The 51,914-nt window shown below is 55.4% G+C and carries 47 protein-coding genes; 16 read left to right on the top strand and 31 right to left on the bottom strand.

What is annotated here, in order from left to right; translation table 11 throughout:
- Window positions 1-125 precede the first annotated feature (125 nt).
- The gene (gene gmhB, locus N5J69_RS20405) at window positions 126-686 is read right to left on the bottom strand and encodes a D-glycero-beta-D-manno-heptose 1,7-bisphosphate 7-phosphatase (RefSeq protein ID WP_279772451.1); all 561 of its coding nucleotides are present in this window, start codon (window positions 684-686) and stop codon (window positions 126-128) included.
- 189 nt (window positions 687-875) lie between these two features.
- On the opposite strand from gmhB, the gene metN reads away from it, so the two are divergent.
- From metN to proS, 6 genes are all read left to right on the top strand, one after another.
- Window positions 876-1,907 (top strand): methionine ABC transporter ATP-binding protein MetN, encoded by a 1,032-nt coding sequence (gene metN / locus N5J69_RS20400; RefSeq protein ID WP_279772450.1) that lies wholly within the window; start codon window positions 876-878, stop codon window positions 1,905-1,907.
- The gene (locus tag N5J69_RS20395) at window positions 1,900-2,553 is read left to right on the top strand and encodes a methionine ABC transporter permease MetI (RefSeq protein WP_279772449.1); all 654 of its coding nucleotides are present in this window, start codon (window positions 1,900-1,902) and stop codon (window positions 2,551-2,553) included. Before metN ends, N5J69_RS20395 begins: the two co-directional genes overlap by 8 nt.
- A 31-nt stretch (window positions 2,554-2,584) precedes the next feature.
- Entirely contained in the window at window positions 2,585-3,400 is an 816-nt protein-coding gene (locus N5J69_RS20390; protein ID WP_279772448.1) for a MetQ/NlpA family lipoprotein, read from the top strand.
- A 128-nt stretch (window positions 3,401-3,528) separates the two neighbouring features.
- Window positions 3,529-3,927, top strand: a complete 399-nt coding sequence (gene rcsF, locus N5J69_RS20385; RefSeq protein WP_013356860.1) for an Rcs stress response system protein RcsF — start codon at window positions 3,529-3,531, stop codon at window positions 3,925-3,927.
- Window positions 3,924-4,628 carry a tRNA (N6-threonylcarbamoyladenosine(37)-N6)-methyltransferase TrmO gene (gene tsaA / locus N5J69_RS20380; RefSeq protein WP_279772447.1) on the top strand — a complete coding sequence of 235 codons (705 nt, stop codon included), beginning with the start codon at window positions 3,924-3,926 and terminating at the stop codon, window positions 4,626-4,628. The genes rcsF and tsaA overlap by 4 nt, the downstream gene beginning before the upstream one ends.
- An 89-nt stretch (window positions 4,629-4,717) precedes the next feature.
- Window positions 4,718-6,436 carry a proline--tRNA ligase gene (gene proS, locus N5J69_RS20375; RefSeq protein ID WP_279772446.1) on the top strand — a complete coding sequence of 573 codons (1,719 nt, stop codon included), beginning with the start codon at window positions 4,718-4,720 and terminating at the stop codon, window positions 6,434-6,436.
- A gap of 170 nt (window positions 6,437-6,606) precedes the next feature.
- Here proS and arfB read toward each other — a convergent pair whose 3' ends face one another.
- Window positions 6,607-7,017 (bottom strand): alternative ribosome rescue aminoacyl-tRNA hydrolase ArfB, encoded by a 411-nt coding sequence (gene arfB, locus N5J69_RS20370; RefSeq protein ID WP_279772445.1) that lies wholly within the window; start codon window positions 7,015-7,017, stop codon window positions 6,607-6,609.
- Window positions 7,018-7,234: 217 nt separating this feature from the next.
- On the opposite strand from arfB, the gene N5J69_RS20365 reads away from it, so the two are divergent.
- Both N5J69_RS20365 and rof read left to right on the top strand, forming a co-directional pair.
- The gene (locus N5J69_RS20365; RefSeq protein WP_003852623.1) at window positions 7,235-7,435 is read left to right on the top strand and encodes a YaeP family protein; all 201 of its coding nucleotides are present in this window, start codon (window positions 7,235-7,237) and stop codon (window positions 7,433-7,435) included.
- Window positions 7,422-7,682, top strand: a complete 261-nt coding sequence (gene rof, locus N5J69_RS20360) for a Rho-binding antiterminator (protein WP_150010675.1) — start codon at window positions 7,422-7,424, stop codon at window positions 7,680-7,682. The genes N5J69_RS20365 and rof overlap by 14 nt, the downstream gene beginning before the upstream one ends.
- 40 nt (window positions 7,683-7,722) lie before the next feature.
- On the opposite strand, the gene N5J69_RS20355 is transcribed toward rof, so the two are convergent.
- The 21 genes from N5J69_RS20355 to rpsB form a co-directional block, all read right to left on the bottom strand.
- A complete protein-coding gene (locus tag N5J69_RS20355) occupies window positions 7,723-8,031 on the bottom strand; it encodes a cytochrome c (protein ID WP_279772452.1) in 309 nt (102 codons plus the stop codon).
- A 2-nt stretch (window positions 8,032-8,033) separates the two neighbouring features.
- Complete coding sequence (gene tilS, locus N5J69_RS20350) at window positions 8,034-9,350, bottom strand: tRNA lysidine(34) synthetase TilS (protein WP_279772444.1); 1,317 nt, start codon at window positions 9,348-9,350, stop codon at window positions 8,034-8,036.
- Between the two features lie 50 nt (window positions 9,351-9,400).
- The gene (locus N5J69_RS20345; protein ID WP_279772443.1) at window positions 9,401-9,790 is read right to left on the bottom strand and encodes a VOC family protein; all 390 of its coding nucleotides are present in this window, start codon (window positions 9,788-9,790) and stop codon (window positions 9,401-9,403) included.
- A gap of 64 nt (window positions 9,791-9,854) precedes the next feature.
- Window positions 9,855-12,005, bottom strand: coding sequence for a lysine decarboxylase LdcC (locus N5J69_RS20340; RefSeq protein ID WP_279772441.1), 2,151 nt, complete (start codon window positions 12,003-12,005; stop codon window positions 9,855-9,857).
- Window positions 12,006-12,173: 168 nt separating this feature from the next.
- The gene (gene accA, locus N5J69_RS20335; RefSeq protein ID WP_279772440.1) at window positions 12,174-13,130 is read right to left on the bottom strand and encodes an acetyl-CoA carboxylase carboxyl transferase subunit alpha; all 957 of its coding nucleotides are present in this window, start codon (window positions 13,128-13,130) and stop codon (window positions 12,174-12,176) included.
- A gap of 12 nt (window positions 13,131-13,142) precedes the next feature.
- On the bottom strand, window positions 13,143-16,625 hold the full coding sequence (dnaE, locus tag N5J69_RS20330) for a DNA polymerase III subunit alpha (RefSeq protein WP_279772439.1): 3,483 nt from the start codon (window positions 16,623-16,625) through the stop codon (window positions 13,143-13,145).
- A 31-nt stretch (window positions 16,626-16,656) separates the two neighbouring features.
- Complete coding sequence (rnhB, locus tag N5J69_RS20325) at window positions 16,657-17,283, bottom strand: ribonuclease HII (RefSeq protein ID WP_279772437.1); 627 nt, start codon at window positions 17,281-17,283, stop codon at window positions 16,657-16,659.
- Window positions 17,276-18,424 carry a lipid-A-disaccharide synthase gene (gene lpxB / locus N5J69_RS20320; RefSeq protein WP_279772436.1) on the bottom strand — a complete coding sequence of 383 codons (1,149 nt, stop codon included), beginning with the start codon at window positions 18,422-18,424 and terminating at the stop codon, window positions 17,276-17,278. The genes rnhB and lpxB overlap by 8 nt, the downstream gene beginning before the upstream one ends.
- Before the next feature lie 3 nt (window positions 18,425-18,427).
- Entirely contained in the window at window positions 18,428-19,216 is a 789-nt protein-coding gene (gene lpxA, locus N5J69_RS20315; protein ID WP_003852636.1) for an acyl-ACP--UDP-N-acetylglucosamine O-acyltransferase, read from the bottom strand.
- Window positions 19,217-19,219: 3 nt separating this feature from the next.
- Complete coding sequence (fabZ, locus tag N5J69_RS20310; RefSeq protein WP_003852639.1) at window positions 19,220-19,675, bottom strand: 3-hydroxyacyl-ACP dehydratase FabZ; 456 nt, start codon at window positions 19,673-19,675, stop codon at window positions 19,220-19,222.
- A 152-nt stretch (window positions 19,676-19,827) separates the two neighbouring features.
- Window positions 19,828-20,853: a UDP-3-O-(3-hydroxymyristoyl)glucosamine N-acyltransferase gene (lpxD, locus tag N5J69_RS20305; RefSeq protein ID WP_013356846.1), complete on the bottom strand. Its 1,026-nt coding sequence runs from the start codon at window positions 20,851-20,853 to the stop codon at window positions 19,828-19,830.
- Between the two features lie 3 nt (window positions 20,854-20,856).
- Complete coding sequence (skp, locus tag N5J69_RS20300) at window positions 20,857-21,354, bottom strand: molecular chaperone Skp (protein ID WP_003852644.1); 498 nt, start codon at window positions 21,352-21,354, stop codon at window positions 20,857-20,859.
- Window positions 21,355-21,464: 110 nt separating this feature from the next.
- A complete protein-coding gene (gene bamA / locus N5J69_RS20295; RefSeq protein WP_279772434.1) occupies window positions 21,465-23,876 on the bottom strand; it encodes an outer membrane protein assembly factor BamA in 2,412 nt (803 codons plus the stop codon).
- Window positions 23,877-23,927: 51 nt separating this feature from the next.
- Window positions 23,928-25,274: a sigma E protease regulator RseP gene (gene rseP, locus N5J69_RS20290; RefSeq protein WP_279772433.1), complete on the bottom strand. Its 1,347-nt coding sequence runs from the start codon at window positions 25,272-25,274 to the stop codon at window positions 23,928-23,930.
- Window positions 25,275-25,286: 12 nt separating this feature from the next.
- Window positions 25,287-26,144 carry a phosphatidate cytidylyltransferase gene (cdsA, locus tag N5J69_RS20285; RefSeq protein WP_279772432.1) on the bottom strand — a complete coding sequence of 286 codons (858 nt, stop codon included), beginning with the start codon at window positions 26,142-26,144 and terminating at the stop codon, window positions 25,287-25,289.
- An 18-nt stretch (window positions 26,145-26,162) separates the two neighbouring features.
- Window positions 26,163-26,915, bottom strand: a complete 753-nt coding sequence (gene ispU, locus N5J69_RS20280) for a (2E,6E)-farnesyl-diphosphate-specific ditrans,polycis-undecaprenyl-diphosphate synthase (RefSeq protein ID WP_009091989.1) — start codon at window positions 26,913-26,915, stop codon at window positions 26,163-26,165.
- Between the two features lie 181 nt (window positions 26,916-27,096).
- Entirely contained in the window at window positions 27,097-28,293 is a 1,197-nt protein-coding gene (gene ispC, locus N5J69_RS20275; RefSeq protein ID WP_279772431.1) for a 1-deoxy-D-xylulose-5-phosphate reductoisomerase, read from the bottom strand.
- Between the two features lie 111 nt (window positions 28,294-28,404).
- Entirely contained in the window at window positions 28,405-28,962 is a 558-nt protein-coding gene (gene frr, locus N5J69_RS20270) for a ribosome recycling factor (RefSeq protein WP_279772429.1), read from the bottom strand.
- A 143-nt stretch (window positions 28,963-29,105) separates the two neighbouring features.
- Window positions 29,106-29,831 carry a UMP kinase gene (gene pyrH / locus N5J69_RS20265; protein WP_013356840.1) on the bottom strand — a complete coding sequence of 242 codons (726 nt, stop codon included), beginning with the start codon at window positions 29,829-29,831 and terminating at the stop codon, window positions 29,106-29,108.
- Between the two features lie 157 nt (window positions 29,832-29,988).
- Window positions 29,989-30,840, bottom strand: a complete 852-nt coding sequence (gene tsf, locus N5J69_RS20260; RefSeq protein ID WP_013356839.1) for a translation elongation factor Ts — start codon at window positions 30,838-30,840, stop codon at window positions 29,989-29,991.
- Between the two features lie 181 nt (window positions 30,841-31,021).
- Window positions 31,022-31,747, bottom strand: a complete 726-nt coding sequence (gene rpsB / locus N5J69_RS20255; protein WP_031375276.1) for a 30S ribosomal protein S2 — start codon at window positions 31,745-31,747, stop codon at window positions 31,022-31,024.
- Between the two features lie 318 nt (window positions 31,748-32,065).
- On the opposite strand from rpsB, the gene map reads away from it, so the two are divergent.
- From map to N5J69_RS20235, 4 genes are all read left to right on the top strand, one after another.
- Window positions 32,066-32,860 (top strand): type I methionyl aminopeptidase, encoded by a 795-nt coding sequence (gene map, locus N5J69_RS20250; RefSeq protein ID WP_279772428.1) that lies wholly within the window; start codon window positions 32,066-32,068, stop codon window positions 32,858-32,860.
- Between the two features lie 66 nt (window positions 32,861-32,926).
- Window positions 32,927-35,581: a bifunctional uridylyltransferase/uridylyl-removing protein GlnD gene (gene glnD, locus N5J69_RS20245; protein WP_279772427.1), complete on the top strand. Its 2,655-nt coding sequence runs from the start codon at window positions 32,927-32,929 to the stop codon at window positions 35,579-35,581.
- Window positions 35,582-35,664: 83 nt separating this feature from the next.
- Window positions 35,665-36,489 (top strand): 2,3,4,5-tetrahydropyridine-2,6-dicarboxylate N-succinyltransferase, encoded by an 825-nt coding sequence (gene dapD / locus N5J69_RS20240; RefSeq protein WP_279772425.1) that lies wholly within the window; start codon window positions 35,665-35,667, stop codon window positions 36,487-36,489.
- A gap of 224 nt (window positions 36,490-36,713) precedes the next feature.
- On the top strand, window positions 36,714-37,106 hold the full coding sequence (locus tag N5J69_RS20235) for a DUF3461 family protein (RefSeq protein ID WP_033731626.1): 393 nt from the start codon (window positions 36,714-36,716) through the stop codon (window positions 37,104-37,106).
- 60 nt (window positions 37,107-37,166) lie between these two features.
- On the opposite strand, the gene N5J69_RS20230 is transcribed toward N5J69_RS20235, so the two are convergent.
- The 3 genes from N5J69_RS20230 to dgt form a co-directional block, all read right to left on the bottom strand.
- Window positions 37,167-38,324: a CdaR family transcriptional regulator gene (locus N5J69_RS20230; RefSeq protein WP_279772424.1), complete on the bottom strand. Its 1,158-nt coding sequence runs from the start codon at window positions 38,322-38,324 to the stop codon at window positions 37,167-37,169.
- Between the two features lie 185 nt (window positions 38,325-38,509).
- Window positions 38,510-39,955: a serine endoprotease DegP gene (gene degP / locus N5J69_RS20225; RefSeq protein ID WP_279772422.1), complete on the bottom strand. Its 1,446-nt coding sequence runs from the start codon at window positions 39,953-39,955 to the stop codon at window positions 38,510-38,512.
- 134 nt (window positions 39,956-40,089) lie between these two features.
- Entirely contained in the window at window positions 40,090-41,580 is a 1,491-nt protein-coding gene (gene dgt / locus N5J69_RS20220) for a dGTPase (protein WP_279772421.1), read from the bottom strand.
- A gap of 92 nt (window positions 41,581-41,672) precedes the next feature.
- On the opposite strand from dgt, the gene mtnN reads away from it, so the two are divergent.
- The 3 genes from mtnN (at window position 41,673) to N5J69_RS20205 (ending at window position 43,533) form a co-directional block, all read left to right on the top strand.
- Complete coding sequence (mtnN, locus tag N5J69_RS20215; protein WP_279772420.1) at window positions 41,673-42,371, top strand: 5'-methylthioadenosine/S-adenosylhomocysteine nucleosidase; 699 nt, start codon at window positions 41,673-41,675, stop codon at window positions 42,369-42,371.
- The gene (btuF, locus tag N5J69_RS20210) at window positions 42,364-43,158 is read left to right on the top strand and encodes a vitamin B12 ABC transporter substrate-binding protein BtuF (protein WP_279772419.1); all 795 of its coding nucleotides are present in this window, start codon (window positions 42,364-42,366) and stop codon (window positions 43,156-43,158) included. The genes mtnN and btuF overlap by 8 nt, the downstream gene beginning before the upstream one ends.
- 123 nt (window positions 43,159-43,281) lie before the next feature.
- Window positions 43,282-43,533, top strand: a complete 252-nt coding sequence (locus tag N5J69_RS20205) for a hypothetical protein (RefSeq protein ID WP_279772418.1) — start codon at window positions 43,282-43,284, stop codon at window positions 43,531-43,533.
- 30 nt (window positions 43,534-43,563) lie between these two features.
- On the opposite strand, the gene erpA is transcribed toward N5J69_RS20205, so the two are convergent.
- Window positions 43,564-43,911: an iron-sulfur cluster insertion protein ErpA gene (gene erpA / locus N5J69_RS20200; protein WP_010254064.1), complete on the bottom strand. Its 348-nt coding sequence runs from the start codon at window positions 43,909-43,911 to the stop codon at window positions 43,564-43,566.
- A gap of 203 nt (window positions 43,912-44,114) precedes the next feature.
- On the opposite strand from erpA, the gene hemL reads away from it, so the two are divergent.
- Entirely contained in the window at window positions 44,115-45,395 is a 1,281-nt protein-coding gene (gene hemL, locus N5J69_RS20195; RefSeq protein ID WP_279772416.1) for a glutamate-1-semialdehyde 2,1-aminomutase, read from the top strand.
- A 329-nt stretch (window positions 45,396-45,724) separates the two neighbouring features.
- Here the strand turns inward: hemL and fhuB are convergent, their stop codons facing one another.
- Genes fhuB through fhuA form a run of 4 tightly spaced genes read right to left on the bottom strand, consistent with a single transcriptional unit; the run spans window position 45,725 to window position 51,628 of the window.
- A complete protein-coding gene (gene fhuB, locus N5J69_RS20190) occupies window positions 45,725-47,704 on the bottom strand; it encodes a Fe(3+)-hydroxamate ABC transporter permease FhuB (protein WP_279772415.1) in 1,980 nt (659 codons plus the stop codon).
- Window positions 47,704-48,582, bottom strand: coding sequence for a Fe(3+)-hydroxamate ABC transporter substrate-binding protein FhuD (fhuD, locus tag N5J69_RS20185; RefSeq protein WP_279772414.1), 879 nt, complete (start codon window positions 48,580-48,582; stop codon window positions 47,704-47,706). Before fhuD ends, fhuB begins: the two co-directional genes overlap by 1 nt.
- A 10-nt stretch (window positions 48,583-48,592) precedes the next feature.
- Complete coding sequence (gene fhuC / locus N5J69_RS20180; RefSeq protein WP_279772413.1) at window positions 48,593-49,387, bottom strand: Fe3+-hydroxamate ABC transporter ATP-binding protein FhuC; 795 nt, start codon at window positions 49,385-49,387, stop codon at window positions 48,593-48,595.
- A gap of 39 nt (window positions 49,388-49,426) precedes the next feature.
- Window positions 49,427-51,628, bottom strand: coding sequence for a ferrichrome porin FhuA (gene fhuA, locus N5J69_RS20175; RefSeq protein WP_279772412.1), 2,202 nt, complete (start codon window positions 51,626-51,628; stop codon window positions 49,427-49,429).
- Between the last annotated feature and the right edge of the window lie 286 nt (window positions 51,629-51,914).

Below are 51,914 nucleotides of genomic sequence, written 5' to 3'. Positions count from 1 at the left end.
TAACCCGTTTCCCGTTGCCGGTTTGCCGTGTCAGTGGAGGCGCATTATAGGGAACGGTTCAGATAGCGCAAGTGCAAATTGAGACTTTTTTGCTGTTCGCCTGAAATTTGCACAAAAGCGCCGTTTTACCCCTGTTTAATGCGTGCTGGCAGCTCTGCCAGGCTATTAATTATCCAGTTTGCTGCAGCTTCCCCTTCAGCCGTAACGGGTTTACCGCTGCGCACCAGCACCCTGGTGCCAACACCGGCAGCCTGGCCAGCCAGCATATCTTCCAGCTTGTCACCCACCATATAAGAAGCAGCCATATCAATGTTCAGCTCTTCCTGTGCCGTCAGCAACATGCCAGGTTGCGGTTTACGGCAGTCACACTCCTGACGGAACTCTTCTACTGTTGCTTCAGGATGGTGAGGACAGAAATAGATGCCATCAAGATCAACGTCGCGATCGGCCAGCGACCAGTCCATCCACTCTGTCAGCCGCATAAAGGTATCTTCGGTAAACATACCGCGCGCTATACCAGACTGATTGGTCACGACCACCAGCGCATAGCCCATTGCCTTCAGTTGCTGCAGCGCTTCAATCGTGCCGTCAATAAACTGGAAGTCATCGATCTCATGGACGTAGCCACTGTCGACATTAAGGGTGCCATCACGATCAAGAAAAATAGCCGGGACTTTATTCGCCACGTAGAAACTCCTGCTGTAAAAATTGCCGATCAGTATCGCATGATTACTATAAAAGGGAGAATGTCAGATTGAATCACTTCCATTGATTTAGACGTCTGGATGCCTTAACATCCATCCAGCTTTTATCGCGATTAAAAGTGACGAGGCTTCCCACACCACGGACAACGCAACACGATAATTAATAACATAATGATTAAACTAGAAAATATCACCAAGGTGTTTCAGCAGGGCTCGCGGACTATTCCGGCATTGTCGGATGTGAGCCTGCATGTGCCTGCCGGACAGATTTATGGCGTTATTGGCGCTTCTGGTGCCGGTAAAAGTACATTGATTCGTTGCGTGAACCTGCTGGAGCGCCCTACTTCGGGCCGCGTACTGGTTGACGGCGCTGATTTGACTGCACTCAATGAACGTCAGTTGACCCAGGCGCGCCGCCAGATTGGCATGATCTTTCAGCACTTTAACCTGATGAATTCCCGCACCGTCGCGGGCAACGTTTCTCTGCCACTGGAACTCGGCAATCTCTCGCGCGCCCAGATCACTGCTCGCGTTACGGAGCTGCTGGAACTGGTGGGATTGTCTGATAAGCATGATGCCTGGCCTGCGAATCTCTCGGGCGGTCAGAAGCAGCGTGTCGCGATTGCCCGTGCTCTGGCCAGCAATCCTAAGGTGCTGCTGTGTGATGAAGCCACCAGCGCTCTGGATCCCGCCACAACCCGCTCTATTCTGGAGTTGCTGAAAGACATTAACCGCCGTCTTGGGCTCACGATTCTGCTGATCACCCATGAGATGGATGTGGTGAAACGCATCTGCGATCAGGTTGCGGTCATCAGTCACGGTGAGCTGATAGAGAAAGATAGCGTCAGTGAAGTGTTCTCACATCCCAAGACGCCTCTGGCGCAACAGTTTATTCAGTCAACACTGCATCTGGATATCCCGGATGATTACCAGCAGCGTCTTTCTGCCACCGCCGCTGAGGGCACCGTGCCCCTGCTGCGACTGGAATTCACCGGTAAATCGGTTGATGCGCCGCTGCTTTCCGAAGCGGCCCGCCGTTACAACGTGAACAACAACATTATCAGTGCCCAGATGGACTACGCCGGTGGCGTGAAGTTCGGCATTATGCTGGCCGAAATGCACGGCGCAGAAAGCGATACCCGCGAGGCGATAGCCTGGCTGAAGGAGAATCATGTGAAAGTAGAGGTGTTAGGTTATGTCTGAGGCGATGATGTGGTTGCTGGGACGGGGCGTGTGGGAAACGCTGATGATGACCTTCGTCTCAGGCTTTTTCGGTTTTGTACTGGGCCTGCCGGTCGGCGTTTTACTCTATGTCACCCGTCAGGGTCAGATTCTGCAGAATCAGGGGCTTTACCGCGTGCTCTCGGCGGTGGTGAATATCTTCCGCTCCATTCCTTTCATTATCTTACTGGTCTGGATGATTCCCTTCACCCGAATCATCGTCGGCACCTCTATCGGCCTGCAGGCAGCCATCGTGCCGCTCACCGTCGGGGCGGCACCGTTTATCGCCCGTATGGTTGAAAATGCCCTGCTGGAACTGCCTACCGGCCTGATCGAAGCGTCACGTGCGATGGGCGCAACGCCAATGCAGATCGTCCGCAAGGTTCTGCTGCCGGAAGCGATGCCGGGCCTGGTGAATGCAGCAACCATCACCCTGATTACCCTGGTCGGCTACTCCGCTATGGGTGGCGCAGTGGGTGCCGGTGGTCTGGGTCAGATCGGTTATCAGTATGGTTATATCGGATACAACGCCACTGTGATGAATACGGTATTGGTGTTGTTAGTGGTTTTGGTGTATCTCATTCAATTCTGTGGCGACCGCATCGTGCGTGCTGTGTCCCATAAGTAAGCCAGCAATCTCACATTATTAAGGAAAGGATATGTCTTTCAGATTTAAAAAAATTGCCGCTGTGGGTGCTCTGATTGGCGCGATTGCGCTGGCAGGATGCGATCAAAAAGAGAAAGACGCTAACCACATTAAAGTGGGCGTCATTGTCGGTGCTGAGCAGCAGGTTGCAGAAGCCGCACAGAAAGTAGCAAAAGGTAAGTATGGTCTGGACGTTGAACTGGTCACATTCAACGACTACGTGCTGCCAAACGAAGCGCTGAGCAAAGGCGATATCGACGTGAATGCCTTCCAGCACAAACCTTATCTGGATCAGCAGATCAAAGATCGGGGTTACAAGCTGGTTTCAGTCGGTAACTCCTTCGTCTACCCGATTGCAGGCTATTCAAAGAAGATCAAGTCACTGGATGAGCTGCAGGATGGCGCGCAGGTTGCTATTCCAAACGATCCGACCAACCTGGGCCGTACGCTGCTGCTGCTGCAGAAAGTGGGTCTGATCAAACTGAAAGATGGCACAGGCTTGCTGCCAACCTCACTGGATATCACTGAGAACCCTAAGCATCTGAAAATTGTTGAGCTGGAAGCGCCACAGCTGCCACGCTCACTGGACGATCAGCAGATTGCGCTGGCCGTGATCAACACGACTTACGCCAGCCAGATCGGTCTGACCCCGGCCAAAGATGGCATTTTCGTCGAAGATAAAGATTCACCTTATGTGAACCTGATTGTCGCGCGCGAAGATAATAAAGATGCGGAAAACGTGAAAAAGTTCGTGCAGGCTTACCAGTCTGACGAAGTGAACGACGCGGCTAACAAAATCTTTAACGGCGGCGCGGTTAAAGGTTGGTAATTCAGCGGTTCATCTCCTCAGGGGCGGCGCTATGCCGCCCTTTCTGTTATTGGGTGCCCTGCCCGACTTGTTATTTATTCCCGTCCTTGTTTCAATAACGCCACTTTTTAAAACCTGAGGATGTTGCCATGCGTTTTTTACCGCTCTGCTTGTTAGCATTGATGCTGACAGGGTGTGTTCATGAGTATCACCCGATAAGCAGCGCACCGTCCCGGCCGCAGCAATCCAGTCAGCCAACCCGCAAACCTGTGGTACGACCGGCTCCGGTTAAGCTTTATACCGACGCCGCCGATCTGGTCAGTAAACCGTTCCGCGATCTGGGTGAAGTCTCCGCTGAAGATTGCCAGATCAGTAATCAGAACTCCCCGGCCAACATCGCCACGGCGCGTAAACGTCTGCAGATCAAAGCATCACAGATGAAAGCCAATGCGGTGCTGCTGCATCAGTGTGAAATCGTCACCGGCACGCCGGGCTGCTATCGTCAGGCCGTCTGTCAGGGTTCAGCGCTGAAAGTCAGTAATCAATGAGTGAATTCGCCTTTGCGCAAATTGGCGTAATCCATTCGCCGTGGAAGGAAAAGTTTGCCGTGCCGCGCCAGCCAGGGCTGGTGCAGGATGGCGGCGGCGAGCTGCATCTGCAGCCACCTTACAATCAGCCTGAAGCCGTTCGCGGACTGGAAGCGTTCAGCCATCTCTGGCTGCTGTTTGTCTTTCATCAGACGATGGCGGGTGGCTGGCGTCCCACGGTGCGCCCTCCCCGGCTGGGCGGCAATGCGCGCATGGGTGTCTTTGCGACACGTTCTACTTTTCGCCCCAACCCCATTGGCATGTCGCTGGTCGAACTGAAAGGGATCAGGATTGAAAAACAGCAGGTGATCCTGCAGCTTGGCAGTCTGGATCTGGTTGATGGCACCCCGGTGGTGGATATCAAACCTTATCTGCCCTTTGCCGAAGCGCTGCCCCACGCTCATGCCGGTTTTGCTCAGGCGGCCCCTGCGGCAGACATGCCGGTCCGCTTTTCAGCGCTGGCACAGCAGCAACTTCATCAGCAGTCCCGCTACCCCAATCTGGCGCGTTTTATCAGTGAAGTGCTGGCACAGGATCCGCGTCCCGCTTACCGTCAGGGCGAAACGCAGGAACGCGAATACGCGGCCTGGTTAATGGATTTTAACGTTCGCTGGCGCATTGACGATGCCGGCACTGAAGTGATCGCTATCGACCTGCGTTAAAACCCGCTTTTGAGCCGGTGATCTCACTGGTACACTAGCCGCCAGCAAAATTCTGTCTGTGACTTTCCGATCAACTGGAACCGTAATCAATGCGTACTACTCAATATCTGCTCTCTACTCAGAAAGAGACGCCTTCCGACGCTGAAGTGATCAGCCACCAGCTGATGCTGCGCGCCGGTATGATCCGCAAACTGGCTTCTGGCTTGTATACCTGGTTGCCGACCGGTGTCCGCGTACTGAAAAAAGTCGAAAACATCGTTCGTGAAGAGATGAACAATGCGGGCGCGGTTGAGATTTTAATGCCGGTTGTGCAGCCCGCCGACCTGTGGCAGGAGAGCGGTCGCTGGGAGGAGTATGGCCCGGAACTGTTGCGTATTGCAGATCGCCACGAGCGTCCGTTCGTGCTGGGTCCGACGCATGAAGAGGTGGTCACTGACCTGATCCGCAATGAGCTGAGCTCTTATAAACAGCTGCCACTCAACCTGTATCAGATCCAGACCAAATTCCGCGACGAAGTGCGTCCGCGCTTTGGCGTGATGCGTTCCCGCGAATTTACCATGAAAGATGCTTATTCTTTCCACGTGTCGCAGGAATCGCTGCAGGAAACCTATGATGCAATGTATCGCGCCTACAGCCAGATCTTCAGCCGTATGGGCCTGGATTTCCGCGCCGTACAGGCCGACACCGGCTCTATCGGCGGCAGCGCATCACACGAGTTCCAGGTGCTGGCGCAGAGTGGTGAAGATGATGTGATCTTCTCTACCGATTCTGATTATGCCGCTAACATTGAGCTGGCCGAAGCCGTCGCCCCTGCGGGTGAACGTGCCGCGCCGTCGCAGGAGATGCAGCTGGTCGAGACGCCAGATGCAAAAACCATCGCGGAGCTGGTTGCGCAATTCAGTGTGCCTGTTGAAAAGACAGTGAAAACATTGATTGTTAAAGGTGCTGAAGAGAGTGGTCATGCGCTGGTTGCCCTGCTGGTTCGCGGCGACCATCAGCTGAACGAGATCAAAGCAGAGAAGTCAGACATCGTTGCGTCACCGCTGGTGTTCGCCACGGAAGAAGAGATCCGCGCCGCTGCGGGAGCCGGTCCGGGTTCCATCGGGCCAGTGGGTCTGCAGATGCCGATCATTGCTGACCGTACCGTGGCTAAGATGAGCGATTTCAGCGCCGGTGCCAACGTCGATGGCAAGCACTACTTCGGCATTAACTGGGAGCGTGACCTGCCGCTGGCGAGCGTTGCGGATATCCGTAACGTGGTCGAAGGCGATTTAAGCCCGGATGGCAAAGGCACGCTGCAGATCAAGCGCGGCATCGAAGTGGGTCACATTTTCCAGCTCGGTACGAAATATTCCGACGCGCTGAAAGCATCCGTTCAGGGTGAAGATGGCCGCAATCAGGTGATGAGCATGGGCTGCTACGGCATCGGCATCACCCGCGTAGTCGCGGCAGCGATTGAGCAGAACCATGACGATCGCGGCATCATCTGGCCAGCTGCACTGGCACCGTTCGAAGTGGCGATTCTGCCAATGAACATGCAGAAGTCGTTCCGGGTAAAAGAGCTGGCGGAAGAGCTGTATGCCACACTGCGTGCCAAAGGCGTCGATGTGATTCTGGATGACCGTAAAGAGCGTCCGGGCGTGATGTTCGCGGATATGGAACTGATCGGTGTGCCACACACCATCGTCATCGGCGACCGTAATCTTGATAATCAGGAGATTGAATACAAATCACGTCGTGCCGGTGAGAAGCAGATGATCAAGCAGGATGAGATTGTTGATTTCCTGCTGAAGGCGCTGAATAAGTAAGCACTGAAGGAACGGTCAGTTCGGAAAGTCGCAAAAGCCGTCATCCATGACATGCCTGCGCCGCTTTCCTCTTCTGACCGTGTTAGCTGCGCGCTGAGCTTATTCGTTGCTGACAGATTCACGCTGGTCTGGTTGATCAGCCCTCAAACGCCCCGCCTGCGGGGCGTTTTTTATAGCACCTTGCCGCGCATCGACTTGGTCGTACTGCGGCGGGCTTTCCCTTCCAGACGCCGCTCTTTTGAAGCGCGGGTTGGCCGCGTGGCACGCCGGGTTTTTTCCACGGTGCTCAGCTCCCGAATCAGATTGACCAGACGCTGCAATGCCGCTTCGCGATTCATCTCCTGACTGCGGTACTCCTGCGCCTTGATCACTACAACGCCATCACCGGTAATCAGATGGTGGCTGGCAGTGAGCAGCCGCTCTTTATAAAACGCAGGCAGCGAAGAGGCAGCAATATCGAAGCGCAGATGAATGGCGGTACTGGCTTTATTGATATGTTGTCCGCCTGCACCCTGAGCACGAATCGCCGTCAGCGCGATCTCACTCTCCGGAATCTCAACCGAACGGGATAGCATAATCATCCGCGCCCTCCCCACACCTTAACCATGTTGACCTTCGATAACCTGTTCATCAAATTAACCTTTTGTGCTCTGATTCATTCCACCTGAGACAGCGGAATCTGTCACTTTAGCAGTGATTCGCGCACCGATCCTGCTTTACGCAGGCTGATTTCCTCCAAATGGCTATGATATAGTCGCCAGTTAACCAGAGTATTTACGCTCTGCTGAGGAGGGCCACGTGCAAAATTATTGTGAGTTAGTTCGCCGGAAATATGCCGAAATCGGCAGCGGAGATTTAGGTTACATACCGGATGCGATTGGCTGCGCATTAAAGGCACTTAATGATATTGCCGCAAATACTGAGCTAAACTCTTCAGTCAGGGAACAGGCGGCTTACGCCGCTGCTAACTTATTGGTGAGCGACTATGTTGATAAATGAAGCGTACCAACCTATCAATTGCGATGATTACGATAATCTGGAGCTCGCCTGCCAGAACCACTGGATGCTGTCGCTGGAAATGAAAGATGGCGAGCAGCTAAAGGCAAAGGCCAAAGAGATCTTTTCACGCAAGAATGTGGAATATCTGGCAATCGATCTTTCCGGTGAGCATCGCGAATTACGTCTCGACCATATCGCCAGCTTTACCCATCCCGAACTGGGTACGGTCGTGGTCAGCGCAGAGTAATCCACGCATTCCGGGCGGGATCATCCCGCCCGGCTAAACATCAGGGTTGCAACGAACTATAGTACGCCGCCAGATCCGCCATATCCCCGTCACTTAATCCCGCCACAAACGCCTTCATAACTTCAGCCTGACCGCCACTGCGCTCGCCCTTTTTATAGGCCTGCAGAGCATGTTCCAGATAGGGTGCATGTTGCCCGGCCAGGTTCGGATAGAGCGGCACCGCCGCTTTACCCGCTGCGCCATGACAGGCCATGCAACGCCCTGCTTTCTCTGCGCCACGCTGCGCATCACCCGCAGCCCAGGCCGGTAACACAGCGGCCATTAAACAGGCGATAAGCCATTGCTTCATCATTATTGCTCTCCTTCGCGGGATGCCCTGTCCCAGATTATCTGCCAGCCCTGCCGATCACGTGCCGCACCAGCATGAGTCACAAAGAGATTCGGCACACAGATCAGCGTCTGGTTGTAAAAAATTAACGGCAGTCGTTCTCGCTGCCACGGCGGTATCTGTAACTCCTGCCACAGCTTTTTCATTTCCCGTCCGCCATTACGCCCTGCCAGATGAACGTGCCCCTGCGCATGAAACCGCACGCTAACCTGCTCATCCGGCTGAGGATAGCGCAGCAAACTCTGTGACGAACTGGCATGCAGCGTGCCCAGGTTCTGCGGTAAATCCAGCGGCTGGCGCAGATCGGGCCATGACAGCTCAATGTCGCGCAGTGAACGGAACAATGGCAGCCAGTAAAGTTGCTGACGGTAACGACGCAGTTCAGCCTGACCGAATCGCAGCCGGGGTTGCGCATCTTCCCGGCTCGCCATCACTTCATCACGAATGCGTTTCAGCGCGTCACGGGACGGCATCCCCCCACCCTGCCCGGCAATCCAGCGGCGCAACAACGCATTGGCGCGCAGCTCACTCATGATCATTAATGGCGGAAAACAGAGGCTGCCATCAGCCTGAATCAGCTCGGCCAGTTGCCCGGCGAGCAGTTCATCCAGCAACTGCTCCTGCTCACTGCACAACGCCGCACTTCGGGCTGTTGCCTCGGCAAAATGGGGCCAGCGCTGATAAAGCTCCGGCAGCAACCGCTGGCGGAGGAAGTTACGATCGTAGCGAAGATCCTGATTGCTCTCATCATCAATCCACACCAGCTGATGCGTGACGGCATAGGCCTCAAGCGACTGTCGCGGCTGATTCAGCAGCGGACGCAGCAGCGGATTGGCACCCAGCATGCGCGTTAAAGGCATCGCCGCCAGCCCGGCTGGCCCACTGCCGCGCTTCAGCGCCAGCAAAACGGTTTCACACTGATCATCAAGATGCTGGCCGGTAAGTAATATGTCGCCCGGTTCCAGTGCCGCACTTAGTGCCTGATAGCGGGCGCTACGGGCGGCCGCTTCAATGCCGTTTTCCCTGCCATCCACCGTTACGCGCAGCACGTCACACGGCAGCTGCCACTGCTCACATACCGTCTGACAATGGGTGGCCCAGCGATCGGCATTCGGGCTGAGCCCGTGGTGAACATGCAACGCCCGCAGACGTGACTGAGGATGCTGCTGCTGCCAGCCGCGCAGCTGATGCAGCAGCACGGTTGAATCGAGTCCGCCGCTGAATGCGACGACCAGCGCGGCATCGGGTTGCAACAGGGCGTCATAAGCGGGCAAAGACATAGAGGCATCCGGAAAATCGGGCCACTGAATGTCGCCCGCTCAGCGCTATTTTACGCCTGATAAAGCTCCAGCGGCAAACCATCCGGATCGGCAAAGAACGTACATTGTTTACCGGTCAGTTCATCAATGCGAATCGGCTCGCAGACAACGCCTTTGTCGGCCAGCGTGGCGACGGCAGCGGCAACATCCGGCACGGTAAAGGCCAGATGACGCAGACCGCGCGCCTCAGGATGACTGACGCGCGCTGGCGGCGTGGGAAAAGAGAACAGCTCAATGGTGTAGCGATCCTGTAAGGCCAGGTCGCCTTTCCAGGAGTCACGCGCCTCGCGGTAATATTCGCCCATCAGACGAAAGCCGAGTACGTCGCAATAGAACGCTTTGCTGCGCTGATAGTCGGAAGCGATGATGGCGATGTGGTGAATGGCGGTTAACTGCAACATAGTCAATGTCCTGATTCGGGCAGGCTGTCCGCAGACCGCCTGCCGCTGTTAGTCGTTTAAAGGCTCAGGTAAGGTCGTTTTTCAGCACGCGGACGCGATACTCGCCCTCTTCCGTCAGGCTTGCGCCGTGAATATCCGTTTCAAAGCCCGGATAGTGGCGGCCAATGCTGCACAGCATCAGCAGAAAATCGAGCACGGCGCGGCTCTTCTCAGTAATCATCTCTCCCGGCATGACCAGAGGAACGCCCGGCGGATAAGGCAGAATCATATTGGCCGATACCCGCCCGACCAGCTCACTGAGATCCACCGTTTCGATGTTGCCTTTCACCTGCTGCTGAAACGCCTGATGCGGCGTCATCTTCATTTCGGGCAGCACATCAAATGCCTGCAGCATCAGACGTGGCAGATCGTGATGGCGGATCAGCTGATGGATCCCCTGCGCCAGCGTCTGGATGCGCATGTTACGATAAAAATCGGGATCTTCCGCATAGAGATCCGGCAGCATGTTTTTCACCCGCAGATTGAGATCGTAGGCGCGTTTGAACTCTGTAAGACCACGCAGCACGCTCATCGCTTTGGTTTTGTCGATGCCGATGCTGAACAGGAACAGCAGGTTATAAGGGCCGGTTTTCTCCACCACGATGCCGCGTTCATCCAGAAACTTCGCCACCAGCGCCGCCGGGATCCCCTCTTCTGCCATCTCACCCAGCTCGCTCATGCCTGGCGTCAAAATGGTGACTTTGATCGGATCGAGGTACATGTGATCGCGATCGGCCTGCGTAAATCCATGCCACGCTTCTTCACCGGGCTGGATCGCCCAGCATTGTGCTTCATCAATCTGTTCCGGCTGCCAGATATCGAAGAACCAGCTGTCAGACTCTTCGCGCAGGCGCTGGATCTCACGGCGGAAATGAAGCGCACGCTCAACAGAGCGATTAATCAGCCGCTTACCCGGATTGCCGCGCAGCATAGCCGCAGCAGTTTCAATCGAGGAGACGATGGCGTAATTAGGCGAGGTGGTGGTGTGCATCATGTAGGCTTCGTTAAACGTCTGTTCGTCGTAGTCGCCTTTAATGTGAATCATGGAGGCCTGCGAGAACGCCGCCAGCAGTTTGTGGGTCGATTGCGTCTCGTACACCACCTTGCCCGGTATCCGGTCGCCACTCATGCCGCTTTTACCGGCGTAGATCGGATGGAAATTGGTGTAAGGCACCCAGGCTGAGTCGAAATGAATCGACGGTACATCCAGCGTTTCTTTGATGTATTGGGTGTTGTAAAGCAGCCCATCGTAAGTCGAGTTCGTAATCACCGCATGAACCGGCCAGGTGGCCCGATCGGTAGCAGCCACCTTGTGTGCAATGCGCTCGCGGGTAAATTCCTGCTTCGGGATACCGCCGAGAATACCCAGCGCATTGCGGGTCGGCTTCAGCCAGATCGGAATCAGATCGCTCATCATCAGCAGATGAGTCAGGGATTTGTGGCAGTTGCGGTCAATCAGCACGGTGCTGCCCGCCGGTGCGGCATACATGCCGACAATTTTGTTCGACGTGGAAGTGCCGTTCGTCACCATGTAACTCTGTTCAGCGCCAAACGTACGGGCAATATACTCTTCCGCTTCAAGGTGCGGACCGGTGTGATCCAGCAGCGAACCCAGCTCGGTCACCGAAATCGAGATGTCCGACTTTAAGGTATTGGCCCCGAAGAAATCGTAGAACAGGCAGCCGACCGGGCTTTTCTGAAACGCGGTGCCCGCCATATGGCCCGGCGTGCAGAAGGTATATTTGCCCTCTTTCACATAGGTGAACAGCGCTTTGGTCAGCGGCGGCGTAATGTGGTCGAGATAGTCATCGGTATACTGCCGGATATGCAGCGCGATATCGTCGGCGGCATTCAGCGCATACTCAAAAAAGTGCAGCGGCATCCGCATCTCATTGATGCTGATGTCCATCTGCGAGTGGGTGTTGATAAAGGCGTACAGTGGCAAATATTCGTTGAGCTGGTTGATCTCACCGCACAGTTCCGGACTGTTGTGCGCGTCCCAGTCGAAAATGACGCCGCTGATACGTGGATTGTGTTCGATCAGCTTCAGGAGATCGTCACTGTTTTTCGGGTAAAGCAGCTGAAAGCCTTGCAGATTTAACGCCGCGTCGAGTTCGCGTAACGGTTCATCTTTGTAAAACACGCCGTGCGCGCCCATGATCGCCAGAATATTCAATGCCCCTCTCCCTGATTGTTGTGGAACCGGTCAAGCATAACCGCTAAGTCAGGGAAGGTGTAGCGAGGGGACGATCAGATGAGGCTGAAAGGCGTCAGTCAGCATGCGGAGCTGAACCGGCGGCATAAAAAAAGCGGACCGGAGTCCGCTCTTACTGGTGCTCTTAAATCAGGCGTAACCGTAGCTCATCAGGCGCTGATAACGACGATCCAGCAGCTCCTCAGTGGTCAAACCGTCAAGCTCGGCCAGGTCAGCCAGCAGCTGCTGCTTGAGTGACTGCGCCATATCCACCGGACGGCGATGCGCGCCACCCAGCGGCTCAGGGATCACGGAGTCAATCAGCTTCAGCTCTTTCAGACGGTTGGCGGTAATGCCCATCGCTTCTGCGGCCAGCGGCGCTTTGTCCGCGCTTTTCCACAGAATGGAGGCACAGCCTTCCGGCGAGATGACGGAATAGGTGCTGTACTGCAGCATATTCACTTTATCGCCCACGCCAATCGCCAGCGCACCACCTGAACCGCCTTCACCGATGACCGTACAGATCACCGGCACTTTCAGGCCAGACATTTCACGCAGGTTGCGGGCAATCGCTTCAGACTGCCCACGCTCTTCTGCGCCCACGCCCGGATAAGCACCCGGCGTGTCGATGAAGGTGATGATTGGCATTTTGAAACGTTCAGCCATCTCCATCAGGCGCAGCGCTTTGCGATAGCCTTCCGGTGCTGGCATGCCGAAGTTACGGCGAATTTTCTCTTTGGTTTCACGGCCTTTCTGGTGCCCGATGATCATCACCGGACGTCCGTCAAGACGCGCAATCCCGCCTACAATCGCTTTGTCATCCGCATAAGCACGGTCACCCGCCAGCTCATCGAAATCGTCGAAAGCGTTGCGAACGTAGTCAAAGGTGTAAGGACGTAAAGGATGGCGCGCCAGTTGAGCGATCTGCCATGCGCCCAAATCGGCGAAGATTTTACGGGTCAGCTCAACGCTTTTCTCACGCAGACGCTGAACTTCTTCATCCAGATTAACGTGTTTATCATCCTGACGACCAATTGAGGTCAGCGAATCAATCTTCGCTTCCAGTTCTGCAATTGGCTGTTCAAAATCCAGGTAATTAAGACTCATAATGTTCCTGTTCTAGTCAAACTCCAGTTCCACCTGCTCCGATCCAATTAACGAGCGCAGATCGTTAAGTAAACGATCGCTGGGCGAAATTCGCCACGCTGCACCAAAGCGCAGCTTCGCTCGCGCGTCGGCTCTCTGATAGTAGAGATGCACCGGAATAGTCCCTGATCGATGGGGTTCCAGGGACTGACGGAGTCGGTTTAATAGCTGGTCATCAATTTGCCTGTCCGTCAGCGAGATAGCAAGTCCGCGCGCGTATTTTTCGCGAGCTTCGTCGATGTCCATGACTTCACGTGCGGTCATTTTAAGCCCGCCACTGAAGTCATCAAAGCTGACCTGTCCACTGACGATCAGGATTCGGTCTTTCTCCAGCAACTGCTGGTATTTATCTAACGCATCGGTAAATAACATCACCTCAAGACGACCGGAACGATCGTCCAGAGTACAGATACCAATTCGGTTGCCGCGTTTGGTGACCATTACCCGAGCGGCGATCACCAGACCGGCCGCAACGGTAATTTTACCCCGATCGGTAGGATGCATGTCTTTCAGCCGCACCCCGCCAACATAACGCTCGATTTCTTTCAGATACTGATTAATCGGGTGGCCGGTCAGGTATAAGCCCAGCGTTTCCCGCTCGCCATCCAGCTGCACCTGCTCAGGCCACGGTGTGACGCTGGCGTACGATTTCTCAACCTGCTCTGGCTCTTCCGCCAGCACGCCAAACATATCCGCCTGGCCAATCGCTTCCGCTTTCGCATGCTGATCGGCCGCTTTTAGCGCATCACTGAGTGCACTCATCAGCGCGGCACGATGCGGTCCAAGGCGATCAAAGGCCCCGGACATGATCAGTTTCTCCATCACCCGGCGGTTGATCTTTTTGGTATCAGTCCGGGCACAGAGATCAAACAGTTCGCGGAAATAGCCGCCTTCGTTACGGGCATCGATGATCGCTTCAATCGGGCCTTCACCCACGCCTTTGATCGCGCCAATGCCGTACACGATCTCGCCCGCTTCGTTAACGTGGAAGGGATAGAGACCGGAGTTAATGTCGGGCGGCAGGACCTTCAGCCCCATTCGCCAGCATTCATCGACCAGGCCGACCACTTTCTCGGTGTTATCCATATCGGCGGTCATCACCGCCGCCATAAACTCTGCCGGATAGTGCGCCTTGAGCCACAGCGTCTGATAGGAGACCAGTGCGTAAGCGGCAGAGTGTGACTTGTTAAAGCCATAGCCCGCAAACTTTTCGACCAGATCGAAGATCTTCATCGACAGTTCGCCGTCGATACCCATGCTTTCGGCACCGTCGCGGAAGACGGAACGCTGCTTGGCCATCTCTTCGGGTTTCTTTTTACCCATGGCGCGGCGCAGCATATCTGCCCCGCCCAGCGTATAGCCAGAGAGTACCTGGGCTATCTGCATCACCTGTTCCTGATAGAGGATGATGCCGTAGGTTGGCTCCAGCACCGGTTTCAGGCTTTCATGCTGCCACTGGATGTCGGGATAGGAGATCGCCTCCCGGCCATGCTTACGGTCGATGAAGTTGTCTACCATGCCGGACTGCAGTGGGCCCGGACGGAACAGCGCCACCAGTGCGATCATATCTTCGAAGCAGTCGGGCTTCAGACGCTTAATCAGATCTTTCATGCCGCGCGATTCAAGCTGGAATACCGCTGTGGTTTCCGAACGCTGCAGCATGTCGAAGCTTTTCTTATCATCCAGCGGGATAGCGGCGATATCGATCGGCTCCAGTCCCTGCTTTTCCCGGCGCGGATTGATCATCTTCAGCGCCCAGTCGATGATGGTCAGCGTACGCAGGCCCAGGAAGTCGAACTTCACCAGACCGGCATATTCCACATCATTTTTATCGAACTGGGTGACCGGGAACTGGCCGTGCTCATCGCAGTAGAGCGGCGCAAAATCGGTAATTTTCGTTGGCGCGATGACCACACCACCCGCATGTTTACCGGCGTTACGCGTAACGCCTTCCAGCTTGCGCGCCATGTCGATCAGCGCTTTGACCTCTTCGTCTGCGTCATACATTGCAGGAAGCTGCGGTTCAGCAATAAAGGCTTTTTCCAGCGTCATGCCGGGATCGGGCGGGATCAGTTTTGAAATCCGGTCAACAAAGCCGTAAGGATGACCCAGCACGCGGCCCACATCGCGGATAACCGCTTTTGCCGCCATTGTACCAAAGGTAATAATCTGGGAGACCGCTTCACGTCCGTACATGTCGGCGACGTGTTCAATCACCTGATCGCGTTTCTCCATGCAAAAATCGACATCGAAGTCGGGCATGGAGACACGTTCCGGGTTCAGGAAGCGTTCGAACAGCAGGTCGAACTCCAGCGGATCGATATCCGTGATTTTCAGCGCATAAGCCACCAGCGAACCCGCACCGGAACCACGACCCGGACCCACCGGCACGCCGTTATCCTTGGACCACTGGATAAACTCCATGACGATCAGGAAGTAGCCGGGGAAGCCCATCTGGTTGATGACGTTAAGTTCAATTTCCAGACGCTCGTCATATTCCGGGCGTTTTTCGAGTCGAACGGCTTCATCCGGGAACAGGAACACCAGACGCTCTTCCAGCCCCTCACGGGATTTCACCACCAGATAATCTTCGGTGGTCATATCACCGGTCGGGAACTGCGGCAGGAAGTACTCGCCCAGCCGGACCGTGACGTTACAACGCTTAGCAATCTCTACGCTGTTTTCCAGCGCTTCCGGGATGTCCGAGAACAGCTCGCACATCTCCTCTTCGCTGCGCATATATTGCTGAGAACTGTAGTTGCGCGGACGTTTAGGATCATCCAGCGTATAGCCGTCATGAATGGCCACGCGAATTTCGTGCGCGTCAAAGTCTTCTGCGTTGATAAAGCAGACTTCATTGGTGGCGACGACCGGGATTCCTTCGGCAATGGCCAGTTCAACGGCCGCATGGAGATAGCTCTCTTCGTCCTGACGACTGGTGCGAATCAGCTCAAGGTAGTAGCGGTCGGGGAAATGCTGCTGGTAAAACGACAGACACTGGGAAACCAGGGCATTGTTGCCCCGCAGCAGGCTGCGACCCACATCGCCACGCCGTCCGCCCGACAGCAGAATTAAGCCTTCCTGTAACTCAATCAGCCAGTCGCGATCGATGACCGGTCCGTCCACGCCATAACCACGCTGATACGCGCGGGAAATCAGCAGCGTAAGGTTCTGATAGCCGGTATTGTTCGCAGCCAGCACGGTCAGCTGCGTGAGTTCATCCCCCATCAGCTCACTGACCACGTTGAAGTCGGCGCCAATAACCGGTTTTATCCCTGCGCCGTGCGCACCCCCGTAGAATTTCACCAGGCCGCACAGGTTAGTGAAGTCGGTAATCGCGATCGCGGGCATGCCGAGCGCAGCCGCCTTCTTAATCAGTGGCCCGGTTTTCGCCAGACCATCAACCATTGAATAGTCACTGTGGACACGCAGATGTATAAAACGGGGTTCAGCCATATCAGTTTCCGGTTAAAACAGCGTCAGGCTATTAAAGCGTAAGGGTCTGGCGTGCAGCCAGTACTTCAGCATCGAGCAGCGCGTTACGAACGGGCGCAAAACTGCGACGGTGGTGCGGCGTAACGCCATACTGCGTCAGTTTTTCCATGTGCAGCGCCGTCGGATACCCTTTGTGCTGCGCAAAACCATACTCAGGGAACAGCAGATCCAGCTCGGCCATCTCACGATCCCGCGACACTTTGGCGATGATTGATGCCGCACTGATTTCAGCCACCAGGCTATCCCCTTTCACCACCGCCTGCGAAGGCACAGGCAATGCCGGGCAACGGTTACCATCAATCAGCACGTAGTCGGGCTGAATGCTCAGGCCCGCAACGGCGCGCTGCATCGCCAGCATGGTGGCATGCAGAATGTTGAGCTGATCGATCTCTTCCGGCTCTGCGCGTCCCAGATTCCAGGCCAGTGCCTTCTCTTTGATTTCGTCATACAACGCCAGGCGGCGCTTTTCCGACAGTTTCTTCGAGTCAGCCAGGCCGGCAATCGGGTTGGCCGGGTCGAGAATGACTGCGGCTGTGACGACCGCGCCGACCAGCGGACCGCGCCCGACTTCGTCCACACCGGCAATCAGTCTGGCGACAGGATAGATAAAATCAGGCATTCACCAGCTCCAGTACCGCATCCGCCGCCTGTTCATCGGCGTTCCAGCGGATCTGTTGATGTAATTCGTGAAACGTCTGCAGCAGTGTGTCGCGCTCAGGCCCGGTATGCAGTAGCGGATCTAATGCTGCGGCCAGGACGTCAGGCTGACACTCATCCTGCAGTAACTCTTTGACCAGCTCACGCCCTGCCAGCAGGTTTGGCAGCGATACGTAAGGGGTTTTCACCAGCCGTTTTGCCAGCCAGAAAGTGGCTGGCTTCATGCGATAACCGACAACCATCGGACATTTTGCCAGCATGCACTCCAGCGCGGCAGTGCCTGACGCCAGGAGTGCGGCATCGCTCGCAATCATCGCTTCGCGTCCCTGACCATCCAGCAGATGCATCGGCAGTTCAGGGGCGACATCGGCCTTAATCTTCTCAAACTGTTCGCGGCGACGGGGGTTAACCAGCGGCACCACGATTTCCAGCGCTGGATAGTGACGACGCAGTAACCGGGCTGTTTTCAGGAAATCTGCGCTGAGCATCTCCACTTCCGCGCCACGACTGCCGGGCAGCAGGGCCAGACAGAGCGCATCATCCGCAATGCCGAGATGACGCCGCGCAGCCCGTTTATCGGGTTGCAGTGGCATGGCATCTGCCATCGTGTGGCCGATAAAGCGGCAGGGAACGTTATAGCGATCGTAGAACGCTTTTTCAAAGGGCAGGAACGCCAGCACCAGATTGGTGTTACGACCTATCTTAAAGACGCGCTTTTGCCGCCATGCCCACACAGAGGGGCTGACGTAGTGGATCGTACGAATGCCTGTGCGTTTGAGATTGCCTTCCAGCGTGATGTTAAAATCGGGCGCATCAATGCCGACAAAAACATCGGGCCTGAGTTCGGTAAACCGACGGGTAAGGTCGCGGCGGATTGTCAGCAGACGTCGCAGGCGACCCAGCACCTCGACAATGCCCATGACCGCCAGCTCTTCCATCTCATACCAGGCTTCACACCCTTCTTCCTGCATTAATGGCCCCGCCACGCCGACAAAGCGTGCATCAGGATGGCGGGCTTTCAGGGCACGAATCAGACCTGCACCAAGAATATCGCCGGAGGTTTCTCCGGCGACCAGGGCAATCGTTAAAGGACGCGCTGACATGGATTAACGAATTAATCCACGGGTTGAACGGGTGAAGAAGTCGTAGAACGGCTGCACTTCGCTGTGCTGCTGTGCGATGGCTTCAATCTCCGGCTTGACTTCTTCCAGCGTTCTGCCGCTGCGATAGAGCAACTTGTAGGCGTTGCGAATCGCATGCAACGACTCTTTGCTGAAGCCACGACGCTTAAGACCTTCGATGTTGATCCCGAACGGTGTCGCGTGGTTGCCCTGCGCAATAACGTAAGGCGGCACATCCTGCGCCACGCCGGAACAACCACCCACCATCACATGAGCACCGATGATGCACCACTGATGCACCGCTGTCATTCCGCCAATGATAGCGAAATCATCGACCGTCACGTGACCACCCAGGGTGGCGTTGTTAGCGAAGATACAGCGGTTGCCAATTACGCAGTCATGCGCAATGTGGACATTCACCATCAGCAGATTATCGCTTCCCACCGTGGTGACATGGCCACCCTGAGTGGTGCCGCGATGAATCGTCACGCTTTCACGGATACGGTTGCGATCGCCGATCTCAACCCGTGTTGGCTCACCGGCATATTTCAGATCCTGATTCACTTCACCAATTGAGGCGAACTGATAGATCTGATTATCTTTACCGATACGTGTGTGGCCGTTCACCACAACGTGTGACTTCAGTACCGTTCCTTCGCCGATTTCAACATTCGCGCCAATAAAGCAAAACGGGCCAATGTGAACGCGGGCGCCAATGATAGCGCCCTCTTCGATGACAGAACTGGGATGGATAGTGGCGGTTGGATCAATCACGAATTATGCCTCCCGGCTGCGGGCACACATCATGGTCGCTTCACAGACGATTTTACCGTCAACGGTCGCCACGCCTTTAAAGCGGGTCAGACCACGGCGGGTTTTCTCGAAAGTGACTTCCATGATCATTTGGTCACCTGGTACCACAGGGCGCTTGAAACGGGCACTGTCGATACCGGCAAAGTAATAGAGTTCACCTGGTTCCAGTTTACCTACGCTTTTAAACGCCAGAATGCCGGTGGCCTGCGCCATCGCTTCCAGGATCAGAACGCCAGGAAAAATCGGTTTACCAGGGAAATGCCCCTGGAAAAACGGTTCATTAACAGAAACGTTCTTCACTGCACGCAGGTATTTGTGCTCTTCAAATTCCAGCACACGGTCTACCAGCAGAAACGGATAGCGGTGCGGCAGCAGCTCTAAAATCTCTTCAATTTTCAGAGTATGAGTTTCAGTAGTCAAAATACTCTTCCTGTCCTAAAAATCTGATGACATCAATAACACGGCCTGCACAGATCAAAATGATCTTCCGCAGGCCGCAAATAGGTTCTGTGGCGCCGGGCTTCCCTGCTTAACATTTTTATTATGAAAGCCGGTCAGTTTTGGGATGGCGGTTAGTCGTCTTTGCCGACCTTGCGCTCGATGGCTTTTAAGCGTTTGCTCATGTCATCGATGTTCATCACCAGCGCTGCAGTTTTGCGCCAGGTTTTGTTGGGTTGCAGCGGAATGCCTGACGAATAGACACCAGGCTCTGTGATAGGACGCATGACCATACCCATACCGGTCACCGTTACTTTGTCACAGATTTCCATATGGCCGTTAATGACGCTGGCACCGCCAATCATACAGTAACGCCCAATTTTCAAACTACCCGCCATGATCACACCGCCTGCAACCGCAGTATTGTCACCAATAACTACGTTGTGAGCGATCTGGCACTGGTTGTCTATGATAACACCATTGCCGATCAGAGTGTTATCAAGCGCACCGCGATCGATGGTGGTGCAGGCACCTATTTCAACGCGATCGCCGATAATTACCGCGCCTAACTGCGGGATTTTCACCCAGTTACCGCGATCGTTGGCATAGCCGAAACCATCAGAACCGATCACGGTCCCTGACTGAATCAGACAATCCTGGCCGATTTCAATCTCGTGATAAACAGAGACGTTGGCCCAGAGACGGGTTCCGCTGCCGATACGGGTTTTTTTACCCACAAAGCATCCCGCACCAATGACCACGTTATCACCCAGCTCAACGTCCGCCTCGATCACCGCATTGGCACCAATGGCAACGTTATTGCCAAGTCGGGCTGAGGGATCGATGACCGCACTGGGGGCGATATTCTGCGCCGGCTGTGGCGTGGTATCGAGTATTTGTGCCATACGTGCATAGGTCAGGTAGGGATTTTTCACTACCAGTGCTGCCGTCTTGCACCATTCCAGATCCGCTTCCGTCAGCACCACGGCTGAGGCCTTTATCAGGGCGAGTTGCTCGCGGTAACGGCTGTTTGCAAGAAAAGTGATTTGGCCAGTTGTGGCGGATTGCATAGAAGCAATGCCGGAGATGACGATATCGCCATCTCCGTGCAATTCTGCATCCAACTGCTGGGCTAAATCAGCCAGTCGAATAGATGACATGAATTATTTAACCTGTTTCAGCACGTCAGCAGTGATGTCTTTTGCGTTTGATGCATAAGCCACCGCGTTAGCGTCGATCACGACGTCGTAACCATCGCTGTCAGCGACTTTCTTCACGGCATCCTGAATACGGCTCAGCAGCTTGTTACGCTCTTCCATCTGACGACGGCGATTATCCTGCTCAAACGCCTGCGCTTTTGAAGAGAAAGCTTCACGCTGAGACATGACATCTTTTTCCATACGGCTGCGTTCGCTGGCCTTCATGGTAGAACCGTCACGCTGCAGACGCTGCATTTTGGTCTGCAGATCGCGTTCCTGGCTCTGCAATTCAGTTGCACGGCCTTTGAACTCGTTTTCCAGCTGTTTAGCAACAGTCGCACGTTGCGGTAACTGTTGGAAAATGCTGGACACGTTTACCACTGCAATTTTGTCAGCAGCCTGAACACCAGCGGAGACCGCTAAAGCAAGACCCAGACCTGCGGCACACAACAACTTTTTCACTATAAACTCCTTACCATCAACGTTTGTGTCAGCGACACAGTGTTTGCCCCGGAACAGCAACAGGTGCTGTCCGGCAGCAATACTTCAGCTATGCATCCCTGCTCAGAACATTACCAGGTTTTACCAATGTTAAACTGGAACTGCTCTGACTTATCTCCATCAACTTTCTTGACCGGCTGGGCGTACGAGAACACCAGCGGGCCAAGTGGTGACATCCACTGCAGCGCAACACCGCTGGATACGCGGATATTGTTTGGATCGCTGTAGTCAGGAATGCCCGCAGCACGTGTTTCAGCGGTATTTTCCCAATGGGTATCCCACGCAGTACCGGCATCGACAAACACCGAGGTACGCACCGAGTTAGCATACTTCTCGCTCAGGAACGGCGTTGGCGTAATCAGCTCAAGGCTGGCAATCGCCATGGCGTTACCGCCCACCGCATCGTCAGACTTACAGACGCCATTAGGATCGGCGATTCGGCAGTTCGACGAGTTGTTGTTGTAGTAGGCCGCTTTCGGTCCAATGGTGTTGGACTGGAAGCCACGCACGGTGCTTGAACCACCCGCATAGAAGTTCTCGTAGAACGGCATCTCTTTGCCGCCGAGACCATCGCCATAACCCACACGACCACGGCCCAGCAGCACCCAGGTACGATCCTGGTTAATCGGCACATATTGCTGGGTATCCAGCGTAGCCTTATAGAAGCTGTTATCTGAACCTGGAATCGTTACCTTACCGTTCAGGTTGGTACGGTTACCCGATGTCGGGAAGAAACCACGGTCCAGCGTGTTGTAAGTCCAGCCGTAGTTAAAGGTGAAGTCATCTGCTGAGAAGTCGCCTTCATCATTAAGCTGCTGCGGCTTACCGACTGAGTCCAGATAACGCCACATTGCCACCTGCGGCTGCATGTTCGACAGGTCATTATGGACGTAGCCCAGACCGACACGCAGGGTGTTGTTTTCGTTAACCGGGAAGCCAAGCGTGCCATCCAGACCATAACTTCTGTTGGTATAGTCAGAAAGGTCCGCATTGTCCGCTTTAAAGTCGTTGTAGAACAGACGCCCACCCAGACTCACACCATCAACGGTGAAGTAAGGGTCAGTCAGCGAGAATTCAGCATAGGTCTGGTAATCGTTTTTGGTCCCGCTGATGCCCACGGTATTACCGGTGCCCAGCCAGTTATCCTGCGTTACCCCAACCTGGAAGCTCACGCCACTTTCTGTGCCGTAGCCGACGCCAAAGTTAAAGGTACCGGTGTTACGCTCTTTAACTTTGTAGACCACGTCAACCTGGTCTGATGAACCTGGCACACGCTGCGTATCCACATCAACGGTTTCAAAGTAACCGGTGCGGTTCAGACGCTCTTTGCCCTGTTCAACCAGATCGCTGCCCAGCCACGCGCCTTCCATCTGACGCATTTCGCGACGTAGCACCGAGTCTTTTGACGTGTCATTCCCTTCAAAACGGACATTACGCACGTAGTAGCGGTTACCCGCATCCACGTTGATATGCAGTTTTACGGTTTTATCGGCGTCGTTGATTTCAGGCTGCGTGGCGACGCGCGGATAGGCGTAGCCATAGCGGCCCAGCAGCTTCTTGATGTCATCTTCCATTTTCGTCACTTTGGCGCCGTTATAAAGCTCGCCTGACGGGATTTTGGTCAGATGTTCAATTTCTGCTGAGTGGCCAGCCATGCTGCCATTGACGATCACGCCCGCAATTTTGTACTGGTCACCTTCGGTGATGTTCACCGTGATGTAGATGCCTTTTTTATCTGGCGTCAGGCTGACCTGGGTGGAATCGATGTTGAATCGAGCATAACCCCGATCCAGATAGAAGCTGCGCAGGGTTTCGAGGTCACCCGCCAGTTTCTGCTTCTGATATTTACGATCGCCAACCACGTTCCACCATGGCACTTCATCGCGCAGCTGGAAGCGGGAAATCAGTTCATCGGAGCTGAAAGCTTTGTTACCGACGATGTTGATCTGCTGAATTTTGGCAGAAACACCTTCAGTAAAGACCAGCTTCAGATCAACACGGTTACGCGGCAGTGGCGTGACCACGGCTTTCACGTTAGCGGTATATTTACCTACGCTGTAGTAGAAGTCTTCAAGTCCCTTCTCAATAGAAGAGATGGTAGTACGGTCCAGCGCTTCGCCGACACGGACACCGGAAGCTTCCAGATTTTGTTTGAGCTGATCCTCTTTCACCGCTTTGTTACCGGTGAAGGTAATGCTGGCAATGGTAGGACGTTCTTTGACCTGGACAATCAGCGTTGTACCGTCTCGCAGGACCTGAACATCCTCAAAGTTGCCAGTAGCGAACAGCGAGCGAATGGTATTTCTGACATCATCGTCATTCACCGTATCGCCAACCCGTACTGGCATGCTCAGCAGAGCCGCGCCGACGGCGACTCGCTGCAGCCCTTCGAAATGAATATCCTTCACCACGAAATCGTCTGCACCGTAAACGGTGGCGCTGCTAAACAGCAGCGACGCTATGAGCAACTTTTTCATCGCCATCGTTGTTATGCGTTTTCCTAACACATCCCTCGAATGTTCGCGTTCCAGCGGTTACAAACGTGAGAAATCATTGAAAAGTGCAAGCCCCATTAACAGCACCAGCAAAATTGAGCCGATGCGATAACTAAAGTCCTGAACTCGCTCGGACACCGGTCCACCTTTGATCTTTTCGATCGCCAGGAAGAGCAAGTGCCCACCATCTAAAACCGGTAAAGGGAACAGGTTGATGATGCCCAGGTTGACGCTAATCAACGCCAGGAACATCAGGTAGTAAATCAACCCATACTCTGCTGACAACCCTGCACCCTGCGCAATCGAAATTGGCCCGCTCAGGTTGTTCAGCTTCACATCACCGGTTATTAACTTGCCCAGCATGGACACGGTAAGCTTCATCAGCTGCCAGGTTTTAACACTGGCCTCACCGATAGCCGCAAACGCGCCATACTGCCTTACCGTCTTGTACTCTTCTGGCAGCGGAACAATGCGCGGAATCACACCCGCAAAGCCCGCTGTAGTGCCCGCTTTCGCTTCTGGCGTCATCGTCAGCGCAATTGATTCACCGCCGCGATCCACCTCAAGCGCCATGCTTTTACCGGGATTGTCCCGGACCTGCGTAACAAACGTCTGCCACTGCGATAATGGCTGACCATCGACTTTAACGATCCTGTCGCCTGCTTGCAAACCGGCTTCACTGGCTGGCGAATTCGCCTGGACTTCTGCCAGCGTGGTCTCAATTTGCGGACCGCGAGGCTGAATGCCTAACGCGACGACCGGATCCTGCTTATCAGGCTCAAACTGCCAGTTACGCAAATCCAGCTGCTTCTGCTGAGTCGCGTCCTCGCCAAATCGAGCCACGGTCAGCGTGGTGCTGCTGTCGCCGATTTTACCCACCAGCGCCATACGCACAGCATCCCAGTCAGGCGTTTCGATACCGTCAACAGCCTTAAGTTCCATGCCGGGCGCAATTTGCGCTTCTGAAGCCACTGAACCGTTTAAAATTTCACCGATTACCGGGCGTACACCGGGTACGCCGTGAATAAACACAACCCAGTAGGCGAAGATGGCAAAAAGGAAGTTCGCGACAGGACCTGCCGCGATGATAGAGGCGCGTTGCCAGACCGCTTTGTTGTTGAAAGCCTGGTGACGCAGCTCGGCTGGCACGCTTTCGACGCGTTCGTCGAGCATTTTAACGTAGCCACCAAGGGGAATAAGCGCGATGACAAATTCCGTACCGTGGCGATCGCGACGCTGCCAGAGCGACTTACCAAACCCGATGGAAAAACGCTCAACTTTGACGCCACAGCGACGAGCGACCCAGAAATGGCCAAACTCATGAACGGTAATCAACACGCCCAGCGCAACGATAAAGGCGAAGAAACTCCAGATTATGCTCAACATCTTTGCCTGTCCTTAAAGGGTGCGGAATACCAGCAGCAACAAACAGGCAAACACCGGCACCGCCGCAGTCAGACTATCAATGCGATCAAGAATGCCGCCATGACCCGGGATCAGATTGCCACTGTCTTTGATGCCCGCTTCACGTTTAAACATGCTTTCAGTGAGGTCGCCCAGGACGGAGGCCAGCGTCGCAATAATCGCGCAAATCACCAGTGTACCGGTGGAGACCGTCAGCGGAGCCAGCGTGGCAAACAGGAGCGCAATCAGCGCCGAGGAGACCAGCCCACCCAGGAAGCCTTCCCAGGTTTTACCCGGAGAGACCCTGGGTGCCAGCTTGTGCTTGCCGAACAGCTTGCCAAACATGTAGGCACCGGAATCCGCCCCCCACACCAGTAACATGACAAACAGCAGCCACCAGGCACCAGCGAAGTGGTCAGTGTCATAGTGATACTGGCGCAGCGCCACCATGCCCCAGAAAAAAGGCACCAGCGTTAAGACGCCAAAGAGTAAGCGAAGCGGGCGTGAATGACGCCAGAAGGCCGCGGAGGCGGGATAGGAAAGTACCAGCAGCAATGCAACGACCCACCACACCAGCGACGCCCAAAGCGATGTCGCGACCTGTGGCAGATGCACATCATGCTGATAAGGTGGCAGTGTAAACTGCATCAGGGCCAGCAGCAGACCACAAAGTACAGCCAGCCAGACGCGCTGTTGCCGGGATGCCATCCCTGCAAGCTGTCCCCACTCCCAGGCGGCCAGCATACAGATAACGATGGTTGTAAGGGCAAAACCCACAGGTGGTAACCAGAACAGTGCAGCTATTACCAACGGAATTAATATCAACGCGGTAATCAGACGAGACTTCAGCAAAGGTTACCCCCAGATTGCTCAGGCGCCGCCTGGTGCAGCGCCGCCAAAACGACGCTCCCGCAGAGAGAATGCATTCAGTGCACCTTCAAAAACGTGTTCATCGAAATCCGGCCAGAGCACATCGGTAAAATAGAATTCAGCATAGGCAATCTGCCACAGCAGGAAGTTGCTAATCCGATGCTCTCCCCCGGTCCTTATCACTAAATCCACTGGCGCCAGCTCCTGCATGCAGAGCTGCGACGTCAGGCTCTCTTCGGTAATCTGGTCAGGTCGCAGTAATCCTTCCTGAACCTGTTCAGCCAGTTTTTTCACGCCTTCGATAATATCCCAACGGCCGCCATAGTTGGCAGCAATGTTGAGCGTCAGGCCACTATTATTTGCGGTCAGCGTCTCAGAACGGCGAATACGTTCCTGAATACGCGGGCTGAAACGGCTGGTATCGCCAATGACGCGTAAGCGAACATTGTGTTTATGCAGGCTCTTAACTTCGCTGTCGAGCGCCCAGACAAACAGTTCCATTAACGCGGTGACTTCCTGCGCCGGACGACTCCAGTTTTCACTGCTGAAGGCGTAAAGCGTCAGGGCTTCAAGATTGTTGCTGACCGCAAAGCTGACGGCACGGCGCACCGATTTAACGCCCGCTTTGTGGCCTGAAATACGCAATTTTCCCTGATTTTTGGCCCAGCGACCGTTGCCATCCATGATGATAGCGACGTGGCGCGGACCGTTTCCCTGCTGGTCATCAGTGTTGTTGTGATTGTTAGACGACATAACGCTTAACCAATTCCTTTCATCAGAAATGCTGTGGTTTCTGAATACATTGCGCCCGATTCAAATCCCGACACACTCTCAGTGCCGGGCCACACCGAATTCGGTGACAGACCGTGAAACGCGAGCCAGCGACTATACCATTTTCACCTGAAGCGAACAAATGGCCTCATAACGATCGGCTTCACGACGTGAAGCGCGGCAACTTTTCTGTCGCCAGCGCGCGTGCGGCACGATCGATTTCAAGGACAGCGTCCACCGAATCCGGCTCCGGACACACTTGTGCCGCCATCACCGCACTATTCAGTGCTGCGATGTCGGTGAAGCGGATCTGGTGATTCAGGAAAGCCGCGACGGCAACCTCGTTGGCTGCATTCAGCGTGGTGGTCGCCGCCTGCCCTGCCTCACAGGCATCAATGGCCAGCTTCAGACAGGGATAGCGACTAAAATCAGGTTCTGCAAAGCTCAGCGCCGACATGCGGGTAAAATCCAGCGGCGTCACGCCTGCTTGAATGCGCGAAGGCCAGGCCATGCTATGGGCAATGGGCGTGCGCATATCGGGAGAACCTAACTGAGCCAGCACGCTGCCATCGCAGTATCGCACCATGGAGTGAATCACCGACTGTGGGTGAAGGATCACTTCCATCTGCGCTGCGCTGGCATTAAACAGCCAACGGGCTTCAATGTACTCAAGACCTTTATTCATCATGGTGGCCGAATCGACAGAGATTTTTCTCCCCATCGACCAGTTCGGATGTGCACAGGCCTGATCCGGCGACATGGCGCTGAGATCCGCTAAATCTGTGTCACGAAAAGGACCACCCGATCCCGTAAGGATAATCGACTCAATGCCATTATCCCGCAGGTCAGCGTAACCTAACTGATGCTGGATGGTAGCCGGTAAACTCTGAAAAATGGCGTTATGCTCGCTGTCGACCGGTAGTAACTGAGCGTTATGATGACGCACCGCCTCCATAAACAAACGGCCGCAGGTGACAAGCGATTCTTTGTTGGCGAGCAGCACCGTTTTCCCGGCACGAATGGCTGCCAGCGTTGGCAGCAAACCTGACGCCCCCACAATGGCCGCCATCACCTGATCCACCTCATCCAGCGCGGCCAGCTCGCAGGCTGCCTGAACGCCGGAGAGCACGTCAGTTTTCACCCTGATTGCTCTCAGTCGCTCACGCAGCGCAGCGGCAGATGTCTCGTCTGCCATGCAGGCGTAGCGTGGCGCAAAGGCCGCACACTGTTCGGCCATCAGCGCCACATTGTGCCCGGCAACCAGCGCCGTAATCTGATAAAGCTCCGGGTTGGCGCGAACCACCGCCAGCGTGCTGGTGCCGATGGAGCCGGTGGATCCCAGCAGAGTTAATCGCTTCATGAGGCTATCCGTGTGAAGTCAGCGTGCCCATAGGCACAATGTAAAACGCCGCCAGATGTCGCATTCATACGAATACCTCTCTGTACGGCGTTTTGTGCGGCGGTGATGGAATCAGAAATCCATCAGCTCCGTCTCTTTTTCTGACAGTGCAGCATCAACTTTCTTGATGTACGCATCGGTCATTTTTTGCACTTCATCCTGCGCACGACGTTCGTCGTCTTCGCTGATTTCTTTATCTTTCAGCAGCGCTTTGATTTTATCGTTGGCATCGCGACGGACATTACGTACCGACACACGGCCCTGCTCGGCTTCGCCGCGCACGATTTTAATCAGATCTTTACGACGCTCTTCTGTCAGCGCTGGCAGCGGAACACGGATGTCAGTACCGGCTGAACTTGGGTTCAGACCGAGATCGGACTTCATGATCGCTTTTTCGACTGCCTGACTCAGTGAACGATCAAACACGTTGATTTTCAGCGTGCGCGAATCTTCCACAGTGACAGAAGCCAGCTGACGCAGTGGCGTCGGCGTGCCGTAATATTCGACGACGATGCCGTCGAGCAGCGTAGGTGACGCACGACCGGTGCGCACTTTGCTGATGGTAGTTTTGAATGCTTCAACGCATTTTTCCATGCGCGTATCAGCATCTTTTTTGATGTCGTTAATCACGTTGAAACCCTTGGATTCGGTTTGACCTGGCCAGTTCCGGCGTAACCGGAAGCGGGATCGATAATCATCGATAATCCTGACTGGTGCGCGATGCATTCTCATCGCGCTGACAGAATATACCTTATTTTATCTCGCCTCGGGTATTAATGCGTAATCAGGGTGCCTTCTTTTTCACCCATCACTACGCGACGCAGTGCGCCAGGTTTATTCATGTTGAAAACACGGATAGGTAATTTGTGGTCACGCGCCAGGGTAAAGGCCGCCAGATCCATCACTTTCAGCTCTTTATCCAGCACTTCAGCATAGGTCAGTTGATCATACAGCGTCGCGTCCGGGCTTTTCACCGGATCGGCAGAGTAGACGCCGTCAACTTTGGTCGCTTTCAGCACCACGTCCGCTTCAATCTCAATGCCGCGCAGACACGCCGCAGAGTCGGTGGTAAAGAACGGGTTGCCGGTACCGGCGGAGAAGATCACCACGCGGTTGTTACGCAGCAGGCTGATGGCTTCTGCCCAGCTGTAGTTGTCACAGACGCCATTCAGTGGAATCGCTGACATCAGGCGTGCATTCACATAGGCGCGGTGCAGTGCATCACGCATCGCCAGGCCGTTCATCACGGTGGCCAGCATACCCATGTGGTCACCTACGACGCGGTTCATGCCTGCCTGCTGCAGGCTCGCGCCGCGGAACAGGTTCCCTCCGCCAATCACCACGCCAACCTGGATGCCCAGCTCAACCAGCTCTTTAACCTCTTGTGCCATGCGGTCAAGCACACTCGCGTCGATACCAAAACCTTCAGCGCCTTGCAGAGCTTCGCCGCTGAGTTTAAGCAGGATACGTTGATAAACAGGTTTTGCGTTGGTCGCCATGGTCAGTTCTTCCTGGAAGATTGGGTGTAAAGGAGAAGTAAATTCTGATCGATCATCCGCTTACCGCAAAGAAAATGCTATTGGGATGAAACTGAAAACGTGTCTGTTGCGATTCACAGACAAAAAAGAACCGCCATCTGGCGGTTCTTTCAGAGCATTAAGACTGCTTGGACATTGCTGCAACTTCTGCAGCGAAGTCAGACTCAACTTTCTCGATGCCTTCACCCACTTCGAAGCGGATGAAGTTGATCACGTCAGCGCCCTGCTCTTTCAGAGCCTGGCCAACGGTTTTGCTTGGGTCGATAACGAAAGCCTGACCGGTCAGAGAGACTTCGCCGGTGAATTTCTTCATACGGCCTTCAACCATCTTCTCTGCGATCTCTTTAGGCTTGCCAGACTGCATCGCGATGTCCAGCTGAACCTGGTACTCTTTATCAACTACGTCAGCAGAAACGTCTTCTGGCTTAACGAATTCAGGCTTGCTCGCTGCAACGTGCATAGCGATCTGTTTGATCAGATCTTCGTTAGCGCCTTTCGCTGAAACCAGAACGCCGATACGTGCACCGTGCAGGTAGCTGCCCAGCTCTGCGCCTTCCAGGATTGCAACGCGGCGAATATTGATGTTCTCACCGATTTTAGCAACCAGTGCAACGCGCTCTTCTTCGAACTGCGCTTTCAGAACTTCAACGTCGGTAACGCGATCAGCTGCAGCCGCATCCAGAACTTTGTCTGCGAACGCCTGGAAACCGCCATCTTTTGCTACGAAGTCAGTCTGGCAGTTAACTTCCAGAATCACACCGTAGTCGCCAACGATTTTGGTTTTGATTACGCCATCAGCAGCAACGTTGCCTGCTTTTTTCGCTGCTTTGATTGCGCCAGATTTACGCATGTTCTCAATCGCCAGCTCAATGTCGCCGTTCGCTTCAGTCAGCGCTTTTTTGCAATCCATCATGCCAGCGCCAGTACGCTCGCGCAGTTCTTTTACCAATGCAGCGGTAATGTCAGCCATTCCAGAATCCTCGGTTCGTGCCTGTGTACATGTGCACCAGCAGACACTTATTTGCGGAAAATTTACTCTGTCCCGCCGTCCGTTTGGGGGCGTAACAGACTTAGATAAAATAAAGGGGCCACTATAGGCCCCTTACAGATCACATCTGAATGCTAAGGGCTCTTATGCAGAGCAAACCTTATTAAGCGTTTTCTAAAGACGCTTCTTCAGCTTGCTCAGCCAGGTCCTGAGAGCGGCCTTCACGAACGGTAGTCGCAACGGCAGTCAGGTACAGGTTTACAGCACGGATCGCATCGTCGTTACCTGGGATAACGAAATCAACGCCATCTGGATCTGAGTTGGTATCAACGATAGCAAATACCGGGATACCCAGGTTGTTTGCTTCTTTGATTGCGATGTGTTCGTGGTCAGCATCAACAACAAACAGCGCGTCTGGCAGACCGCCCATGTCTTTGATACCGCCCAGGCTGTTTTCCAGCTTGGCCAGCTCACGCGCACGCATCAGCGCTTCTTTTTTGGTCAGTTTGTCGAAAGTACCATCCTGAGACTGAGTCTCCAGATCTTTCAGACGTTTGATTGACTGACGCACGGTTTTCCAGTTGGTCAGCATGCCACCCAACCAGCGGTGGTTTACGAAGAACTGGTCGCAGCTCAGTGCAGACTCTTTTACCGCTTCAGCAGCAGCGCGCTTAGTTCCTACGATCAGGATCTTACCTTTACGGGAAGCGATCTTGTTCAGTTCAGCCAGAGCTTCGTTGAACATAGGAACAGTTTTTTCCAGGTTGATGATGTGAACCTTGTTACGAGCACCAAAGATGAATGGCTTCATTTTTGGGTTCCAGTAACGGGTCTGGTGACCGAAGTGAACACCAGCCTGGAGCATGTCGCGCATGGAAACAGTTGCCATGATAAAACCTCTAAAGTTTGATTGGGGTTGGGCCTCCATGTATCCCATACGACCGACCTCTTTCAAGGCACCCCGGCGTATGTGTCGATACATGTGTGTTTTATTACACATAATGAGAGTTATGCGTTTCCTGCTGACCGAAACGGCCATACAGAGAATCGTCGGCGCGCTTTATACCACAACCAGCCCGGTGACGCCAATAAATGATCGCTGACAGAGGCCAGCGCGTTCTCTATTTGGCAGCCCATTTGCTGGCTGCTAACATGACAGCACAGAACTTATTATTGTCGAATTTTTCGACAACTGCGGATTAATTTAATGTCAATTTCAATTAAAACCCCTGAAGAAATCGAAAAAATGCGCGTCGCGGGCCGCCTGGCCGCTGAAGTGCTGGAGATGATCGAACCCTATGTTAAACCGGGTGTGACCACCGGTGAACTGGACCGCATCTGCCACGAGCACATTACCCAAAAACAACAGGCGGTCTCTGCCTGTCTCGGCTATCACGGCTTTCCGAAGTCGGTCTGCATCTCCGTGAACGAAGTGGTGTGCCACGGTATTCCCAGCGACGATCGCCCGTTAAAAGATGGTGATGTCGTCAATATTGATGTCACCGTGATTAAAGATGAGTACCACGGCGATACCTCAAAGATGTTTATCGTCGGCAAGCCGACCATTCAGGGCGAGCGCCTGTGCCGCGTCACGCAGGAGAGCCTCTATCTTTCCCTGCGTCTGATTAAGCCCGGCATCCGCCTGCGCGAACTGGGCCGGGCTATTCAGAAATATGTTGAAGCGAACGACTTCTCTGTTGTCCGTGAATATTGCGGTCACGGCATCGGCAAGGGCTTCCACGAAGAGCCGCAGGTGCTGCATTATGACGCCGATGACAGCGGCGTTGTCCTTCAGGCAGGCATGACGTTCACGGTTGAACCGATGGTGAATGCCGGGGATTACCGCATCCGCACGATGAAAGATGGCTGGACGGTAAAAACCAAAGATCGCAGCTTGTCCGCGCAGTATGAGCATACTATTGTGGTGACGGAAAACGGCTGTGAGATTTTGACCCTGCGCAAAGACGATACGCTGCCTGCTGTGCTCGTCGCCGAAGGGTGATTCCCCCAATACAGATCAAGCCGGCGCTGAGCCGGCTTTTTTTTGGCTAAAAAAGAGAAGAGCTGCATGAGCGTGAGTCTGTCGGAAGATGTGAAAAACGGTCTGGTCGATTCACCCGCCGAATGGGGTGACGACCAGCTAACCCGCGACATTCTGAAGCTGCGGCTGGAGCAGTTTCAGCAACATCTGGCTGCCGCATTTGATGCCGGTGAAGCGGTTGAGCCGCTGATTGATGCCCGGACACTGTTTATCGATCGGCTGCTGCGTCGCCTGTGGCGCTTCTTTGGCTTTGATGCGATGCCGGCAATCGCGCTGGTCGCGGTGGGTGGCTATGGCCGGGCCGAACTGCATCCACTCTCTGACATTGATGTCCTGATCCTCAGCCGCCAGCCGCTGGATGAACAGGCGGCACAGCGCACCAGCGATCTGCTGACGCTGATGTGGGACCTCAAGCTGGAAGTGGGCCACAGCGTCCGTACGCTGGAAGAGTGTCTGCTGGAAGGCCTGTCCGACCTCACGGTTGCCACCAATCTTATCGAGTCGCGGATGCTGACCGGCGACGTAGCACTGTTTCTGGAACTGCAGAAAAACATCTTCAGCGACGGTTTCTGGCCCTCATCCACCTTCTTTGCCGCCAAAATTGAAGAGCAGCAGGAGCGCCACAAGCGTTACCACGGCACCAGCTATAACCTTGAGCCGGACATTAAAAGCAGCCCCGGTGGCCTGCGCGACATCCATACGCTGCAGTGGGTCGCGCGACGCCATTTTGGGGCCACTACGCTGGATGAGATGGTCGGCTTTGGTTTTCTCACCGACGCAGAGCGCAGCGAACTTAATGAATGCCAGGCGTTTCTCTGGCGCATCCGCTTTGCGCTGCATCTCTCTCTGCCCCGCTACGATAACCGCCTGCTGTTCGACCGTCAGCTTAGCGTGGCACAACGCCTGAATTACCAGGGCGAGGGTAATGAGCCGGTCGAACGGATGATGAAAGATTTTTATCGGGTCACGCGGCGTATTGGCGAACTGAATCAGATGCTGCTGCAGCTGTTTGATGAGGCGATTCTGGCGCTCTCCACCAGCGAGAAACCCAGAGCGGTTGATGACGATTTCCAGTTGCGGGGTAATTTGATCGACCTGCGGGACGAAACCCTGTTCACGCGCGAACCGCAGGCCATTCTGCGCATGTTCTATGTCATGGTGCGTAACGACAGCATCAAAGGGATTTACTCCACTACCCTGCGTCATCTGCGCCATGCCCGTCGTCATCTTAAACAGCCGCTGTGTCAGATCCCGGAAGCACGCCGCACCTTTATGTCGATTCTGCGCCATCCCGGAGCGGTCAGCCGCGCGCTGGTGCCCATGCATCGTCACAGCGTGTTATGGGCTTACACGCCGCTGTGGGGGCATATCGTCGGGCAGATGCAGTTTGATCTGTTCCACGCTTACACGGTGGATGAGCACACTATCCGGGTATTGCAGAAGCTGGAGAGCTTTGCCAATGAAACAACCCGTCCGCAGCATCCGCTGTGCGTAGAGCTGTGGCCGCGTCTGCCGCAGCAGGAGTTGTTGCTGATGGCCGCCCTGTTGCACGACATTGCCAAAGGGCGCGGCGGCGATCACTCTATTCTCGGCGCGCAGGATGCACTCGATTTTGCGGAGATGCACGGCCTGAACTCCCGTGAAACTCAGCTGGTGGCCTGGCTGGTTCGTCATCATCTGCTGATGTCGGTCACGGCCCAGCGGCGCGATATTCAGGACCCGACGGTGATCCAGCAGTTCGCCGAAGTGATGCAGAATGAGAACCGGTTACGCTATCTGGTTTGCCTGACCGTCGCAGATATCTGCGCCACCAACGAAAGTCTCTGGAACAGCTGGAAGCAGAGCCTGTTACGCGAGCTCTTTTTCGCCACCGAGAAGCAGCTGCGACGCGGCATGGAAAACAGCCCGGATCTGCGTGAGCGGGTGCGTCATCATCGGCTGCAGGCACTGGCGCTGCTGCGGATGGACAACATTGATGAAGAACGCCTGCATCAGATCTGGAATCGCTGCCGCGCTGATTATTTCCTGCGCCATACCCCGAATCAGATCGCCTGGCATGCCCGCCACTTGCTGGTTCACGATCTGAAGAAACCGCTGGTGCTGGTCAGCCCACAGGCCACGCGTGGCGGGACCGAAATTTTTATCTGGAGTCCCGATCGCCCGCATCTGTTTGCTGCCGTTGCCGGAGAACTCGATCGCCGCAATCTCAGCGTCCACGACGCGCAAATCTTCACCAGCCGGGACGGCATGGCGATGGATACCTTTATTGTGCTGGAGCCGGATGGCAGCCCGCTGTCGCCGGATCGCCATCCGATGATCATTCAGGCGCTGGAGCAGGCGATTACCCAGTCTGACTGGGTGCCGCCGCGCACCCGCCGTCCGTCAGCCAAACTCCGGCATTTCAGCGTAGAGACTGAGGTCAATTTCCTGCCGACGCATACCGATCGTCGCAGCTACCTTGAACTGGTGGCGCTGGATCAGCCTGGCCTGCTGGCGCGGGTGGGGGAAGTCTTTGCCGATCTCGGTGTCTCACTGCACGGCGCACGCATCAGTACGATCGGCGAGCGGGTCGAAGATTTGTTTATTCTCGCCAACAGTGAACGTCAGGCGCTGGACGAAGAAATGCGTAAAGCGTTGCAACAACGGTTGACAGAGGCCCTTAATCCAAACGATAAAGTGTGACCAGACTCGATTTGTAAACATTAATCTCTTTACTTGTGTCGGGTTATTGCCCGGCATCGCACATGACAGATCAGGAAAAAAATATGCAACAGTTACAGAGCGTTATTGAATCCGCCTTCGAACGTCGCGCTGACATTACACCCGCCAGCGTTGACAGCGAAACCCGTGATGCCATCAACCAGGTTATCTCCCTGCTGGACAGCGGTGAACTGCGCGTTTCTGAGAAGATCGACGGCGAGTGGGTAACGCATCAGTGGCTGAAGAAAGCAGTACTGCTCTCTTTCCGCATCAATGACAATCAGGTCATGGAAGGTTCAGAAACCCGCTTTTACGACAAAGTTCCGATGAAGTTTGCCGGCTGGGATGAAGCGCGTTTCAAAGAAGCGGGCTTCCGCGTTGTGCCCCCTGCGGCTGTGCGTCAGGGTGCCTATATCGCCCGCAATACGGTGCTGATGCCGTCTTACGTCAACATCGGTGCTTTCGTAGATGAAGGCACCATGGTGGATACCTGGGCGACCGTCGGCTCCTGTGCGCAGATTGGTAAAAACGTTCACCTTTCTGGCGGCGTGGGTATCGGTGGTGTACTGGAGCCGCTGCAGGCAAATCCGACCATTATCGAAGACAACTGCTTCATTGGCGCACGCTCTGAAATCGTTGAAGGCGTGATTGTTGAAGAAGGCTCCGTGATCTCAATGGGCGTGTATATCGGTCAGAGCACCAAAATTTATGACCGTGAAACGGGCGAAGTACACTATGGCCGTGTGCCTGCCGGTTCCGTGGTGGTATCGGGTAACCTGCCGTCCAAAGATGGCAGCTATAGCCTTTACTGTGCCGTGATCGTTAAGAAAGTGGATGCGAAAACGCTGAGCAAAACAGGCATTAACGAACTGCTGCGTACCATCGACTGAGTCACCTGACGGGCTGGAAACCAGCCCGTCATCTTTTCTTTACAGCCTTCATCAAATAACATGCTTCGCGCCGCGAATTAACTGGTGCGTTTAGTTTTCATCCAGGTCATAATCCGCGCCAGTTAAATCCTGTCGCGCAATGTTCATCCCGCTTATTTATGTCTACAGTTGACGGACGTCATGAACAAGTCTGCGCGCTTCTCACTTTTGATGGAAACAACGCTATGTATGACAATCTGAAAAGCTTAGGTATCAGTAACCCGGATGACATTGACCGCTACAGCCTGCGTCAGGAAGCCAATAACGACATTCTGAAGATCTACTTCCGCAAAGATAAAGGCGAGTTTTTCGCGAAAAGCGTTAAATTCAAATATCCGCGCCAGCGCAAAACCGTCGTTGCCGATCATGCAACGCAGGGCTACAAAGAAGTTCAGGAAATCAGCCCGAATCTGCGTTATGTCATCGATGAACTGGACCAGATTTGCCAGCGCGATCAGGTTGAAGTGGATCTGAAACGCAAAATTCTGGATGACCTGCGTCATCTGGAAAGCGTGGTCGCCCACAAGATCTCAGAAATTGAATCGGACCTGGAAAAATTAACCCGTAACAGCCGTTAATTGCCAACCCGACCCGAAAGGCCAGCTCTGCTGGCCTTTTTTATGCCCTGAATCTGCCCCCTACCCCTGCTCATCCAGCTGCAAAGCGACGTAAAGCAACAGCCTGTCGTCAAAATGACCAAGATTCAGCCCGGTCAGTTCCGAGATCCGGTTCAGCCGGTACTCCAGCGTATTACGGTGAATGAACAGCGCACGCGCGGTGGCGCTCGGCTGGACGTTATGGGTGAACCAGGCGATAAGCGTGCGGCGCAGCAAGCCGTTGTTATCCATGCTTTTGAGCTTCGCCAGGGGCCGGGCGAGCTCATTGGCCTGCCAGCCGCCGCGAAGGCTGTCGAGCAGCACCGGCAGCACCAGATCCTGATAAAAATAGCTGCGCACGTCGGGCATACGCTGCTTGCCCACCATCATCGTGGTGCGCGCCGTCCGGTAAGAGCGTGCGATGCTGCCGGGTCCGGTAAAGAAGTTGCCCAGCGCGATGCGCATCCGCAAATGGCCGCTTTCTTTCATCCGCTGCAGTAGCTGCCCGACGCGGCGGCGATGATCTTCCTGATCGTAACGTCCGTGCCCGTTCAGGGCCGGTTTCAGCACCACCATTTCCGTCAGAGACACGATAGCGATCAGATTATCGCGCTCCGGCGTGGTCAGCAGTGTCTGCAGCTGCTGTAGCTCCGACATCGCGCTGTCGACGCCAAGCTGACCGCTATCCACTTCCACCACGGCCACCACACGTGGCTGATTGAGATCGATGCCGAGCCGCTGTGCCCATTCGGTCAGCTGGGGCGACAGGGTATCGCTGCGGATGAGGTTCAGCACCAGCTCTTCACGCAGACGGCTATCCTGCGCCAGCATATGCAACAGCCGCGCCTGCTCCAGCATCATCTCTGCGGTCATGCAGACCAGTTCGCCATAGTGCCGCAGCGTCAGCGGCTCGCCTGTCAGGCCAATGACCCCAACGATGTCACCATCGATGCGCAGCGGCAGGTTAATGCCGGGCCGCACGCCATGAAGATGTTTAGCCACCGCTTCGTCGATGTCGACTACGCGCCCCTGTGAAAGCACCAGCAGCGCACCTTCGTGCAACTCCCCAATGCGTTCCCGGTCACCGCTGCCGATAATGCGGCCCCGCGCATCCATCACGTTGACATTGCTGTCAATAATTTTCATGGTGCGCGCCACGATATCCTGAGCCAGCCGGGCATCAAGGTGATAGGTAGCCATCCATTACTCCTGAAAAAGAGGGGGGAGAAACAGAATACGTAAGCACCGCACGCAGAACATTGTGCATTTGCACAGAGCCAGGCGGTCATTTGCCGAATTTGCGGTAAGCATCACACTCTGGCGCGGCAAAAAGCGGACATAAAAAAGGCGGACCGCAGTCCGCCTCTTCGTCAGTTGCCGCGCATTTACTGCATCAGCAGATAGATGCTGCTGTCGCCGCGCTTCACATTCAGCGCCAGGACGGACGGTTTGGTATCGAGGACTTTGCGCAGTTCCCCCAGATTGGTCACCACCTGCTGGTTAACGCCTTGGATCACATCGCCTTTTTTCAGTCCGATACGCGCCGCCGCACTGCCTGGTTTCACGTTATCAACACGTACACCTTTAGTACCTGATTCGATATTGCTGAGATCGGCCCCTTCGATGCCGTTGTAGATGGTTGCGGACTGCACTTTCGCCTGGCTGCTCTGCTGCAACTGAACAGAGACATCAACCGGTTTGCCGTCACGCAGCAGGCCCAGTTTCAGGGTGGTGCCAACCGGCAGTGAACCGACTTCCGCACGCAGCGACGCAAAGCTGCTCAGCGGTTTGCCGTTCATGGAGACAATTACGTCACCCGCTTTGATACCCGCTTTGGCGGCAGCAGAGTCTGGCAGCACCTGGCTGACAAAGGCTCCACGCTGTGCGTCAACCTTCATCGCTTTTGCCAGCTCGGAGTTCAGTTCCGTACCCTGCACACCCAGCTCGCCGCGTTTAACCTGGCCAAACTCAACCATCTGCGCCGTCAGGTTTTTCACCATGTTGCTGGGGATCGCAAAGCCGATACCGATGTTGCCGCCATCCGGTGCCAGAATGGCGGTGTTAATCCCAATCAGTTCACCGTTGAGGTTAACCAGCGCACCACCGGAATTGCCCCGGTTAATCGCCGCATCCGTCTGGATAAAGTTTTCGTAGTTTTCCACGTTCAGGCCGCTGCGTCCCAGCGCCGAGACGATACCAGAGGTCACCGTTTCACCCAGTCCATACGGGTTACCGATTGCAACGGTGTAGTCACCGACGCGCAGATTGTCAGAGTCAGCGATTTTCACGGCGGTCAGATTTTTGGCGTCCTGCAGCTGAATCAGCGCAATATCAGAGCTGGGATCTTTACCAATCACTTTCGCGTCATAGCGACGACCATCGCTGAGCTGTACCTGAATTTTGGTGGCATTATTCACCACGTGATTGTTGGTCACCACGTAGCCTTTTTCGGCGTTAATGATCACGCCCGATCCCAGCGCACGGAATTTCTCCTGCTGGGTATCAGGGCCTGGCGCACCGCCGTTACCGCCTGCACCGTCACCGCTCTGGCACATCGGTGAACCCTGGAACGGGGAACCGTCCTGGCAAAATGGCGAATTGTCACCGAAGAATTGCTGAAACTGCTGCGGCATACGTGGGGTTTTTACTGTGGTCGTGCCCTCAACGCTGATACTGACCACAGACGGCATTACCTTCTCCAGCATCGGTGCCAGGCTTGGTAGTTGCTGGCTCTCGGAAGAGGCCGTTTGCGCAGCAGAAACAGTAACAGGGGCGAGCGCCATGCTCAGGCTCAAAGCCAGTGCACTTAACACTAAGGTCTTTTTTTTCATTTTTCGTTTCTCAATAAGATTACTGTTCAGACCATTGCTGTGGTCGAAAGGTGAGATAAAAGTTTTAGCGCGAAGTTCCTTTAAAAGTTTAAGCCAAAGGTAAAAATTTATTCGCGCTCTTTACAATCGGCGGCTTATTCTACTGCCATCAGTCGCCGGTACTCATCCCAGGCGTAGAGATCGGTCATCCCGCTGATATAATCCTGAATAAGCCGGAAGCGATAATAACGTTCCCATAACAGCCGCTGGTATTTATGCTCAACCACCAGATTACGCATCTTATGCAAATAGGCTTTACGGTGTTTACCGGAGAGTTTATGGAAAAGACGGGTTTCGATCGGGTGCTGACGCAGGAAATCTTCATTTATCAGCGTGGTAAAGGCTTCATAATTGAGGCGCATCAGCGGCTGATAGATCTCCAGCAGGCCTTTAATCACCCGGTATCCCTGCAACTCCAGCTGTTCAACTTCAGAGTGGTTAAAGACCTGCTGGCGCGCAACGGTCTTAAACAGCTGCAGTAAGCGGCCCTCTTCACCCTCATCTTCCAGTAGCGCGTGGTTAAAACGTCCATCGAATATAGCAGGCAAATTATCAACAAAACGTTTCACCGCGTAACTGACTAACACGCTCTGAACATTTACGCGTAATGACATAAAAAATTGATCGCTACGGCTTCGACGTTTTTTACTGCAGGCTTCACGCCAGGCTTCGCCAATAGTCCGGCTGAAAGCGTCGTTATTTTTAACAGGCCCCCAGGCTTTATTAAGAAATTCAAACAAACTCTCAACATTAAAGATATCTTTTTCTACAGCGTCGTCTAAATCAGCAATACAATAGGAGATATCATCCGCGGCTTCCATTATATAGGTGAGCGGAAAACGGTGGTGTTCTTCCATGTGCGTCGCCGCACGCAGGTCGGCAATATAATCCTGCTCGGAGAGATAAAACCCGGGTTTCTTCATCAGAACGCTAAACTCAGCGGGCTTTTCACCCTGCCACCAGGCGGGTGCGGTATATTTCAGGATGCAGGCAACCTGCGAGTAACTGAGATTGAGTTGCAGCAGGGTGTGCACCATACGAATGGCCTGCGCGTTGCCCTCAAAATGACAGAGATCCTGACGGATCATGGCATTAAGCTGATCGAAGGCTTTACGCTGCGCCTCCCCTTCAACACCCGCTACCAGTGGATCGACCAGTTCGGCCGCAAGGTTTTCTTCAAACCAGTCGTTAATGGCAGCCTCGCCAAAATGACCAAACGGCGGATTACCCACGTCATGCAGCAGACACGCCATTTCAATCAGGCTTTCAAACGCGCCTTCCAGCTCCTCCAGACCATACTGCGCCAGTCCGCCCTGCATCTTCAGGGTTTGCAGAATCTCTTTCGTGATGTAGCGCCCGGTCTGCTGCACTTCCAGCGAGTGCGTCAGGCGGGAGCGAACAGCGGCGTTGCGCTCCAGCGGAAAGACCTGGGTTTTCTGCTGCAAACGCCGGATGGCGGCGGAGTTGATAATCCGTCCACGATCGCTCTCAAAATGGCGGGTAATGTAATATTCGCCTTCCGGATCTTTTCGACTGTTATAAGGGCGCGAGAAGCTGATCTTCTTCCTGAAATTGATCGCCGACATGAGTTACCCCTGACTTTTTCGTGAATTAATCCCCTGAATGGCATGGTAGACTATGCCCTAAATTTTGATTCTTTACATTAGCGGAACTCACTATGAAAGCAGGCATTATTGGCGCGATGGAGCAGGAAGTCACACTGCTGCGCGACAAAATTGAAAACCGTCAAACGCTGTCGCTGGCGGGTTGTGAAATCTATACCGGCACCCTGCAGGGCGTTGAGGTGGCACTGCTGAAATCGGGCATTGGTAAAACCTCTGCCGCGCTGGGTACGACCCTGCTGCTGCAGCTCTGCAAGCCGGATGTGGTGATCAACACCGGATCGGCGGGCGGTTTAGCGCCATCACTGAGCGTCGGTGATATCGTGGTGTCTGAAGAAGTGCGTTATCACGATGCAGACGTCACGGCCTTTGGTTATGAGCCGGGTCAGATGGCGGGTTGTCCGGCCGCGTTTGTGGCAGACAGCAACCTTATCGCGGCGGCAGAAGCCTGCATCAAACAGCTGGACCTGAATGCTGTCCGGGGTCTGGTGGTGAGCGGCGATGCCTTTATCAATGGTGCCGAACCGCTGGCACGCATTCGCAGTCAGTTCCCGCAGGCAATTGCCGTTGAGATGGAAGCGACCGCTATTGGTCACGTCTGTCATCAGTTCCAGGTGCCGTTTGTGGTCGTCCGCGCAATTTCTGACGTGGCCGATAAGCAGTCTCACCTCAGCTTTGATGAGTTCTTAAGCGTGGCGGCGAAGCAATCTTCGCTGATGGTGGAGAACCTGCTGGCGCATCTGGCGCGTGGCTAAAACGCTGCTGTTCTGCTGGCTGCTGCTGTTAAGCAGCAGCCTGCTCTCTTCCCCGCCCCGTGTTATCACCCTTGCCCCCCATCTGACCGAACTCGCCTTTGCTGCCGGGATTACACCGATTGCAGTCAGTGCGTGGTCTGACTATCCGCCGCAGGCGAAACAGATTGAGCAGGTCGCCAACTGGCAGGGCATCAAGGCCGAACGCATTCTGCAGCTTAAACCGGATCTGGTTTTAGCCTGGCGCGGCGGTAATCCGCAGCGGCAGATTGATCAGTTGCAGCAGCTCGGCGTACCGGTTAAATGGATTGATCCGCAGACGCTGGATGAGATGTTCACAGCGCTGGCCGATCTGGGCCGCTGGAGTCCCAGTCCGGATCAGGCTAGCCGTGCCGCCCGCGCGTTACGGCAGCAGGAAGCTGCACTGCGTCAGCGCTATACTCACCTGACTGCGGTTCCGCTTTTTTTGCAGTTTGGTCAGCAGCCGCTGTTTACGGCCGCCAGAGCCACGCTGCAGAATGACATTATTACATTATGTGGTGGCAGGAATATCTTTGCTGACAGTCGCGTCAGCTGGCCACAGGTCAGTCGTGAACAGGTGCTGATGCGGCATCCACAGGCCGTGGTGACAGCGGGCAGTGCCCGGCAGGCAGACAATATCCGTGACTTCTGGCGGCCACAACTTACGGTGCCCGTGATCGCCATTAACGAGGACTGGCTGAGCCGGCCTGGCCCGCGACTGCTGCTGGCCGCGCAACAGCTTTGTGTGGCCCTGCATCCCGATCAATAAATCGGCGAATTGATTAAAGTCACTACGCTTTTTGCCGTTAATCAATACCAGAGACGAGCCGGCCACGTATGCTTGCCGTCCTTTTAGCGCCACGGCGCTTTTTTAAACACCAGGAACCTTCATATGACCAGAGCACTGCTGCTGGCCATAGGGCTATCGATCGCTGGATCGGCTGTTGCAGGATCGATAAACGGCTCTATAGGCGCCAGGCTTGTCATCTATTCACGCTGTGAAATCAACACGGCTAACGGTCAGCCCGCGCCGCAGATCAATTGCGGCAGGCAGGCAAGCGCGCAGCCACGCGTGACCCAGAGTCCGATTCAGTCGCAGGGAAGAGTGAAGCAAAGTAACCGGCTGGTCACAATAGAGTGGTAAACGAGGCCGTCGCGATGACGGCCTTCGTCATCAGATGCTGAAGGAAGAGCCACAGCCACAGGTGGTTTTGGCGTTCGGGTTGGTCACGATAAAGCGTGAGCCTTCCAGACCTTCGGTGTAATCCACTGAACCGCCCACCAGATATTGCAGGCTCATTGGGTCAACCACCAGCGAGACGCCCTGCTTTTCAATCGTCATGTCCCCATCGTTCATCTGATCGTCAAAGGTGAAGCCGTACTGGAAACCACTGCAACCGCCACCAGTGATATAGACGCGAAGTTTCAGCGCCGGATTCTCTTCGTCGGCAATCAGGTTTTTGACCTTTGTGGCTGCGGCGTCGGTAAACTGCAACGGCAGTGCTACTACTTCATCACTCATGTTTTACTCCGGTAAACGTCCAGGTCAGAAAACGACCTTAATTAAGCTATTATCAGCCAGCACCTCAGCGCAATCAAGCTCTGCCCTTCGCACTCTGTGCCGCTTTCACCTCCATTAAGGGCGCTGCGGGTGAATCCGCCTTTCGTCTGCTGCCCCTCTTCCGTAGAATGGCGCAATATTTTTCTGAACCGCTGGAGCCGAAAATGAGTAAGTCCGAACAACTGTTTGCCGAGGCACAACGCCTGATTCCGGGTGGGGTAAACTCGCCAGTACGCGCATTTACCGGTGTGGGCGGCGTTCCGCTGTTTATTGAACACGCTGATGGCGCGTATCTCTATGACGCCGATGGCAAAGCCTATATCGACTATGTTGGCTCATGGGGTCCGATGGTGCTGGGTCATAACAACGCGGCGATCCGTAATGCGGTCATCGAAGCCGCCCAGCGCGGCCTGAGCTTTGGCGCACCGACCGAGATGGAAGTGACGATGGCGCAGCTGGTGTGTGAGCTGATGCCGGGCATGGAGATGGTGCGAATGGTTAACTCCGGCACCGAAGCAACCATGAGCGCTATCCGTCTGGCACGTGGCTTTACCGGCCGCGATAAAATCATCAAGTTTGAAGGCTGCTATCACGGCCACGCTGACCATCTGCTGGTGAAAGCGGGTTCCGGTGCTCTGACGCTGGGTCAGCCAAACTCACCGGGCGTACCGGCAGATTTCGCTAAACATACCCTGACCTGTACCTTTAACGATACGGACTCGGTGCGCAGCGCCTTTGAGCAGTATCCTGACGACATCGCCGCGATCATCGTTGAGCCGGTCGCCGGTAACATGAACTGCATTCCACCGCAGCCAGACTTCCTGCCAGGCCTGCGTGCGCTCTGTGATGAGTTCGGCGCACTGCTGATTATTGATGAAGTGATGACCGGTTTCCGCGTCGCGCTGGGCGGCGCACAGGCCCACTACAACGTGCGTCCTGATCTGACCTGCCTTGGAAAAATTATCGGTGGCGGGATGCCGGTTGGTGCGTTCGGTGGCCGTCGCGACGTGATGGCGGCGCTGGCCCCGACCGGTCCGGTTTATCAGGCGGGCACGCTCTCTGGTAACCCGATTGCTATGGCGGCAGGTTTTGCCTGTCTGACGCAGATCGCCCAGCCGGGCACTCACGAAAAACTGGATGCCCTGACCCGCCAGCTGGCAGAAGGCCTGCGTGATGCGGCGAAACAGCACGCTATCCCGCTGGTGATAAACCATGTGGGCGGGATGTTCGGCCTGTTCTTCACCGATGCCGACAGCGTGACCTGTTACGCGGACGTGACCCGCTGCGATGTGGATCGCTTTAAAACCTTCTTCCATCTGATGCTGGAAGAAGGCGTTTACTTTGCGCCATCAGCCTATGAAGCGGGCTTTATGTCCCTGGCACACAGCGAAGAGGATATTCAGCGCACTGTCGACGCCGCGCGTCGTTGTTTCGCGAAGCTCTGATTTCGGCAGCGTTAGAGATAAAGACCGGCAGCAGCCGGTCCGGAATTTCACAGCAACATAAAACTCAACGCGCAGGGAACACGGGCAGAGGTGGAAAGCGGCCCGCGCCTGGGACAAAAACGCCGGGAGCGTTTTTGAACAACGCAAAGCGTTGGCCCGGCTACGGGCGCACCTCAGGGATGAGGTGCGTAATCGCGCGGGCCGAGCGTGTCAGGGACTGGCCTTAGCGTCTTTCCGATCTGACCGTGTTCCCTTCGCAGGCTCAGCCTCACAGCCAATCGGGCCAGACGTTGTTAATCATCTCAGACCGGCTTGCGCCGGTCTTTTTTTTAACCTGAACGCCGCAGCAGCCAGATAAAGTAAGGCGCACCTAAAAACGTCGCCATCAGCCCGGCCGGGATTTGATCCGGGAACGCCAGCATCCGTCCGCACCAGTCGGCCATAACCATTAATCCCGCACCCAGTAATCCCGACAGCACCAGTTGCGGCAGTGCCCGCCGGAATCCCAGCATCCGCGCCATGTGCGGAGCCATCAGCCCGACAAAGCTCAGTGGGCCGATCGTCAGTGTGGCGCTGGCCGTCAGCGCGGCCGCCAGCAGCAGCAGGCTAAGTCGCACCGGCGTTAAGGCGATTCCGGCTGAGCGTGCGGTGGCACTTCCCAATGGCAGCAGCGTCAGCCAGCGACTGGCCAGCGGTGCCAGCGAAACCAGCAGCAGCGCACAGACAGCGCTCTGAATTGCCTGGCTGCTGCTGATGTTATAGGTCGACCCGGATATCCAGCTCAGTAACCCGCCCATACGCGGATCGCCGCTGGCCAGCAGCAGCATCAGCAGAGTGACAAAGGCGCTGTTGAGCGCCATGCCCGCCAGCAGCATCCGCTCCGGCGAAAAACCGCCGCGACTGGCGACAGCCATAATGACCAGCAGCGTCAGCGCTGCTCCCATCGCACCGGCGGGCAGCAGCCATGCCAGCGCATCGCCCGGCACAAAGAACATCATGACGACCACGCCACAGGCGGCACCGGAACTGATGCCCAGCACTTCCGGGCTGGCCATGGGATTGCCGGTCAGCCGCTGAATAAGACTCCCCGCCACGCCCAGCATCAGGCCGGTCACCAGCGCGGCCAGCACACGGGGTGCACGCCACGGCAGCAGCGACTGCAGCATCTCGCCTGCGGACCCGGTCCAGCCCTGTGCATCACGACCCAGTGCCAGCGCCCCCCACGTCAGCAGCCCCAGAACAGCAAGACCGAATAGCGACCAGTGCAGCAGGTTCTGTCGCTCGGCGGGCACAGTGTCACCCTGATTAAGCGCGGGCGGCACCGAACCGGTACGCAGTCGCGGCAGCAGCCACAGCAGAATCGGTACGCCAAGCAGCGCCGTGGCCGTGCCGGTCGGAATGTCGCGCCAGTGGGCGCTGAGCCACAAAACAGTGCTGTCAGCCAGCCACAGCAGTAGCGCACCCGTCAGCGGTGCCAGCAGCATCCGGCTGATGAGCCGTCGTCCACCCAGCAGTTTCGCCAGCAGCGGCGCAAACAGCCCGATAAAGCCGATAATTCCGGCAACATTCACCAGCTGTGCGCTAAGCAGGATTGCCAGCCCGAGGCCCCCGAGACGCGCCACAGAGAGCGCCAGCCCCAGATTTTTAGCGACCCCCTCATCCAGCCCCATTAGCGTCAGCGGACGCAGCAGCGCCAGCGCCAGCACAAACGCCAGCAGCAGGCGCGGCCAGAGCTGTTGCACATTGTCCCAGCTCATCTGATTCAGCGCGCCGGTGCTCCACAGAAACATGTTCTGCAGCTGATCGTGATTGAAGATGGCGAAGATTTGATTGACCGCACCGCTGTAGAAGCTCAGTACCAGTCCGGCCAGAATCAGCGTCACCGGCGACAGACGTTTGCTCCAGGCCACGCCGAATACCAGCGCAGCCACCAGCAGCGCCCCGCTGAGTGCGGCAAACTGCTGTGTCAGCGCCCCGCCCGGCAGATGCCACAGCGTCGCCACGGTAATCCCCAGCTGTGCGCCGGAGGAGACGCCCAGCGTGGTCGGCTCTGCCAGCGGGTTGCGCAATATCTGCTGAAACAGCAGGCCCGCTAACCCCAGTCCAGCCCCCACCAGCAGCGCCAGTACGGTGCGTGGCAGCAGGCTGTAGTGGAACACCATCTGCTGCAGGCTATCGGTTGCCGGTGACCAGAGTGCCTGCCACCATTCAGCCTGTGGCAGCGCCTGGTGCAGATTAACCAGCGTCAGGCTGAGTGCGAGCAGAAACAGCAGGCTGAGGAGGCCTGCGGGAAACAGAGCATGGCGCATCAGTGCGTCTCCAGCGCGCGTTCCAGCACGCGAACAAAGTGCAGCGCCGAGAGCGTAGCACCGTAATACCAGACCGCCGGGACGCGCTGAAAGCGTCCGGCGCGTACAAACGGCATGGCCTGCCACAGCGGACTGCGCATCAGCTGTTGCATCTCCACGTCGTTGTCGTGATCAAAACAGAGGACATCCACATCCCCGGCCTGCGCCAGTTGCTCAATGCCAATCACGGCACTGCCCCAGAAACTGGTTTCACCCTGCCAGCCATTTTTCAGGCCCAGCAGGGTCATCACTTCCAGGAACAGGCTGTTTTTACCGAAGGTAATGGCGTGACGGCTGTCGAGCAGCGTCATCAGCAGTATCGTGCGTCCGGCATAAGGAGCCAGACGCTGGCGCGCCGCCGCCAGCTCCGCATCGACCTCGCGCAGATGCTGCTCCGCCCGATCGCTTAACCCAAGACGTGCCGCCAGCTGACGCAGCGATGCGCGTGCAGCGGTGAAGGGTTTTCCGTCGCCGTTGTGAAGGTCGAAGCCCATGATCGGCGCGATACGCGTCAGTTTCTCTTTAGACGGGCCATAGCCGTTGGAGCAGAGGATTAGCGACGGCTGCATTTGCGCCATCAGCTCAAGATTGGGTTCAGTGCGCAGACCGACATCGATCACGCCCGCAGGTAGCGGCGGCTCTCCTACCCAGATGTTGTAGTTGTGCAAATCGGCCACACCCCAGGGCGTGATGCCCAGGGCTATCAGCAGTTCGGTGGGGAGCCACTCCAGGGCAATAATCCGGCCCGGATTTGGTGTGGCAGCACGCAGGGGAAGCGCGCAAAACAGCGGTGAGGCCGCCAGCGCCAGCAACAGCCGGCGGCGATAAAGATCGGGCATCATCCTTTCCTTAACAGACAAAACTGACCGGCGCGCCGCCCTGCGGGTGCGGTAAAATGCCCATCGGAATGCCGTAAATTGCACCCAGCACCTCAGGCTGCATAATTGCCCCGGCGTCACCTTCAGCAATCATCGCGCCCTGACGCAGTGCCACGAGATGATCGCAGTAGCGTGCCGCCATATTGATATCATGCAGCACCGCAATCACGGTCAGGCCGCGCTGCTGGCTCAGATCTTTTATCAGCGCCAGCACCTCAACCTGATGAGCAATATCCAGCGCCGAGGTCGGTTCATCCAGCAGCAGACAGCGGCTGTTTTGCGCCACCATCATCGCCAGCCAGGCGCGCTGACGCTCACCGCCCGACAGGCTATCCACCAGCCGCCCGGCAAAGGGTTTAAGCCCCACCTGCGCAATCGCATCCTCTACCCGGTCACGATCTTCCTGACCAAAGCGTCCCAGCGCCCCGTGCCAGGGATAGCGGCCAATTGCCACCAGCTCACGCACCGTCATCCCTTCGGCTGCCGGTAACTGCTGCGGGAGATAGGCCACCTCGCGGGCAAAGGCTTTACTGTTCCAGCGTCCGACCGGCTGCTGATTTAACAGCACCTCTCCCCTGCTGGCTGCATGATGACGGCCCAGCATTTTTAACAGCGTGGATTTGCCGGAGCCGTTGTGACCAATCAGCGCGGTCATTTTGCCTGGTGGAAAGGTCAGCGAAAGTGGCTGGAGGAGGGTTCGGCCGGGTACCTCAAAACTGGCGTTATCCAGCGTAAAGGTGGCCTCTTCTGCGTGCGAATGCGGCATGGTTATCCCTGTGAACGGGCGCCGAAGCGCCCGGTTAAATCAGAATCTGAAGGTCGCGGTGCCAACAATCTGGCGCTCCGCACCCCAGTAGCAGGCGTATTCACGGTAACAGCTGGCGACATATTCACGGTCGAACAGGTTGTTAACGTTAACGCCCACCGACGAGCCTGGCAGACCGAACCGGCCCAGATCATATTTCAGCGCCGCATCCACCGTGGTGTAACCGGCCACTTTAAAGTTCTGGTTCTGCTCAGTACCGGTGCTGTAAAGCCCCTGGCTTTCCCCGACATAACGCACACCTGCACCCAGCGTCACGCCCGACAGCGCCGTCTCGTGGAAGGTGTAGTCGCTCCACAGTGAGGCCATGTGCTTCGGCACCTGCACCGGCGTTTTGCCTTTAAGCAGGGTGTCTTCGGTATATTCTGCATCGGTGTAGGTGTAAGAAGCCGTCAGATTGACATTGGCATTCAGCGCCGCTTTGGCTTCCAGCTCAACGCCGCGCGACCGGATTTCACCGCTCTGCACGCTGAAGAGAGCTCTGCCTGGATTAGGATCGGCAGTCAGGTTTTTAGTTTTCGTCAGCTGATAAAGCGCAGCGGTGAGCACCACCGGACGATCTTTCGGTACATATTTTACGCCCGCTTCATATTGCTTAGCGCGCGACGGATCAAATGCCTTACCTTCAAAGGTTGAACCGGCATTCGGAATAAAGGCTTCGCTGTAGCTGAAGTAAGGCGCGATGCCGTTATCAAACACATAGTTCAGACCACCGCGCCACGTGAATGCCTGGTCGTTCTGGCTATCAACATTGTCCGTCCCCCGGTCATAAACGGAGGTCATGGCGTAGTCGTAGCGGCCACCCAGCGTCAGCACCCAACGGTTCCACTCCATCTGATCCTGCGTGTAGAGGCCGGTCTGACGCTGCTTGTTGAGACGTTGATAAGGGCCATATGACGTCACGCTATCATCGCCATATTGCGGATTAACGGCATTCAGGCTGGAAGCTGAGCCAAACTGTGCATCAATATCATTACGGGTCCGCTGATAATCCACACCCAGCAGCAGCGTATGATCCACCAGGCCAGTGGCAAATTTCGCCTGCGCCTGTGTATCCACCGTAAACTGATTCAGCGTCTCTTTGGAGGCTGCTGAACCCCGGGTAATCTCCTGCGTCGTTGCGTCGAAACCATTGCCATAAATGCTGCGGTAGTCGGTGCGCAGATCGGCATAGCGCAGGTTCTGACGCAGCGTCCAGGTGTCGTCTAAACTGTGCTCGACGTTGTAGCCCACCATTTTGGTGGTGCGGGAGATTTTATTGCTCTGCTCGCCTTCATCGAAGTTGGTCGGCAGTTTGTACTGGCTGCCATCGGCACGGGTAATCGGCACCACGGTGCCCTGACGCGGGAGCCAGCCGTAATAGCCGGTTTCCGGCTCGTTCTGGAAATAGGTCAGCAGGTCAATGCGGGTGCGATCGTCGGGACGCCAGCTGAATGACGGGGCGAGGGTATAGCGCTTCTCTTTGTTCATGGCCTGCTGCGCATCCTGACTGCGCGCCTGGCCGGTCAGACGGTAGCTGTAAACGCCGTCATCATCCAGCGCACCGCCAAAGTCAAAGCCGGTCGAGAAGAGGTTATCGTTCCCCATCTGGAACTGGACTTCACGCAGGGTCTCCTGGGTTGGACGCTTGCTCACCAGTGCGACCACGCCGCCCGGATTGCTTTTACCGTAGAGCACTGACACCGGCCCGCGCAGCAGTTCGGCGCGCTCCAGGAAGTACGGGTCAATGGCAAACTCAGAGTAGTTATCTCCCTGCAGTTTCAGCCCATCCAGATACTGGTTGGTGTTGGTTTCGCTGAAGCCGCGAATCGACAACGCATCAATCACGTCTGAGCTGCCACGGTTACCGGTCAGTACGCCAGGCGTGTAGTTAAACGCCCCTTTCACACTGGTGACGTTACGCATCTCCATCTCTTCACGGGTGACCACGGAGACAGACTGCGGATTTTTTTCAATCGGCGTGTCAGTTTTGGTGCCGGTGGCGCTGCGTTTCGCTGCCACGGTCGGTGCCGGACCCCAGGCGCTTTCCGCCTCGACGCCGCTGCCGCCATCCGCCGAGACCACCATGGTCTCCGTCTGCGCAGCGTAAAGCGAGGTGCTCAGGCTCAGTGAAATCATGACGCCCAGAAGCGGCCGGGAAAATTGTTTTTTGGTGTTGTCTGCAAAAGTCGTTCGCGCATTCATAAAAGGTGTCTCTTAAAATAGGCTCAGGCAAGCGAATCGAAACGATAATGATTATTATAACGGGTCAGATAATATGCGAACTTCAGCGACCACTGCAAGCAGAAATCCCAGCAGTGACGCCGTTTGCAGGGCAGTTTACCCGTACTGAGCAGAAACAAAAAAAGGGCGCCAAAGCGCCCTTTTTAACCTGTCTGTGACCCGTCCTGAATAGCGTTGACACATTTTCCCGCGATTTACAGGAGAATGTGATGAAACAGTATGTTAAACGTACACAACGCGACTACTC

The organism is Pantoea sp. GD03673, assembly GCF_029844725.1.
Lineage (GTDB): Bacteria > Pseudomonadota > Gammaproteobacteria > Enterobacterales > Enterobacteriaceae > Pantoea.
Note: the sequence above shows the minus strand (reverse complement) of the source record. Positions and strands in the feature narration are given on the sequence as shown.

Coding starts and splice junctions, on each gene's coding strand:
- ispC (WP_279772431.1), bottom strand. CDS start 28,293: ATGAAGCGATTAACTCTGCTGGGATCCACCGGCTCCATCGGCACCAGC.
- proS (WP_279772446.1), top strand. CDS start 4,718: ATGCGTACTACTCAATATCTGCTCTCTACTCAGAAAGAGACGCCTTCC.
- fhuA (WP_279772412.1), bottom strand. CDS start 51,628: ATGAATGCGCGAACGACTTTTGCAGACAACACCAAAAAACAATTTTCC.
- tsaA (WP_279772447.1), top strand. CDS start 3,924: ATGAGTGAATTCGCCTTTGCGCAAATTGGCGTAATCCATTCGCCGTGG.
- rnhB (WP_279772437.1), bottom strand. CDS start 17,283: ATGCCTGATTTTATCTATCCTGTCGCCAGACTGATTGCCGGTGTGGAC.
- N5J69_RS20355 (WP_279772452.1), bottom strand. CDS start 8,031: ATGAAGCAATGGCTTATCGCCTGTTTAATGGCCGCTGTGTTACCGGCC.
- dnaE (WP_279772439.1), bottom strand. CDS start 16,625: ATGGCTGAACCCCGTTTTATACATCTGCGTGTCCACAGTGACTATTCA.
- accA (WP_279772440.1), bottom strand. CDS start 13,130: ATGAGTCTTAATTACCTGGATTTTGAACAGCCAATTGCAGAACTGGAA.
- arfB (WP_279772445.1), bottom strand. CDS start 7,017: ATGATTATGCTATCCCGTTCGGTTGAGATTCCGGAGAGTGAGATCGCG.
- tilS (WP_279772444.1), bottom strand. CDS start 9,350: ATGTCTTTGCCCGCTTATGACGCCCTGTTGCAACCCGATGCCGCGCTG.
- rseP (WP_279772433.1), bottom strand. CDS start 25,274: ATGTTGAGCATAATCTGGAGTTTCTTCGCCTTTATCGTTGCGCTGGGC.
- rpsB (WP_031375276.1), bottom strand. CDS start 31,747: ATGGCAACTGTTTCCATGCGCGACATGCTCCAGGCTGGTGTTCACTTC.
- map (WP_279772428.1), top strand. CDS start 32,066: ATGTCAATTTCAATTAAAACCCCTGAAGAAATCGAAAAAATGCGCGTC.
- lpxB (WP_279772436.1), bottom strand. CDS start 18,424: ATGTCAGCGCGTCCTTTAACGATTGCCCTGGTCGCCGGAGAAACCTCC.
- fhuD (WP_279772414.1), bottom strand. CDS start 48,582: ATGCCCGATCTTTATCGCCGCCGGCTGTTGCTGGCGCTGGCGGCCTCA.
- pyrH (WP_013356840.1), bottom strand. CDS start 29,831: ATGGCGACCAACGCAAAACCTGTTTATCAACGTATCCTGCTTAAACTC.
- dgt (WP_279772421.1), bottom strand. CDS start 41,580: ATGTCGGCGATCAATTTCAGGAAGAAGATCAGCTTCTCGCGCCCTTAT.
- ispU (WP_009091989.1), bottom strand. CDS start 26,915: ATGTCGTCTAACAATCACAACAACACTGATGACCAGCAGGGAAACGGT.
- bamA (WP_279772434.1), bottom strand. CDS start 23,876: ATGGCGATGAAAAAGTTGCTCATAGCGTCGCTGCTGTTTAGCAGCGCC.
- erpA (WP_010254064.1), bottom strand. CDS start 43,911: ATGAGTGATGAAGTAGTAGCACTGCCGTTGCAGTTTACCGACGCCGCA.
- N5J69_RS20235 (WP_033731626.1), top strand. CDS start 36,714: ATGTATGACAATCTGAAAAGCTTAGGTATCAGTAACCCGGATGACATT.
- degP (WP_279772422.1), bottom strand. CDS start 39,955: ATGAAAAAAAAGACCTTAGTGTTAAGTGCACTGGCTTTGAGCCTGAGC.
- hemL (WP_279772416.1), top strand. CDS start 44,115: ATGAGTAAGTCCGAACAACTGTTTGCCGAGGCACAACGCCTGATTCCG.
- N5J69_RS20205 (WP_279772418.1), top strand. CDS start 43,282: ATGACCAGAGCACTGCTGCTGGCCATAGGGCTATCGATCGCTGGATCG.
- fhuC (WP_279772413.1), bottom strand. CDS start 49,387: ATGCCGCATTCGCACGCAGAAGAGGCCACCTTTACGCTGGATAACGCC.
- lpxD (WP_013356846.1), bottom strand. CDS start 20,853: ATGTCATCTATTCGACTGGCTGATTTAGCCCAGCAGTTGGATGCAGAA.
- N5J69_RS20345 (WP_279772443.1), bottom strand. CDS start 9,790: ATGTTGCAGTTAACCGCCATTCACCACATCGCCATCATCGCTTCCGAC.
- metN (WP_279772450.1), top strand. CDS start 876: ATGATTAAACTAGAAAATATCACCAAGGTGTTTCAGCAGGGCTCGCGG.
- tsf (WP_013356839.1), bottom strand. CDS start 30,840: ATGGCTGACATTACCGCTGCATTGGTAAAAGAACTGCGCGAGCGTACT.
- glnD (WP_279772427.1), top strand. CDS start 32,927: ATGAGCGTGAGTCTGTCGGAAGATGTGAAAAACGGTCTGGTCGATTCA.
- N5J69_RS20390 (WP_279772448.1), top strand. CDS start 2,585: ATGTCTTTCAGATTTAAAAAAATTGCCGCTGTGGGTGCTCTGATTGGC.
- rof (WP_150010675.1), top strand. CDS start 7,422: ATGTTGATAAATGAAGCGTACCAACCTATCAATTGCGATGATTACGAT.
- fhuB (WP_279772415.1), bottom strand. CDS start 47,704: ATGCGCCATGCTCTGTTTCCCGCAGGCCTCCTCAGCCTGCTGTTTCTG.
- rcsF (WP_013356860.1), top strand. CDS start 3,529: ATGCGTTTTTTACCGCTCTGCTTGTTAGCATTGATGCTGACAGGGTGT.
- mtnN (WP_279772420.1), top strand. CDS start 41,673: ATGAAAGCAGGCATTATTGGCGCGATGGAGCAGGAAGTCACACTGCTG.
- dapD (WP_279772425.1), top strand. CDS start 35,665: ATGCAACAGTTACAGAGCGTTATTGAATCCGCCTTCGAACGTCGCGCT.
- N5J69_RS20230 (WP_279772424.1), bottom strand. CDS start 38,324: ATGGCTACCTATCACCTTGATGCCCGGCTGGCTCAGGATATCGTGGCG.
- N5J69_RS20395 (WP_279772449.1), top strand. CDS start 1,900: ATGTCTGAGGCGATGATGTGGTTGCTGGGACGGGGCGTGTGGGAAACG.